The sequence below is a fragment of the Fibrobacter sp. genome (assembly GCF_017551775.1).
In the GTDB taxonomy this organism is placed as follows: domain Bacteria; phylum Fibrobacterota; class Fibrobacteria; order Fibrobacterales; family Fibrobacteraceae; genus Fibrobacter.
Genome location: NZ_JAFZKX010000076.1, coordinates 1 through 57,671 on the forward strand (window position 1 = coordinate 1; position 57,671 = coordinate 57,671).

Annotated in this window: 52 protein-coding genes and 3 tRNA genes (1 of these 55 running past the window's edge); 39 read left to right on the forward strand and 16 right to left on the reverse strand. The window is 54.3% G+C overall.

The features are described 5' to 3' along the window. From IK012_RS08910 to IK012_RS08935, 6 genes are all read left to right on the forward strand, one after another. On the forward strand, positions 1-328 hold a 328-nt coding region (locus IK012_RS08910; RefSeq protein WP_290953342.1), incomplete at its 5' end, for a GNAT family N-acetyltransferase. Between the two features lie 46 nt (positions 329-374). Beyond that, positions 375-1,817 carry an adenylosuccinate lyase gene (purB, locus tag IK012_RS08915; RefSeq protein WP_290953345.1) on the forward strand — a complete coding sequence of 481 codons (1,443 nt, stop codon included), beginning with the start codon at positions 375-377 and terminating at the stop codon, positions 1,815-1,817. 200 nt (positions 1,818-2,017) lie between these two features. Then, positions 2,018-3,025, forward strand: coding sequence for a hypothetical protein (locus IK012_RS08920; RefSeq protein WP_290953349.1), 1,008 nt, complete (start codon positions 2,018-2,020; stop codon positions 3,023-3,025). A gap of 12 nt (positions 3,026-3,037) precedes the next feature. Then, complete coding sequence (locus IK012_RS08925; RefSeq protein ID WP_290953352.1) at positions 3,038-4,216, forward strand: hypothetical protein; 1,179 nt, start codon at positions 3,038-3,040, stop codon at positions 4,214-4,216. Between the two features lie 193 nt (positions 4,217-4,409). Next, positions 4,410-5,015 (forward strand): hypothetical protein, encoded by a 606-nt coding sequence (locus tag IK012_RS08930; RefSeq protein ID WP_290953360.1) that lies wholly within the window; start codon positions 4,410-4,412, stop codon positions 5,013-5,015. Positions 5,016-5,024: 9 nt separating this feature from the next. After that, positions 5,025-6,143, forward strand: coding sequence for a radical SAM protein (locus IK012_RS08935; protein ID WP_290953361.1), 1,119 nt, complete (start codon positions 5,025-5,027; stop codon positions 6,141-6,143). A 164-nt stretch (positions 6,144-6,307) separates the two neighbouring features. Here IK012_RS08935 and IK012_RS08940 read toward each other — a convergent pair whose 3' ends face one another. Continuing rightward, complete coding sequence (locus tag IK012_RS08940) at positions 6,308-7,252, reverse strand: M23 family metallopeptidase (RefSeq protein ID WP_290953363.1); 945 nt, start codon at positions 7,250-7,252, stop codon at positions 6,308-6,310. A gap of 297 nt (positions 7,253-7,549) precedes the next feature. Here IK012_RS08940 and IK012_RS08945 point away from each other — a divergent pair, with 297 nt between their 5' ends. From IK012_RS08945 to IK012_RS08990, 10 genes are all read left to right on the forward strand, one after another. Continuing rightward, on the forward strand, positions 7,550-8,782 hold the full coding sequence (locus IK012_RS08945) for a peptidoglycan DD-metalloendopeptidase family protein (protein ID WP_290953365.1): 1,233 nt from the start codon (positions 7,550-7,552) through the stop codon (positions 8,780-8,782). Between the two features lie 9 nt (positions 8,783-8,791). Next, positions 8,792-9,958 carry a ribosome small subunit-dependent GTPase A gene (gene rsgA / locus IK012_RS08950; RefSeq protein WP_290953367.1) on the forward strand — a complete coding sequence of 389 codons (1,167 nt, stop codon included), beginning with the start codon at positions 8,792-8,794 and terminating at the stop codon, positions 9,956-9,958. A gap of 15 nt (positions 9,959-9,973) precedes the next feature. Continuing rightward, positions 9,974-10,381: a hypothetical protein gene (locus IK012_RS08955; RefSeq protein WP_290953369.1), complete on the forward strand. Its 408-nt coding sequence runs from the start codon at positions 9,974-9,976 to the stop codon at positions 10,379-10,381. 1 nt (position 10,382) lies between these two features. Beyond that, entirely contained in the window at positions 10,383-10,988 is a 606-nt protein-coding gene (locus tag IK012_RS08960) for a hypothetical protein (RefSeq protein WP_290953371.1), read from the forward strand. Between the two features lie 14 nt (positions 10,989-11,002). Continuing rightward, complete coding sequence (locus IK012_RS08965; RefSeq protein WP_290953372.1) at positions 11,003-11,632, forward strand: nicotinate-nicotinamide nucleotide adenylyltransferase; 630 nt, start codon at positions 11,003-11,005, stop codon at positions 11,630-11,632. Positions 11,633-11,646: 14 nt separating this feature from the next. Next, the gene (locus IK012_RS08970; RefSeq protein ID WP_290953374.1) at positions 11,647-13,059 is read left to right on the forward strand and encodes a DUF2914 domain-containing protein; all 1,413 of its coding nucleotides are present in this window, start codon (positions 11,647-11,649) and stop codon (positions 13,057-13,059) included. A 3-nt stretch (positions 13,060-13,062) separates the two neighbouring features. Then, on the forward strand, positions 13,063-14,028 hold the full coding sequence (locus IK012_RS08975; RefSeq protein WP_290953377.1) for a pseudouridine synthase: 966 nt from the start codon (positions 13,063-13,065) through the stop codon (positions 14,026-14,028). 38 nt (positions 14,029-14,066) lie between these two features. Further along, positions 14,067-15,356: an FKBP-type peptidyl-prolyl cis-trans isomerase N-terminal domain-containing protein gene (locus IK012_RS08980; protein WP_290953380.1), complete on the forward strand. Its 1,290-nt coding sequence runs from the start codon at positions 14,067-14,069 to the stop codon at positions 15,354-15,356. Positions 15,357-15,443: 87 nt separating this feature from the next. Further along, positions 15,444-17,354: a tRNA uridine-5-carboxymethylaminomethyl(34) synthesis enzyme MnmG gene (mnmG, locus tag IK012_RS08985; protein WP_290953383.1), complete on the forward strand. Its 1,911-nt coding sequence runs from the start codon at positions 15,444-15,446 to the stop codon at positions 17,352-17,354. Between the two features lie 94 nt (positions 17,355-17,448). Further along, complete coding sequence (locus IK012_RS08990; RefSeq protein ID WP_088637254.1) at positions 17,449-17,754, forward strand: hypothetical protein; 306 nt, start codon at positions 17,449-17,451, stop codon at positions 17,752-17,754. 97 nt (positions 17,755-17,851) lie between these two features. Here the strand turns inward: IK012_RS08990 and IK012_RS08995 are convergent, their stop codons facing one another. Beyond that, positions 17,852-19,369: a YDG domain-containing protein gene (locus IK012_RS08995; RefSeq protein WP_290953388.1), complete on the reverse strand. Its 1,518-nt coding sequence runs from the start codon at positions 19,367-19,369 to the stop codon at positions 17,852-17,854. 161 nt (positions 19,370-19,530) lie between these two features. Here IK012_RS08995 and nirJ1 point away from each other — a divergent pair, with 161 nt between their 5' ends. Beyond that, positions 19,531-20,703 (forward strand): putative heme d1 biosynthesis radical SAM protein NirJ1, encoded by a 1,173-nt coding sequence (nirJ1, locus tag IK012_RS09000; protein WP_290953391.1) that lies wholly within the window; start codon positions 19,531-19,533, stop codon positions 20,701-20,703. A gap of 58 nt (positions 20,704-20,761) precedes the next feature. Continuing rightward, the gene (locus IK012_RS09005; protein WP_290953395.1) at positions 20,762-21,760 is read left to right on the forward strand and encodes an Lrp/AsnC family transcriptional regulator; all 999 of its coding nucleotides are present in this window, start codon (positions 20,762-20,764) and stop codon (positions 21,758-21,760) included. A gap of 11 nt (positions 21,761-21,771) precedes the next feature. Here the strand turns inward: IK012_RS09005 and IK012_RS09010 are convergent, their stop codons facing one another. Beyond that, a complete protein-coding gene (locus tag IK012_RS09010) occupies positions 21,772-22,581 on the reverse strand; it encodes a hypothetical protein (RefSeq protein ID WP_290953397.1) in 810 nt (269 codons plus the stop codon). Between the two features lie 43 nt (positions 22,582-22,624). Between IK012_RS09010 and IK012_RS09015 the strand changes: the two genes are divergently transcribed. Genes IK012_RS09015 through IK012_RS09035 form a run of 5 tightly spaced genes read left to right on the forward strand, consistent with a single transcriptional unit; the run spans position 22,625 to position 28,783 of the window. Beyond that, on the forward strand, positions 22,625-23,857 hold the full coding sequence (locus IK012_RS09015) for a CotH kinase family protein (RefSeq protein WP_290953400.1): 1,233 nt from the start codon (positions 22,625-22,627) through the stop codon (positions 23,855-23,857). Positions 23,858-23,898: 41 nt separating this feature from the next. After that, the gene (hemA, locus tag IK012_RS09020) at positions 23,899-25,194 is read left to right on the forward strand and encodes a glutamyl-tRNA reductase (protein WP_290953403.1); all 1,296 of its coding nucleotides are present in this window, start codon (positions 23,899-23,901) and stop codon (positions 25,192-25,194) included. Continuing rightward, entirely contained in the window at positions 25,195-26,208 is a 1,014-nt protein-coding gene (gene hemC, locus IK012_RS09025) for a hydroxymethylbilane synthase (protein ID WP_290953406.1), read from the forward strand. 11 nt (positions 26,209-26,219) lie between these two features. Next, entirely contained in the window at positions 26,220-27,890 is a 1,671-nt protein-coding gene (gene cobA, locus IK012_RS09030) for a uroporphyrinogen-III C-methyltransferase (protein ID WP_290953409.1), read from the forward strand. Further along, positions 27,887-28,783, forward strand: a complete 897-nt coding sequence (locus IK012_RS09035) for an NAD(P)-dependent oxidoreductase (RefSeq protein WP_290953412.1) — start codon at positions 27,887-27,889, stop codon at positions 28,781-28,783. The genes cobA and IK012_RS09035 overlap by 4 nt, the downstream gene beginning before the upstream one ends. A gap of 74 nt (positions 28,784-28,857) precedes the next feature. Here the strand turns inward: IK012_RS09035 and argS are convergent, their stop codons facing one another. The 10 genes from argS to miaB form a co-directional block, all read right to left on the reverse strand. Then, a complete protein-coding gene (argS, locus tag IK012_RS09040; protein WP_290953415.1) occupies positions 28,858-30,570 on the reverse strand; it encodes an arginine--tRNA ligase in 1,713 nt (570 codons plus the stop codon). Beyond that, positions 30,557-30,973 (reverse strand): ribosome silencing factor, encoded by a 417-nt coding sequence (gene rsfS / locus IK012_RS09045; protein WP_173383591.1) that lies wholly within the window; start codon positions 30,971-30,973, stop codon positions 30,557-30,559. The genes argS and rsfS overlap by 14 nt, the downstream gene beginning before the upstream one ends. Beyond that, positions 30,963-31,397, reverse strand: a complete 435-nt coding sequence (locus IK012_RS09050; RefSeq protein WP_173379192.1) for a LytR C-terminal domain-containing protein — start codon at positions 31,395-31,397, stop codon at positions 30,963-30,965. The genes rsfS and IK012_RS09050 overlap by 11 nt, the downstream gene beginning before the upstream one ends. Positions 31,398-31,425: 28 nt before the next feature. Then, on the reverse strand, positions 31,426-31,965 hold the full coding sequence (locus IK012_RS09055; protein WP_290953421.1) for a hypothetical protein: 540 nt from the start codon (positions 31,963-31,965) through the stop codon (positions 31,426-31,428). A 39-nt stretch (positions 31,966-32,004) separates the two neighbouring features. Then, positions 32,005-33,519, reverse strand: coding sequence for an SPFH domain-containing protein (locus IK012_RS09060; RefSeq protein WP_290953424.1), 1,515 nt, complete (start codon positions 33,517-33,519; stop codon positions 32,005-32,007). A 105-nt stretch (positions 33,520-33,624) separates the two neighbouring features. Continuing rightward, the gene (gene panD, locus IK012_RS09065) at positions 33,625-33,972 is read right to left on the reverse strand and encodes an aspartate 1-decarboxylase (RefSeq protein ID WP_173343755.1); all 348 of its coding nucleotides are present in this window, start codon (positions 33,970-33,972) and stop codon (positions 33,625-33,627) included. 9 nt (positions 33,973-33,981) lie between these two features. Beyond that, a complete protein-coding gene (locus tag IK012_RS09070) occupies positions 33,982-34,725 on the reverse strand; it encodes a hypothetical protein (protein ID WP_290953429.1) in 744 nt (247 codons plus the stop codon). Between the two features lie 24 nt (positions 34,726-34,749). Further along, positions 34,750-34,833: transfer RNA gene (locus IK012_RS09075), tRNA-Leu, on the reverse strand. 63 nt (positions 34,834-34,896) lie between these two features. After that, on the reverse strand, positions 34,897-35,757 hold the full coding sequence (locus tag IK012_RS09080; RefSeq protein ID WP_290953432.1) for an SPOR domain-containing protein: 861 nt from the start codon (positions 35,755-35,757) through the stop codon (positions 34,897-34,899). A gap of 169 nt (positions 35,758-35,926) precedes the next feature. Continuing rightward, positions 35,927-37,249 carry a tRNA (N6-isopentenyl adenosine(37)-C2)-methylthiotransferase MiaB gene (gene miaB, locus IK012_RS09085; RefSeq protein WP_290953435.1) on the reverse strand — a complete coding sequence of 441 codons (1,323 nt, stop codon included), beginning with the start codon at positions 37,247-37,249 and terminating at the stop codon, positions 35,927-35,929. A gap of 41 nt (positions 37,250-37,290) precedes the next feature. Between miaB and IK012_RS09090 the strand changes: the two genes are divergently transcribed. The 5 genes from IK012_RS09090 to IK012_RS09110 all read left to right on the forward strand — a co-directional run bounded on the left by IK012_RS09090 (position 37,291) and on the right by IK012_RS09110 (position 40,171). Then, entirely contained in the window at positions 37,291-38,331 is a 1,041-nt protein-coding gene (locus IK012_RS09090; RefSeq protein WP_290953443.1) for a hypothetical protein, read from the forward strand. Between the two features lie 7 nt (positions 38,332-38,338). Next, positions 38,339-38,533, forward strand: a complete 195-nt coding sequence (locus tag IK012_RS09095) for a hypothetical protein (RefSeq protein WP_173383583.1) — start codon at positions 38,339-38,341, stop codon at positions 38,531-38,533. 20 nt (positions 38,534-38,553) lie between these two features. Then, complete coding sequence (locus IK012_RS09100; protein ID WP_290953446.1) at positions 38,554-39,246, forward strand: HAD family hydrolase; 693 nt, start codon at positions 38,554-38,556, stop codon at positions 39,244-39,246. A gap of 20 nt (positions 39,247-39,266) precedes the next feature. After that, the gene (locus IK012_RS09105) at positions 39,267-39,998 is read left to right on the forward strand and encodes a hypothetical protein (RefSeq protein ID WP_290953449.1); all 732 of its coding nucleotides are present in this window, start codon (positions 39,267-39,269) and stop codon (positions 39,996-39,998) included. A 99-nt stretch (positions 39,999-40,097) separates the two neighbouring features. Next, positions 40,098-40,171, forward strand: a tRNA-Pro gene (locus IK012_RS09110). A gap of 54 nt (positions 40,172-40,225) precedes the next feature. Here the strand turns inward: IK012_RS09110 and IK012_RS09115 are convergent. Together IK012_RS09115 and IK012_RS09120 are read right to left on the reverse strand one after the other, a co-directional pair. After that, a complete protein-coding gene (locus tag IK012_RS09115) occupies positions 40,226-41,953 on the reverse strand; it encodes a diguanylate cyclase (protein ID WP_290953452.1) in 1,728 nt (575 codons plus the stop codon). A gap of 9 nt (positions 41,954-41,962) precedes the next feature. After that, on the reverse strand, positions 41,963-43,384 hold the full coding sequence (locus IK012_RS09120) for an extracellular solute-binding protein (protein ID WP_290953456.1): 1,422 nt from the start codon (positions 43,382-43,384) through the stop codon (positions 41,963-41,965). Between the two features lie 199 nt (positions 43,385-43,583). Between IK012_RS09120 and IK012_RS09125 the strand changes: the two genes are divergently transcribed. From IK012_RS09125 to IK012_RS09155, 7 genes are all read left to right on the forward strand, one after another. Beyond that, positions 43,584-43,973 (forward strand): NUDIX domain-containing protein, encoded by a 390-nt coding sequence (locus tag IK012_RS09125; RefSeq protein ID WP_290953459.1) that lies wholly within the window; start codon positions 43,584-43,586, stop codon positions 43,971-43,973. A 67-nt stretch (positions 43,974-44,040) separates the two neighbouring features. After that, positions 44,041-44,475: a DUF3332 family protein gene (locus IK012_RS09130; protein WP_173343742.1), complete on the forward strand. Its 435-nt coding sequence runs from the start codon at positions 44,041-44,043 to the stop codon at positions 44,473-44,475. Between the two features lie 150 nt (positions 44,476-44,625). After that, entirely contained in the window at positions 44,626-45,354 is a 729-nt protein-coding gene (locus IK012_RS09135; protein WP_290953462.1) for a tetratricopeptide repeat protein, read from the forward strand. Then, a complete protein-coding gene (locus IK012_RS09140; protein ID WP_290953466.1) occupies positions 45,351-46,499 on the forward strand; it encodes a serine/threonine protein kinase in 1,149 nt (382 codons plus the stop codon). The genes IK012_RS09135 and IK012_RS09140 overlap by 4 nt, the downstream gene beginning before the upstream one ends. A 22-nt stretch (positions 46,500-46,521) precedes the next feature. Next, positions 46,522-47,976: a sigma-54-dependent Fis family transcriptional regulator gene (locus tag IK012_RS09145; RefSeq protein WP_290953469.1), complete on the forward strand. Its 1,455-nt coding sequence runs from the start codon at positions 46,522-46,524 to the stop codon at positions 47,974-47,976. Between the two features lie 170 nt (positions 47,977-48,146). Continuing rightward, complete coding sequence (locus IK012_RS09150; RefSeq protein WP_290953471.1) at positions 48,147-48,608, forward strand: hypothetical protein; 462 nt, start codon at positions 48,147-48,149, stop codon at positions 48,606-48,608. Between the two features lie 38 nt (positions 48,609-48,646). Then, positions 48,647-49,927: a hypothetical protein gene (locus IK012_RS09155; RefSeq protein ID WP_290953474.1), complete on the forward strand. Its 1,281-nt coding sequence runs from the start codon at positions 48,647-48,649 to the stop codon at positions 49,925-49,927. A 58-nt stretch (positions 49,928-49,985) separates the two neighbouring features. Here the strand turns inward: IK012_RS09155 and IK012_RS09160 are convergent. Beyond that, positions 49,986-50,058, reverse strand: a tRNA-Ala gene (locus IK012_RS09160). Between the two features lie 248 nt (positions 50,059-50,306). Here IK012_RS09160 and IK012_RS09165 point away from each other — a divergent pair. From IK012_RS09165 to uvrA, 4 genes are all read left to right on the forward strand, one after another. Beyond that, positions 50,307-51,149, forward strand: a complete 843-nt coding sequence (locus IK012_RS09165) for a TIGR02147 family protein (protein WP_290953476.1) — start codon at positions 50,307-50,309, stop codon at positions 51,147-51,149. 2 nt (positions 51,150-51,151) lie between these two features. Continuing rightward, positions 51,152-51,664, forward strand: a complete 513-nt coding sequence (locus IK012_RS09170) for a hypothetical protein (RefSeq protein ID WP_290953479.1) — start codon at positions 51,152-51,154, stop codon at positions 51,662-51,664. Beyond that, positions 51,661-52,227 (forward strand): hypothetical protein, encoded by a 567-nt coding sequence (locus IK012_RS09175; protein WP_290953480.1) that lies wholly within the window; start codon positions 51,661-51,663, stop codon positions 52,225-52,227. Before IK012_RS09170 ends, IK012_RS09175 begins: the two co-directional genes overlap by 4 nt. Before the next feature lie 141 nt (positions 52,228-52,368). Further along, positions 52,369-57,671 carry the 5' portion of an excinuclease ABC subunit UvrA gene (gene uvrA, locus IK012_RS09180; protein ID WP_290953482.1) on the forward strand. 10 nt of this gene lie beyond the right edge of the window, so 5,303 of the gene's 5,313 nt are visible here — the first part of the coding sequence; its start codon is at positions 52,369-52,371; its stop codon lies off the right edge, out of view.

Consider the following 57,671-nt stretch of genomic DNA (forward strand, 5'->3'; position numbering starts at 1 on the left):
CGATGGCGACGGCACGAAGTACATCGTGCTGCTCGATGCCGGGTACCCGGTGGCGACGTGCAGGTTCTTTGAGACTGCTCCCGGGCATGTGACGCTCGGGCGGGTGGTCGTTCTGCCGGAATACCGCGGGCGCAAGCTGGGCGCGATGGCGGTTTGCGAGGCGGAAAAGTGGGTTGCAGAGTGTGGTTATTCCGTAATTGATATCGAAGGCCGCGTCGAGGCGGTACAATTCTACGAAAAGCTCGGTTATGCGCGTGTTGACGACTGTGTCGTCCGGAGCGGCGTGTTCGACTGCATCCGCATGCGGAAACCCCTTTCGGCAAAGTAGTTTTTTTCTAAATTTACCCTTGTAAAATTCAAACAAGGATAAAAACATGCGCGATCAGTTCGAAAGCCCGCTTATCAAGCGTTACGCCAGCAAGGAAATGAGTTTCATCTTCAGCCCGCAGTACAAGTTCCAGACTTGGCGCAAGCTGTGGATTTACCTCGCCGAATCCGAAATGGAACTCGGCCTCCCGATTACGCAGGAGCAGGTGGACGAACTGAAGGCCCACGAGAAGGACATCAACTTCGAAGTCGCCGAAGAAGAAGAAAAGCGCCGCCGCCACGACGTGATGAGCCACGTCTACGCCTACGGCGTCCAGTGCCCGAAGGCCAAGGGCATCATCCACCTCGGTGCGACGTCTGCATTCGTGGGCGACAACACCGACCTTATCCAAATGCAGCAGGCCATGATCCTCGTCCGCAAGCGCCTTTGCCGCGTGATGGACAAGCTTTCCAAGTTTGCGATGGAATACAAGGACATGGCCCAGCTCGGCGCCACGCACTTCCAGGCCGCCCAGCTCACCACCGTGGGTAAGCGCGCTTGCCTCTGGCTCCAGGACATGCTCATCGACCTCGAAGAACTGAACTTCCTCATCGAAGTGCTTCCGTTCCGCGGTGTGAAGGGCACGACCGGTACGCAGGCTAGCTTCATGGACCTGTTCAACGGCGACGAAGAAAAGATTATGGAACTCGACCGCCGCGTGACCGCCAAGGCCGGCTTCAAGCGCGTGCTCACCATCACCGGTCAGACCTACACCCGCAAGTGGGACAACCGCGTGAACCAGGTGCTCAGCTCCATCGCCCAGAGCCTCCACAAGTTTGCTACCGACATGCGCCTCATGCAGGGCGTGAAGGAAGTGGAAGAACCGTTCGAAAAGACGCAGATTGGCTCCAGCGCCATGGCTTACAAGCGTAACCCGATGCGCAGCGAACGTATCTGCTCCCTGGCCCGTTTCGTGATGGCTCAGGTGAACAGCACCGCCTTCACTCAGGCGACGCAGTGGTTTGAACGTACCCTCGATGACAGTGCCAACAAGCGCCTCGCCATTCCGGAAGCGTTCCTCGCTATGGATGCCATGCTCATCATCGCCGAGAACGTGACGAACGGCCTTGTCGTTTATCCGAAGGTGATTGAAAAGCGCATCATGGCCGAACTCCCGTTCATGGCTACCGAAAACATCATTATGGAAGGCGTGAAGAACGGCGGCGACCGTCAGGAACTCCACGAAGAAATCCGCGTGATGTCCATGGAAGCCGGCAAGGTCGTCAAGGAACAGGGCAAGGACAACGACTTGCTCGAACGCGTTCTCAAGAACGAGAAGTTCCAGAAGCTCGGCATCACCGAAGAAAAGCTCAAGGAAATTCTCGACCTGCGCAAGTTCGTGGGCCGCGCTCCGGGACAGGTCGTGAAGTTCGTGACCGAAGAAGTTCGCCCGGCTATCGACGCTGTGGCCGACTGGCAGAATATTGACGCTGGTGAGTTGAAGGTATAAGCCAAATCGCTTGCTTGTATATTTAGCTCTACAAAATTTTCGCCCAGCTAGTTCATGGCTGGGCTTTTTTTTTGTTCAAAAAAACAATTGTTAATTTTCTTTTTCTTATTTTTTTTGGACGTCCGTGATGAATTGGGGAAATATGTCTTATTTTGTTATAACATTCAGATAACGTTGTCTGATTTTTTATAGGAGAAAAAATGAAAAAAATGCTTATCGCCGTATTTGCGGTGGCTGCTTATTGTCTTGCGGCAAACCCAGCCCCGTATACAGGACTGTTGAAAAATCTTAATATTGCCACGTTTGGTATAAAAAAATATCAAAAACTCTATGGAAATGATGAACATGATCTTCCAGATAATGTGAATTATGCAACGCAATTTAGAAATTCGCTGGAAAATCATGTTTCTAAGAAGTATCCTGGAACGACATTTGAAGGCTCCTACTCAAATTCTAAATCAAAAGAGGTCACGATATCTTTTTTTTTAGAAGAAATACAAAACAACCATAATATCGTTATGTTTTCTGGGCACGGAAGTTCCGAATATGATGGAAGTACTGTTGTAAGGCATAATAAAGCGGTAATGTTTAATGGTAGAGTCTATGTTGAGGATATGATCTTTTCTGAGGCGACATATTATGTTTTTATGGATGCGTGCAATTTTCTAAGCTTCTATACGGATGATTATGATCGAAAAAAATATGGTTTTTACTACAGGTATAGCGGTAATCGTGGGCTTGTAATAGATGAAAACACCGAATTTTCCCTCGATGACGCCGATGGCTGGGAGGACTCCCAGGATGCTAAGCCACAGAATTTGGCGTATGGTAGATTCAAAAATGCCTTTAAAAATGGCCTTCATGCGATGTTCGGCTTTTCTTCGTCGACTCCTATGTTATTGAAGGAAGGAACGCTCAAAGCGGATCCTGCTCTTTATGAAGCTTTTGCCCAAAAATGGGTCGATGAGGGCCTTCGAATTTGGCCGGCCTACAAATATGCTGTATGGAAGCATATATACAAGGAACGTTCCCGTGGTATTGAACCGGCTGTAATCTTTAGAAAGGGGACGGCGATTGGAAACGATGGAAAAAGTCATTCGTTTAAGGGCTACTGCGAGTACTACAAATCCATTTACCAGGGTTCTATGAAGTCTGAATCATTAGCGTTGGGCAGAAAAAAGGCTGTCTATGGTTTCCCGTCATATTAATGAGGTCTTGCTATGAATAAAATTATCACATCTGCTATCTTGGCCTGTTCTTTTGCTATGTCTGCAATGGCCGCTCCCGCAATTAACTTTTCCGACAACTCCAAGATATTCCTGAAGGAAAGGAGGGCTGTCGACGGTTATCGTACGAGGGATCTAGCCCAGAAGGGCTTGATGAAGAAGGGCTCGGAGAAGGATGCTTCCCGTGCTCCCGTTGTTTCTGTTTCTTCCGACGCTACGGATTTCAGCGCGATGGAAAAATCGCTCGTGCAGAAAAAGTACCATGTGTTCGACAAGACTGAAGACATCCTTGCTGCGGTTAATTATGAGACCGGAGCGAAGGTGGACGTGAATCTTGTTGAAAATAATCCGCAGGCTGCTGCTGCGGCTTTGATGTCGTCCCTGTTCCCCGGAGATGTCGCCAAACAGTTCGACTTCTTGGTGATGGATACCGAATTGGATGAGTTCGATGACGGTACCTCCGAGATCGCGGAGTATATCTTCAATTTCGTCCGCGTGTTGAATAACCGAGTTGTCCGCGGGGCCGACAAGATGAGCATCTACGTTTCCGTGGATGGCGTGGCGGAAATGGTCGTTGTGCGCATGTCTAATTTGGAGGTTACAAACGAATATGTTCCGACCTCCGAAGACTACATGGAAAATATGACTGCGCTGAACCAACTGATTTCTGAGAAATTTAGCGTGGCGTACTCTAATGTGGAACAGAAGACTGTCGCGATAAAGAATATTGATATCAACGGTGTCGCGGAAGCGTATTGCCAAGAAGAAAAGGATTCGACTGTCTACCAGCCGTGCCTTTCTTACTCGGCCGTGGTTGTCGTGGAAAATGGGGACCGCATTCCGTATATTTTTGACGCCCCGTACTTCAGTTCCTCGGTTGTTTTGGCTGATGGCAACAAATCTGTTGGCGATGATGCCGACGAAAAAGACAATGGCGTGAAGATTGTTGAAGTCCGCCGTGACATGGTCGCATTTGAACTGAAGAAGGGCGGCGATGCTGTTGTTGTCTTCTTTAACGCGAACGGAACCCGTGCAATGCGTGTGCGCGTAGAAAACGCGAGAGCCGGCTACAATGTTGTACGCGTTGACGCAACCAAGATTCCCCGTGGCCGTTACACGGTTACTGTGGAAGTGGACAAGAAGCGCGGCAGCAAGAGTGTCTGGCTGAAGTAGAATAGACATTGTCTTGTAGAAATGAAGGGGTCGGCTTCCGGGTCGGCTCTTTTTTTGCATATGAAACGCATCGTTTTATATGTCGTTCTTGGCGTTTTTTTTGTCGTTTTATCGCACTGTTTTTTGGTAAAATACACGTTTTGCCGTGCTTGCGCGCGATTTATAATGTATATTGTTATGGAAAGGAGAAAACATGGATATAAAAAAATGCAAGATTGAAAAGAACCGCGAGTGGTCTCAATCCACGCAAAAGAATTTGGCCTCGATGCTCGGTATTACGGCTGCGCTCTCGCTTTCGGGTGCAACATTGACGGCTTGTGGCGATGTGGTGGCTGGCGGGGATATTGAAACCATCGAATCGTCGTCGTCCGAACAGATAACCGATGGTACGGGGCTAATTGATGAGGGTTGGCAGGATGTTTCATCGTCGAGTGAAAAAACGCCGAATTCGTCCAGCCTGGAGCCTACTAGCGGGATTTCGTCGAGCAGCATGGCGCCTCGGCCTATGTCCAGTAGCGAAATTTTGCAGCCGGGGATTCCACTACAGGAATCTTCCAGCAGCTACAAAATCGACACGCTTGAGGTGACTGCGGGCGAGGTCTATATTGAACCCGAATCGGGCTCGAATATCGATACCGGGCATCTGGAATCCAGTTCCTCGGTGGCGGAACCGTCGAGTTCTTCTGAACCGGAACCGCTGCCCGGCGACCCGATTGAAACTATACCAGTTGAAGTTGGACCGATTTTAGCGGGGGTTATCGAGAATACGCCGGTACGCATGGATGAACCTGAGCAGTAATTTTCACCAATGAATCTGGTTCTTTCTTTAACGGAACGGTGTAACCTTCGTTGCACCTATTGCTATTACAAGGTGAGTCACGAGGCGCGCAGTCTCGTGATGTCGAACGATGTTATGGAGGCGGCCATCCGGCTGGCCTTCGAACGTACGCTTTCGCTGAACCAGCGCTTTTTGAACATCACGTTCTTCGGTGGCGAGCCTCTGCTTTGCATGGACGCCATCCATAGGGGAGTGGAATTTGCGAAAAGTTTGGTACATGAGCGTTTTGGCGAAGACGTCTTGCTCGGGCCTCCGACTACGAATACTACGTCGCCCAAGTTCCGCCTGCGTTTTGCGGTCAACACGAATGCGACCCTGCTGGACGATGAGATCATCGATTACCTGAGACGCGAAAAGTTCCGCATATACCTTTCGCTTGATGGTCCGGAGGCGCACCACAACATCTGCCGCAAGCAGGTGGGCGGTGCGGGTTCCTTCAATTTGATTGCGCCGCATATTCCGGTTCTTCGCGAACTGGATACGGTCGTCCTGTCCGTCGTGACCCGCGAGAATATGCATTCGCTTTCGGAGGCTGTCCGCTGGATTCAGGCGCAGGGGTTCAGGAACATGACTGCCGCTGTGGATTTTGATGGAAAGTGGACGGGGGAGGAATTCGACGTTCTCGCTGCGGAATACGAGAAACTGGCCGCGTTCTGGATTGAACTAAAGCGGAATAAGGTGCCGTTTTACCTGGGGACCATCCAGGACAAGCTGAAATTCCGCCTGACGGGGCAGCGCCACCGCACGTCGAGCTGTCAGGTGGCCGAGGGCATTGTCGCCTGTGCCGCGAACGGGAACCTTTTCCCCTGCACGCGCTTTATCACGAGCAAGCCTGACGCTCCCTATATCTTGGGAAACGTATTCGACGATCCGGCTGCGATTTGGAGCGGGCCTGTCGCCCGCGATATCCTGGACTTCTTCAACCGGGACAAGGAAGATTGCGAGGGATGTGCCATCCGCTTCCGCTGTCATGCGCACGAATGCGCCTGCACGTCGTTCTACTCCACCGGCAGTATCCACGGGGTGTCACCCGAGGTCTGCACGCACGAACGCATGCTCGCCGCGATTTGTGACGACGCGATAGTTTAAAATGGAGAGTCGTGGGGGCGGTTGCCCGTGAGCAACAAACGACCGGTATTAACCGGTCGCCGTTAATCTGTGAACAAAAAGCGACCGGTATCAACCGGTCGTGTTTGCGAGAGCGAGTGCATTCCGGAGTAATTTAATGCCGGAATGTAGCGCGAGCGGTCGCATCAGGAGCAGCGGAGCGTCTGTCCGATTCGGAGGATCGACGTGCGCTTGATGCCGTTCAGGCGGCAGAGTTTCTCGATGGTGGTTCCGTACTTGATGGCGATTTTCCCGAGGGTGTCGCCCGGACGGATCTTGTGGTAACGGTGCTTCGAGAGTTCTTTCTGGATAGCGTTGTGGCTCTCGACCGCGCTCGCGATGGAGAAATGATCCGTATTTTCGAGGAGCGTGCCTTCTTCGATGTTGAAAACGGTAGCCGGGTCGATGTTCACTTCGCCGTAGCGGATTTCGAAATGCAGGTGCGGCCCGCTCGAACGGCCGGTGTTTCCGCCCCATCCGACGAGCTGTCCGCCTTCGACGGTGTCGCCCACGTTGACGAGGCGCTTTTTGAGATGGCCGTAAAGGGTGCGGGTGCCGTTTTCGTGTTCAATCATTACATAGTGGCCGTAGCCGCGGCGATTGTACTTGGAGACGACAACTTTACCGGGGTAGGCGGCGACGATGGAATCGCCAATAGTAATATGCATGTCGACACCCCTGTGCAGGCGGTGCTTGCGGATGCCGTAGGGCGAATTCATGCGGGTCCCGTGGATGGTCGGGAAATGCGCTCCGCTGAAATCCAGGAATTGGACGGCGTCCGCTTCGAGGTTCGATTCTTGGAGGGAGTCCAGCTCTTCGGAGTCTTCGGGCTCTGCGCTGGCGACATTTTCTTCAGAGCCGGCTTCTTCGGCATTTTCGGTATTGGCTGCGCTTACGTCGTCGGACTTGTTTTCGGCAATAGCATCCGAGACCGTATTCACGGTGGAGGCGGCGTTCAGCGTGGAATCAGCGATAGCGCCTTTCTGGAGTGCCTCGTTTTCGGCAGTCGATGCCATAGCCAGCACATCGTTCGCTGTAGAAATAGCGGGCAGCATGGCTATACTGAGTAAGAATGCTTTCACGAATTTCATGTCGGGTTCAATAGTAGAAAAAACATATGATTTCTGCAAGATTGCCTATCTTCAAAGGATTGACAGAATGTCTAAAATGCCGTTTTTCGCTCAAAAACGGGGTTTATTGTGGGCGTGTACGTGATATGGGATACGCTTTTTTTCTAGATTTACGTAAAACGTTTTGTGGTAATTGCCCCGATGATTCTCAAAAAATTTGCTTTTTTCGCCATTGTAGTGTCTTTTGCGTCCGTTTTTTCCGGATGCCATGAGGAAGAAAAAATAGCGGAACTCCGGAAGGAAATTTCGGTTCTCGAAATGCGGACCGACTCTCTCGAGACCGCGGTCCAGACTATGGGGGGCGTCAAGCCGCTTTCTATTATCGTTGATACGGTCCGCGCTGGCGAGGGGCCGTTCCATTTGTTCCAGCGCCTCGATTCGCTGAGGTGGATTGGTGTCGAAAACAAGGATAAGAGCTACGCCAATGATTTGGGCAAGGTATATTCCGCCATGCAGGATAGCGTGGAATTCAAGCTTCGCGTGGGCGAGAAATTTTATATAGCGGTCGATGCGGACGGACATGTGCAGCGCTTCCGCTATGCGCCTAATGTTATCACATCGCATGTAGTTGTTAATACGGATGCTGGTTATGCCTACAAACTTATCGAAAAGCCGGTCGTAAAGAAGCAGTCTGTATACGAGGGGGCCCTCGAAGAGGGGAGTACCCTGAACGGCATCCTCTTGAAGGTGGGCATTCCGCGCCGCATGGTCGGTATCGTGAGCGGGGTCCTTCAGTGCAAGGTGGCTTTCCCGCTGGCGCGCAAGGGCGATCGCTTCCGCATTCTGCTCGAGGATTCGTATTACAACGATACCTGGGTTGCGGGTAAGGTCGTATATGCGGAGTTCGACGGGCGTATCGTTGGGCATCACGAGGCCTTCCGTTACGAGGATGCCGACCCGAAGAGTTCCTATAACGCCCACTATACGGAATCCGGCGACGCACTGGTCTTTGACGGGTTGCGCTACCCGCTCGAACACCTTCGCATAACGAGTTCCTTCGGTTCGCGTGTGCACCCGATTACGGGCCGCGTGACGGTTCATTATGGCGTGGATTACGGTGCCCCGACGGGGACTGTCGTGCATGCGGTCGCGGAAGGTGTCGTGACGGTTTCGGGTTACGATGACCTGAGCGGCAACAAGATTGCCATCAAGCACAGGGACAACACGACCAGCTGGTACATGCACCTTTCGGCGCGCGGTGTGGGTGTGGGGGCGAAGGTCTCCGCGGGCCAGGCCATCGGGCGCGTCGGTTCTACGGGCCGCAGTACGGGTCCGCACCTGCATTACGGGTTCAAGAATGCGCAGGGCTCATGGATAAACCCGCTTTCGAAGACGATGATTGCTACTCCGAAGCTTTCGGGTGAACGCCTTGCACGCCTCAAGGCGCAGGTGATGGACATCCGCGGGCAGATAGACCTCACTCTCGCCGCTCCTGCGGTGAAGGTAAACGATACGACCGATGTTATGGTACGCACCCGCGTGCTGCAGTGATTTTGAATTATGCGTGACGACGACGAATATGGCGAAATAAGGACATCGAGGCGGGCCCACCGGTCGCGCCGTATCGATGCCTTGCGTGAATGGCATTCGGGCGTCGTGGATGAACTCCCGACCAAGGAACGCTTCAGTCGCGAGTTCAAGAAGGCGAAAATCAAGCAGCTGAAGAATCCGGTCGCCAATATCGGTGAAGAAAATTGCGTGGAGGGACTCGTCGTCGAAGTCCATCGCCGTACCTGCGAGGTGCGCCTGCCGTCTGCAGAATCGTCACTTCGCGGCCCTGTAGGGGCAGGTGAGTCTACGGTTACCGCCATGTACCGTGCGACTACGTCCAAGCAACTGGGCGAGTTCCCGGCGGTGGGCGACAAGGTCCTGCTCGGGCTCGTGAACGATGGCGAAGATGATGGCACGGGCGTGGGTTCCCAGAAGTATTGCGTGGTGCGTGTCCAGCCCCGCAAGAGCGAACTCAAGCGACCGGGCCCGCGTGATAGTTTTTACAAGCAACAGACGCTTGCCGCGAACATCGACCAGGTGGTGATTGTCGCGAGCGTGACCCAGCCTGAATTCAACTACGGCTTCATGGACCGCTTTTTGCTGGCGGCGAACCTGAACAGCCTGCCGTTCATTCTGGTGCTCACCAAGATGGACCTCCTGGAACATGGCGAAGACGACCTTTCCGCGGACATTCGTGATTTCATGAGCATTGCCGACAAGGTGATTCCCGTGAGCGTGAAATCGGGGAAGGGCCTCGACGAACTTCGCGCCGAACTGCAGGGCAAGTCTTCTGTTTTCAGCGGCATGAGCGGGGTGGGCAAGTCGACCCTCGTGAACGCTCTCGTACCTTCGGCTTCGCTTGCGACGGGCGAGGTGCGCGAGAAGGACGGCAAGGGCCGCCATACTACCATCTCGTCGAGCCTTTTCGACCTGCCGGAAGGCGGTATCGTTATTGATACTCCCGGGATCAGGAGCATTGGCCTCATGGACATGGAACCCGAGACCCTCGCGAAAATATTCCCGGGATTCTTCGATAGCGACCTCTTTACCTGCAAGTTCAGTAACTGCCTGCATGTCAAGGAGACCGGATGTGCCGTTTTGAAGGCCCTTGACGAGGGAACGCTTTCCAGGGCGCGGTATCGGAGCTACTTGAGAATCCTGAATTCTAGAGATTGATTATATTGTTAGTGTATGGATATTGTTGCTAAGATTACAATGGTTGCCTCGGTCATCTTTATGGGCTTTAACGCGTCGCAGTTCGTGGCGAGTTATGCGACTCTTTGCGAAAAAGCGCATGTGGTCCGCAATCTCGCCCGCGAGAGCGATTTCGAGGAAATCGACCTGCGCCGTACGAACATTGTGCCTTCGCTTTTGCTTTCTGTCGCTTATGTCGTTCTGGTGTTTTTTTCCGGCCTCGTTCCCTGGATTGCCGCAGTCATTGCGTTCAAGCTTGCGTTTTCGCTAATCTTTTCGGATAGGGAACTGTGCATGGTCATTCGCGGTGAGGAATTCAAGAGGACCTATTTCTGGCTGGACAAGGTTGATTCTTTTTTGAATATTTCTATAGGCCTCCTTGTGGCTCTTTTCCTGGTGCTGTAATATGAAGAAATTTATCGTATTCGCCTTGTGCGTCTTTGCCCTGTGCTGCGGTTCGGCGTTTGCGCAAACGAAGGGTTCGTCCGAAAAGTCTTCTGCAGCAAGCACGGATGCCGGCTCTTCGTCGACCGGGATTCGTACTCCGTTATTCCTGGGCGGCGTACTCGGGTTCGGCTCCGGAACGGGAGTCGGTACGGAACGCGGTCTCGGACTCCAGCAGATCGAGCCTGTGGCCGGAATTTGGTTCCCCCGTGTGGCGTTCTTCCGCGCTGGGTACGGATTCTATAACTTTACCGGCGAGAACATGGATGGCGAAAAGACAGAAATCAAGCACCAGAACCTGGATGTGGAGCTCGGCGCCCATGTGTTCGGCGATATTTACGTAGTCGGCAATTTCTCGCGCATGAAGGAACTTTCCGACGAAGGCGACGTCGCCTGGAACGAATGGGGTGTGGGAATCGGAAGTGTCGTCAATATTTTCTCGAAGACGATGTTCTTTGCCGAAATCGGCTATAGGAATGTTTACGACCATTTCGACCCGTTCCTGAACAAGAACGTATCGGGAAGCCGCCTGCAGATGAATCTGGGCTTTGCCGTCTACGTTTACTAGGAATGGAAACTTCGATGAAAAATGTTGCTGTTATGGGCGGGGCGTTTGACCCGATTCATGAAGATCATGTGACTGTTGCGCGCTTGTGCCTTGAACGCGGTATTTGTGATGAGGTCTGGTTCATGCCGAGCCCCGACCGCTGGGACAAGACGCTGAACGCATCGCCCGAGGATAGGTTCGCGATGCTTGAACTCGTGACGTCGGACGAACCGCGGTTCATCCTTTCGGATCTGGAAATCCAGCAGGGGGATTTCCGTGGTTCCTATGTGTTCTTGATGGGCTTGAAGGAAAAGTTCCCCGACGTGAACTTCAGGCTCCTCGTGGGTGCGGACAGCTACGGGAACATCCCGCACTGGCGCGACCCTCTGCATTTTTACGGTACCGAATATAACGGTCACCTGCTGTTGCGCGACATCGAGCTCATCGTGTTTGCACGTAACGGGTATCCGAAACCCGACGAGACGGCTCACCTCCTGAAAGGGTATGCGCCGCTCCACTGGCTCGGTGCCGAAGAAGGTTTTGTCGGGAAATACTCCAGCACGCAGATCCGCAAGGATCTTTGGCGCAATAGGGGCGAAAAGCCCGCCGGGCTGGACCCGAAGGTGTACCGCTACATCATCGAGAACGACCTGTACAGGGAATAAAAGGGGGTTCGGTAATGGATTTTGTAGATAAATTAAGGGCGAAACCTGTGGTGCAGAAGGCCGAGAAGTTCTTCCCGGCGGTCGCGTTCCTTGCGGGTTTCAGCTGGGATTCCATAACGCTCGGGCAGAAGATTGACCAGTCCGACTTGGCGTTCCTGCTTGCGTATTACGTGGGGGCGCTTATCCTGGTGGTGCTGCTTTCTGCGCACCTGGAACATCCGGAAGGCTGGACGAAGGAACGCCTGCAAGCGGCCAAAACGGCTACTCCGCGTAAACCGCCCGTGCAGCCCGCTGCTCCGCAGAAGCCCCCGGTACAGCCCGCGACGGTGAAACCGGCCGCCAAGGCTCCGCAGCCCTCAACGTTCGCCGCATCTGCAAAATTCTCTGCGGTTGCGGGAAAGATGGCGAACATGGCGAAGCCGGCGACTACCGTTGTCGCGTCGAAAATCAAGAACGTGGCCGACGCTTCCACTGCCGAAGCCCAGAAGTTTGCGAACAAGATCGGTTACGAATCTACTTCCGTCCCGAAGAACGCTATTGTCGTGCATCACCGCTTCCTCGACCGCGAATGGAGCGATGTCTGGAAATCCCGCTTCACGTGGATGATGCAGTTCTGCTTCGGCAGCATGTACAGCGCCCTCGTTGTCTGCTATTTCAAGAGCAGCGGCTCGCTTGCCTCCCTTATCCTTGTGCTTATGCTTGCGGTTCTCCTTGTGGGTAACGAATTCCTGCAAAAGAAGTACGAAAGTTTCGGCGTGAGCTTGGCCTTCTTCTGCTTGCTCGGGACGATGTTCATGAACTTCACCATCCCGCATCTGGTTCACAGGATCGGGTTTATCTGGTTCTTCTTGAGTACGCTCGCCTCCTTCGGGGTCTGCGTGGGCATCCAGAGGCTTTCGCACCACAAGAAGCGCGTTTTGATTGCACCTGCCATCATAAGCACGGCGCTTGTCGTCGCCTACGTGATGAACTGGGTTCCGCCTGTGCCGCTCGTGTTGAAGCAGCAGATGGTTTGCCAGAATTTCGACAGGACGAATTATTCGTGTGATGTCGACGTTCCTACGTTCTTGCAGACCATTGGGGTGAAGCTCCCGTCGGTTCACCGTATCGATGGAGCCGAAGTCTATTTCCTTTCGTCGGTCTATGCGCCTGCCGATTTGAAGGCCGAGCTGGAATACCGCTGGTACCTCAAGGACGAGAAGACGGGCAATTACAAACTTATCGACAAGGTCTCTTCGGGCCGCATGGTCATGCGGGGCGGTCGCGAGGCCGGCTATCGCAGCTATACCAAAAAGAAGAATCCTCCTGCAGGCCGTTACCGCGTGGAGACCGCCTACAAGAACGGAGCCGTTATCGGTTCGCAGAAGTTTGAAATCTTCGACGACGGTCCGGCAGAAAAGGGCTTTGCCCGCGATTCCCTCCAGTAACGCATGAAGGCTCCCCGCGACATGTACTTCGAAAGCGAGGTGCGCCCCGAACAGAACGGGCGCCCTTTGCTGGATTCGCTTGTTGAACGCTTTACCTATCACAGCCGCGAAGAATGGGTTGACCGCTTCACGCGGGGGCTCGTGACGCTGAACGGTGCGGTTGCGGGCCTCGACACGATAGCGCACAAGGGTGACAAGGTCGTATACCACGTGGAAAACTACGAGGAGCCCGAGGTCCCGACGGATTTCGATACCGTATTCGAGGACGACGAATTTATCCTGGTCGCTAAGCCGGCGGGCATCCCCGTGCACCATACGGGGCGCATTTTCTACAATACGTTCGCTTCCGTTGTCCGGCGGGCGACCGATTGCGAGACGGCGACTCCCATGCACCGCCTCGACCGCGATACGGGCGGACTCATGCTGTTTGCCAAGTATGCGGAGACGGCGGCCCGTTTCCAGAAGAATCTTGACCGCATTCTGCTCGGCAAGTTCTACCTGGCGGTTGTACGCGGCGAGTTCCCGCACGAAGAATACCGCTGCGATTTCCCGTTGCGCGAGGATCCGGCAAGCCCCCTGCGCGTAAAAATGTTCCGGTTCGACGACGGCAAGCCCTGTTCGACCATTTTCCGCAGGCTCAAGGTCTTCGAGCGCGATGGCCAGGTCTATTCCGCACTGGAATGCGAACTCTTGACAGGGCGCAAGCACCAGATTCGGGCGCATCTTGCCGAACTCGGGTTCCCGATCGTGGCTGACCGCCTTTACGCCCATGATGGGGTCTATTACGATAAATTAGCCCGTGAGGGCCTTTCCGAGGAAGATTACCGGTTTTTGGGCGGTCACTACCACATGCTCTATGCGTACAAGGTGAAGCTGTTCCTCCCGTATTGGGATTCTCCCCGCGTATTTACAAGCGACAATTTCCCGTCAGAAATGAAGTCGCTGCTCGCTGATTTTGCTATCTTATAGCTCGAAAAGTCGAACCTGTATGGTTCAAGGAGTAAAACATGAAATCTAAAGTCCTGCTGGGTATTGCCTCGCTTTCCTTGATGATGGCAGCCTGTGATTCTTTATCTGTCGATAAATCTGCAAAGTCCATTTCGGCAAATTCTTCGGATGACCAGAAGTTTGCCTATATGCTGGGTGCCCAGTTCGGCCTCCAGAACTTCAAGATGATTCCGCTGCAGATGGGTGAGGAAATCGACGAGGACGTCGTTGTCCAGGCTATCATGGACAGCTACAAGGCCAATAAGGATACGAACTTCAAGCTGCAGATTTCCGTGGATTCTCTCAGGCGCGTCGGTTTCGACTACAATTCCAATGCACGTACCCGTATGGAAGGCATCCGTCCGGATAGCGCTACCGTGGCTTCCTTTAACGGAGACCAGTCCAAGTTCCGCGCCTACATGGATTCTGCCATGAAGGCCCTGCCGGTGAAAAAGGCCCCCCTTCCCAAGAAGGAAGCAGTGAAGCTCGGTAATGATGCGACCGACAACCAGAAGTTCTCCTACTTTATCGGCGTGCAGTTCGAAAACCAGTTCACGGCTATCGGTTCCCAGTTCCAGACCGAATTCGACGTGGACTACTTTGTGCTTGGTGTCCGTGAAGCCGGTGCCAAGTCCCGCGATACGACGCTTGCGCTCACTCTGCCCGATGATTCCCTCAAGGCCGTTGGCGAACGTTTCAACGAGAAGATGAAGGTCCTCCGCGAAGAAGCCGTGAAGAAGGCCCAGGAAGAAGAAGCCAAGTTGAAGGAAGCTGTCGCCGGCCTCCGTGGCGATACGCTCGTGAACGGTATGCCTGCCAAGATGAACTTCAAGGTGAAGGTCTCCGGCATCACGAACAAGGCCGAAAACCTCGAAACCTGGGCTGGCAAGCCGCTCCTGATTTTCTACTTCTCCGCGACCTGCGGCCACTGCGCTCATGCCGCTCCGCAGATTCTTGAAATCGCGAAGGAATTTGCCCCGAAGGGCCTTACCACGGTTGCCGTTGCCAGCGGTGGAAACAACAAGTCCGGCATCCGCAAGTTTGCCGACAACGCGAAGTTCGACGATACCATCAATATCGTGTGGGATGAAGGCCGCCAGTTCGGCGAACTCTACAGCGATGGCTACGTGCCCAAGGTCTACCTCGTGAACCCGGATGCCTCGTACAAGGAATACGTGGCCTTCGAAAGCGAGAAGGAAACCCTCAAGCAGGAAATTGCCGCCCTCATGGATGGCACTCCCGTGGTCTGGAAGATCGACCCGCCGAAGCCTGCTGAGATTGACACGCTCAAGCCTGCTGCTGCCAAGTAAGGTCTAGTTCCGTCGTCACGCTGACCCTGGTCAAACTCTGGAAAAAATCCAGTCAGGGTCGGCAATCATAAAATTTGTAGTCTTTCAATGCTAGTCGCAGAATTTGATGTCGTAGTAGTCGGTGGCGGCCATGCCGGCATCGAGGCGGCCCATGCCGCCTGGAAACTCGGTGTGAAGACCGCCATGCTCACGATGGACGTGAATGCCATCGGGCGTATGAGCTGTAACCCGGCCGTAGGCGGGGTGGCTAAAGGGCAAATTGTCCGCGATATCGATGCGCTCGGCGGCCTGATGGGGCTTTTGACCGACAAGGCGGGCATCCAGTTCCGCATGCTCAACATGAGCAAGGGTCCTGCCGTTTGGGGCCCGCGAGCCCAGTGCGACATGAAGTATTACAGCGAGGTGGCCCGCGACACGATCCTCTCGCTGGAAGGCCTTTCGGTAATTCAGGGCGAACTGGCCGCTTTCGACCGCATGGTGGATGGCCGGCTGGAACTCACGCTTTTGGATGGCAGCCGCTGCATTACGCGCGCGCTTGTGATTGCGAGCGGAACGTTCCTTGCTTCCAAGATGTTCACCGGTCTCGAGACGAGCATCGGTGGGCGAGTGGGCGAACCGAGCGCCGATAAGCTTTCGGAATGCCTTGCCCGCGAGCATATTGCGCTCCGCAGGCTCAAGACCGGGACTCCGAGCCGCCTCGACCCGGATTCCATTGATTTTAATGAATGCGACGTCCAGCATGGCGATGCATCCCCGTGGCCCATGAGCGACCGTCACCTGAAACTGGCCGACGGCATGCCCGATGACCGTTTCTGGGGCGATACAGCAGCGCACTTTGTCCGTAACGATTGCGTATGCTGGATTACGCGCACCAATATCAAGACGCACGACATATTGCGCAGCGGGTTCAAGGATAGCCCGATGTTCAGCGGGCGCATCCACGGCAAGGGCCCGCGCTACTGCCCGAGTATTGAGGACAAGATAAACCGCTTTGGCGACCGCGACGGTCACCAGCTTTTCCTTGAACCGGAACAGGCGGACATCGGCCGCGTGTACATCAACGGCTTCAGTTCGAGCTTGCCCGCCGACATCCAGCTGGCGGCCATCCACACGATTCCGGGCCTTACGCGTGCCCGCGTGTTGCAGATTGGCTATGCGGTGGAATACGATTCTGTAGATGCCACGCAACTTTACCCGACCTTCGAATGCAAGAACGTTCCCGGCCTGTACTTTGCGGGCCAGGTCTGCGGTACGAGCGGCTATGAGGAAGCTGCGGGTCAGGGACTCCTGGCCGGCATCAACGCGGCTCTGAAAATAAAGGGTGAAGCACCCTTTATTTTAGGTCGTTCCGACAGCTACCTCGGGGTGATGGCGGACGACCTGTCGAACATCCTGCTCGACGAGCCTTACAGGATGTTCACGAGCCGCGCCGAATACAGGCTCTTCCTCCGGAGCGACAATGCGGAAATGCGCCTCAAGGAACGAGCCCGCGAAATCGGGATGATTTCGGACGAAGATTACGCCGACTGGAAGCGCCGCCGTGAACTGATGGACGAAGCCCGCAGGCGCCTTGCCGAGGAATCGGCGCTGCCCGAACAGGCGAACGTGGTTCTCGAAAGCGGGGGACAGGCGCTTGCAAGCGAACGCACCCGCTGGATAAACGTTTTGCGTCGCCCGGGAATCGACCCGGAGCTGTTCTTCCGGACCGCGCTCCCGGACATGCCGCTGACCCGCCGCGACCAGTGGTTCCTGTATGCCGAGGAAATCTATGCCGGATTTTTCGACCGCCAAGCCCGCGAAATCGACGACCAGAAGAAGATGGAGTCGGTGCGCCTGCCCGAGGATCTCGACTTCATGCAGATTTCGGCCATCAGCATCGAGAGCCGCCAGCGCCTGAACTCCCACAGGCCGCTCACGCTGGGCCAGGCGAGCCGCGTCCCCGGGGTGCGCCCTGCCGATATTACGGTCCTCGCGCACTGGCTTGAAAACAGGCCTTAATCGGGCCTCACTTGCATTTTTCACAAAAAAATGCTATCTTTGCGCCGTCAAATTAACATAATTGTCTAAAGACAAAATTTCCAAGAGGTACATTATGGCAGAAGAAACAGAAGTCAAATCCACCGAAGAAGTCAAGCCTCAGGAACCGAAATCCAAAGAAAAAGCTCAAGAAAAGAAGGCCCCGGCCAAGAAGAAGCGCCCCCTGAACGCCAAGCGCAAGGGTGCCGCTCCTGCTGCCAAGAAGCCGGCTGTTTTCAGTGATTCCCTGGAAGACCGTTTCCCCGCCCTCGCCGCCAAGCTCAAGAAGCAGATCGAGGACGGCATCAAGCAGAAGATCAAGGATGCGCAGAACGACCCGAAGGTCAAGGCTGCCTCCAAGAAGTTCGCTGCCGAAAAGTAATCTAGATTGATATCTAGATTGCGCTCTAGATTTCTTAGACTTTAAAAAAACACCCCCGGTTTCCCGAGGGTGCTTTTTTTGTAGGGGGGAGATTAGACTAGCGCTTTTGGAATGTCCTCAAGAAGTTCTGCTTCCGTTTCGGGACGACGGCGCCCCTGATGTCGTAGGCAGTTCCCTGTTTTTTTTGCACGCGGGTGCGCGGAGCATTGAATATAGCGTCCGTTTTTTCTTCTTCGATGTTCGCTTTTAGTTCGGGGAGCGTGAACGTGTAATTTGCGAGCGTCAGCGAATCGCCTTCTATTTCGAGCCCGCTTATGATGACTTTCTTTGACTTCCCGGGTTCTGCGTTCTCGAATTCCGCGGTCGCTTCTCCGGTCAGGGAAAGCGTGTCTCCTTCGACAAGCCCGTCGAGGACGGGAGTTCCCGAAAGGGTAGCCGTCGTGGTGCTGTCGTATTTCTTGTCGTTTGCGGTAATGCCCGAAACGGTCAGCGCTTTAGGCGTGATGGAAACAGTGGTTGAACCGCCCGTGAAGTAGTAACCGCGCTGGTTCGAGAAAATGTTGTTTGTCGTTACCTGTAAATCGTATTCGCCGACATTTACTGCCGTGTAGGCAGGACCGTCGAACCCGAAGGAACCGCGGATGATGCTGTTGTCGTAATTGTCGGGCGTGATGAGTACGGTGTAGTTGTTGTAGGGTTTTCCGTTGTACGTCATCGAATTTGGCATGGGGTAGATTTTGATTTCTTTCATGAACATGCGCAGCATGGGTCTCGTGTGGTTCTGGACCATGGTCCATTTTTCATTAAAGTCCCATAGCTGGCTTGCAGACTGCTTGAATTCTGTTGTGTCGTACTTGTTGCGGTCGATGAGCTTGCTTAAGTTGTCTATTTTCGAATACCTTGTCGTGGAATCGGCGATGGATTTGGGCGATTTGATGGAATAGAAGCTTGCGTACGAGGCGGTTATGGTCCCCTCATTGATGCCCGTGATGCCGCCGAAGTTCTTGTAGTTCGAAGCCTCGGGCTGGTAATCGTTGATGGCGTATGTCCTTTCGATGGTTCCGTTATTTTGTCCGGTGATGCCGCCAAACTCATAGTATGCTTGGACGGTAGAATTGTCTATATAGGAATCTTGGATTTTTCCGCTGTTCTGGCCGACAAAGCCGCCGACCATGTTTTCGCCGCGGATTGTGCTGTTGGTAATGAATACGTGGCTGATGGTGGGGGTGGACATTCCGGCGATAAGCCCGGTGTATCGCCCGCCAAACACTTCGAACTTGTCGAAACCGATGCTGTCGACTGTTCCGGAAAGATCCTTGAATATCCCGACGATGTTGTAGTTGCCCGCAGAAATTTTCACGTCGCTGATGACGTGCGCGTTGCCGTGCAGTTTCCCGGAAAAACTGGAAATCGGTGCGAAGTTTGCTTCGCCCTTGCCGGAAATGTCTTTCGTCAGGCGGTACGATGCGTCGTTTGGACAGTCTTCGCGCGCCATCTTGGTAAAGTCGCTATACGATGAAATCAGGTATTCGCCATCGTTATTCAGCGAAAGTTCGCATTCGGCGTGCAGTGCGATGGGAAAAAGAAATAAAAGTGATGTGTAAATCTTTTTCATGTTTTTCTCCTTGCCCAAAAAATAAGTAAATAAATTGCGAAAAAACCGCTGAAAAACGCCTTTTTTGAAAGGAAGCCGATGAAAAGCATCTAATGGCGGATGGATTACACGGCCCGTGTATTTTTCTATCTTTGGGGGCGTTCTTAAACCCCCGAAAAATTATGATCAGCATTACCAAGCTTTTGATGGATACCCCGAATTACGGCGACCAGCTGCGTTACGAACCGCGTGCCCACGAATCTAAGAACGGTGTGGCTCCCGGTCGCGGCCCCGTGGTGGTATGGAACTGCACCAAGACGTGCAACCTGAGTTGCGTGCACTGTTATGCCCGCTCCGAGGCCATCAAGTACCAGAACGAACTCTCGCACGAAGAAGGCTTGGCTTTGATTGACCAGCTTGCGGATTTTAAGGTGCCGGTCCTTTTGTTCAGCGGTGGCGAACCTTTGCTGCGTCCGGACTTCTTTGAACTCGCGAACTATGCGGCAAGCAAGGGGATTCGCCCGACCATCAGCACGAATGGCACTTGCATTACCGAGGATGTCGCGAAGAAGCTCAAGGACATGGGTGTGGGTTACGTGGGCATCAGCTTGGATGGCTGCGAGGCGACGCACGACAAGTTCCGCGGCAAGGATGGCGCCTACAGGCTTGCACTCCGCGGCATCCGCAACTGCGTGGCGACGGGCCAGAAGGTGGGCCTCCGCTTCACGATTACGCGCTACAACGTGCAGGACCTGAATGCGATTTTCGATTTGCTCGAAAGCGAGAATATCGACCGCGTGTGCTTCTACCACCTGGTGTATAGCGGACGCGGTTCCGCGATGGTCGAAAATGACCTGAACCACGAAGAAAGCCGCAAGGCGATGGATCTTATTATCGACCGCACGCTCGACTTCAAGAAGCGTGGCATCGACAAGGAAATCCTGACCGTCGACAACCACGCCGACGCCGTCTACCTGTACCTGCGCATGAAGCGCGAAGACCCGGCCCGTGCGGAAAAGGTGCTGGAACTTATCCAGCGTAACGGCGGCAACCGCAGCGGCATGGCTTTCGGCAACATCGACAGCATCGGTAACGTTCACCCTGACCAGTTTACGCAGTACATTACGCTCGGCAATGTGCGTGAGCGCAGCTTCGGTGAAATCTGGAGCGATGAGAGCAACCCGATTATGGCGGGCCTCAAGAACAGGAAGCCCATTCTGAAGGGACGCTGCCCCAAGTGCGCCTACCTGAACCTCTGCAACGGCAACTTCCGCACCCGCGCCGAAGCCGTGACCGGTGACTTCTGGGAACAGGACCCGGCCTGCTATTTGACCGACGAAGAAATATGTGGCTAGCGAAGTGTCATTCTGAGGACCGAAGGGACGAAGAATCTAGGCTCCAAGGCATATTTTTATGACTGCGCTTGAACAACATATCCTTGATGTGATACAGGACGCCTTCCCGCTGGAAGAGCGCCCGTACCAGGTACTTGCGGATATGTTGAACGCGCAGGGGAGTGCGGGCGATGCGTCTCGCGAGTTTACGGAACAGCAGGTATTTGATGCGGTCGAAAGCCTGCGCCACTCTGGCATTATCCGACGCATTGGTGGCATCTACGACTCTCATAGATTGGGCTTTATTTCGCGCCTGTGTGCGGGCAAGGTCCCGTCGGTTGCGACCGGAGCCGCAGACGATTCCGCCCTCGATTTTTTTGCCGCCGCCGTCAATGAAATTCACGCGATTACTCATAACTACGTGCGCTCCCATGAATACAACGTCTGGTTTACCGTTATTGCGGAGTCCGAAGGCGAAATTTGCAGGATTGTCGATGGGCTTTGTGCCGCAACTGCTTTGCACGATGTGCGTGTCCTTTCTGCGACGGAAAAGTTCAAGATAAATACGGTAATGGGGAAGGCGTCTGCCGGAAGGAATGCGCCCATGCGGACGGTTGGTAATGGGGCGAAAGAGCCTCTTTCCGGCGCTTTGGCCGCTTCCGATCGTGAGCGCATCCGCATTGCCTGCGGCGATATCCCGCATACGCTCACGCCTTTCAAGGACTGGAATGTTTCCGTCGATGGCCTCCGCGAAGACCTGATTCAAAAAAGGATGCGTCGTTTCGGAGCCATTTTACGCCATCAGCAGGCGGGATTCGCGCATAATGCGATGGTCTGCTTTGATGCACTCGCCGATGCCGGCGCGGTTTTAGCGAAAAATCCCCATATTTCCCATTGCTATGAACGTCCGGCTTTCGAGGGATTTCCTTACACGCTCTACGCGATGATGCATGCGCAGTCTCCCGAAGAGCTGGACTCGTTTATAAAGGATGCTGCCGCGGCACTTGGCAATCCGGATTACGTCGTGCTCCATTCGATTCGCGAACTCAAGAAAACGAGTTTCCGCTTTTTCGAATAGGACATCTGTATTTATAACAAATTAATGTACGCCCCGATGCGGTGGCCGGTCTCGAATCCGAACAGGTTACCCTTGTGGATTTCATAATCGAGCCCGACACCAATCGGCAGTCCGGAAAAGTTGAATGACCTCATGACGTCGAACCTCATTTTGAAACCGCGGTACTTGTCGTCCATTTTGCGGAAGGGAGTATCCAGGTTCCTGTTTTCGGAATCGTCAATCCGGGCTCCATACAGGAACGTTTCGCTGAATTTCCATCCCGTTTTTAGCGTTTCGTCCCAGTTCTGCTTCCATACGAACGATGCCTTCAGGCCGATTTCGTCGCCGGGCTTGTAGTTCTTGTCTTCGAGAAATTTGCTGTAGCGGAATGCGGTGCCGAACGTGACTGCCTTGGATATTTGCAGATAGGTGTATGGCTCGAAATTCATGCGATGGAATCTATGGAGCTGCGAGCCCTCTCCGGGCGGAAGCCGCCAGCTCACATCGATGCCTATGTTCTTGTAGACGAGGCTGCGCAATCCGAGGTAAGTTTCGTTGAATCCGTTTACGTGCAGGTTGCAGTAATTGTGGAGGTAGCCTTCGGTAGAAAGTTCGTAACTGTAGCTCAAGAATCGGAAGGAGGCGTCGACATATAAGCTAAAGCGACGGACGGGCGAAAACTCGGCCGAGACCTTTGTATCGAGGCTGTAGATGTCGTCGTTGAGTTCGAAGGTGGTTTCAATATTTATATTTGTGGCAGGGGGAAGTACCGGGTGTAAAACCTCTGTGGCCATGCAATGAAGCGCGGCGCAAAGCAGTGTTAATCCGATTCTCTTGAACATTGTTCTAAAAATATATTATTTTGACAAACGAATGAGGAAGTGCTTGCGAATACTTCTATTGCCATTACTGTTGCCGCTGTTGCTATGTGGCTGTGTTTGGGATGGCACCGAGGATTCTCCGGAGTTTCTTCCGTTGGACGATTCGCAGTATCCATACGCGGACTTGCCCCGCATTGTTATTGAGACAGAGGGTTTCAAGGAAATTCGCGAGAGGGAAACGGAAATACCGTCGCACTTGCAGATATATGGCGAAAACGCTCCTGAAAGTCCGGTTTTCTCCCTCACGGTGCGCGGTCGCGGCAATTCGAGTTTCAAGATGCCCAAGTACGGCATGAAACTCGAGTTTGATGAGAAGATCAGTCTCTTCGGGATGCCCGAGAACAGGGACTGGGCGCTTGTCGGTAATTTCGGCGACAAGACGCACTTGCGCAACTTCATGATGACCCGCCTTTCGGAATGGCTGATGGCGCGCTACACTCCGCGTTGCCGGTATGTGGAAGTGTTTCTGAACCGCAAGTACGTTGGGCTTTACCTGCTTTCGGAGACGGTGAAGGTCGGCAAGGCCCGCGTGAACATCGCCAAGAACGATTCCTCGTTCCTGTTCGAGAAAGAGAGCAGCAAGAAGCAGGATTCGCCTTTTATCACGACCTCCATGGGCTACTCGTTCCATGTGAAGAACCCGCGCGACTTGAAACCCGAGTCGGCGGATATGCTCTTGTCGCACCTGAACGAATTCGAGTATTTCCTCCAGCATGGCAGCGCCCGCAGCGGGAAGGAAACGTACGAATGGATTGATATGTATGACTTCTTGCGCTACTACTGGGTCCAGGAATTTTCGAAGAACGAAGACGGCATCTTTGCGCGCAGCATATTCATGACTTGGCAAAAGGGCGGCCTGCTGCATTTCGGTCCTCTGTGGGATTTCGATATATCGTTCGGCAACGAGTCTTACAAGAAGAACCGTCCGGCTGATGGCTGGTACATCCGTAATTACCATTGGTTCAATTACATCATGAAGGATCCTGGGGTGAGGAAGGCCGTTCGCGATTATTGGTTTGAAAATCGTGATATTTTCCATTCGCTTGTGGACAGCGTTCCCCTTTACGTGTCGAATATTTCCCGTGCCCTCGAAAATGAATACAGGCGTTGGCCCATTATGGAAAATACCGAGAACTGGGCGCTCAAGGACCCTTACAAGGATTACGACGAGGCTTTGGATTCCCTTGTCCTGTGGATGGAAGCCCGCTATGAATGGATAAACAACGCGCTGAAATAGCGTGTGTGCCGGGCGGCTCCTTATTTTTCTAAATTGTCTCCATGCGCAAAATTTACATGGCAGGCATGAGCCACAAGGTGGCAGAAATCGCGATCCGCGAGAAGTTCTACATCCCGATGGATGTCAAGACTGCCGCACTTGAAAAATCCCCGTTCGATGAACTTTTGATTCTTGCTACCTGCAACCGTACCGAGGTGTACGTGGCTTCTGACCGCGAACTGGAAGCTCATGAACTTTCGCGCTACGTCTGTAGCCTCGCGGGGCAGGACTACGAAAATTTTGCGAATTTCTTTTACGAAAAGAGCGGTGACGATGTGGCGCACCATGTGATGAACGTCTGTGCCGGCCTTGATTCTGTTGCCGTGGGCGAAGACCAGATTTTGCACCAGATTGGCCGTGCCTACGAGACGGCGCACCAATACGGGGCGACGGGAAATACCCTGAACAAGCTGTTCCAGGGGGCCATCCATACGACCAAGCGCATCAAGACGGAGACGAACCTGAGCAAGCTCAGTTGCAATATCCCGTTCTTGGCGATGAAGCAGGTGCAGCGCACGTTCGACGATCTTGAAAACCGCACCGTGTATATCGTTGGGCTGGGCGAGATGGGTTCCCTGATGCTCAAGTACGTGCAGGAGAATACGACGAAGATTTTTGCGAGCAGCAAGACGTTCGCGAACGCCGAAAAGTTTGCCGACGTGCTTACGCCAGTCCCGTTCGAAGACCGTTATGCGGTGCTCGGCAAGTGCGACGTGGTGATACTCTGCAGCGCCTGCCACGAACCGATTGTCACGAAAGACGAATTTGTAAAGGCCTGCCGTTTTGGTGCGGAACAATGCGAAGCGGTTGAATCCAAACGCCTTGTAATCGATCTCGGAAGCCCGCGCAATGCGGAATCGAGCATCGGTGAACTCGATGGCGTGGAATACGTGTGCGTCGACGATCTTGAAAAAATCGTTTCGGAAAACCGCCGCCTGCGCATGGTGGAACTTGATGCCGCGCAGAAGATTTTGAAGGAAGGCACGGAAGAATTTTTGCAGTGGTACCGCATGGATGACGTGGCGAAGGCGATAAACGTGTTCGCCGATACGATGGTGCGTACCGCGAATGAGGAGTGCGGAAAACTGCTCCGTTCCTTGCCCGACTTGCCGGAAGAAGACCGCGAACGCATAGCGATGATGTACGAGCGTTTTGCCAAGAAGATGGCGAACGATTATCTGTACAAGGTGAAGGCCGAAAATTCAAAAGAAGACGTGAAGGTCTTCCTCAGGTGTCTGGATTCGGCCGGAAAACGTCATCAGGCTCGCGATGCGGAATCTCTCGGAGGAGGAAACTAGATGGGTAACGCCTTGTTACGTGTCGCGACGCGCCAGAGCGCTCTTGCGTTGGCTCAGACCAAGATGGCCGCCGATGCTATTGCTGCCGTTGCGGGTATAGGGTACGAACTTGTGCCGATGACGACTGAAGGCGATCGTAGGCTAGACAAGTCCCTGGCCAGTTTTGGCGGGAAGGGCGTCTTTATCAAGGAACTTGAGGTTGCTCTGCTCGAAGGCCGCGCCGATATTGCGGTGCATAGCTTGAAGGACATGCCTGCCGAGGTGTTGCCCGAATTTAAGCTTGCCGCGGTGCTTGAGCGCGAAGACCCGCGTGATGCGTTTATTGCCCGCGGTGGTGCGGAGGGCACGAAGTTCATGGATTTGCCCGCGGGTGCCCGCGTCGGTACCGGGAGTATCCGCCGTGTGGTGCAGTTGAAGGCGCTTCGCCCCGATATCGAGTACGTGCCGATTCGCGGGAACATCCAGACGCGTCTCTCTAAACTCGAGGAACTTGATGGGGTTGTGCTAGCGGCCGCTGGCCTCAAGCGCATGGGCCTTGCCGACCGTGTGACGGAATATTTTGACACCGAAAAGGTCTTGCCTGCGTCGGGCCAGGGAATTTTGGCGATAGAAACGCTTAGCCCGTCTGCCATTCAGGAGCCGCAAAGCGGCGATAGAATCCAAGCCATTCTCTCCCGCGTAAACCATGCGCCGACTTATTGCATCGCCGTTGCCGAGATGGCTTTCCTCAAGGCGCTCAATGCGGGCTGCCAGTTCCCCGTGGCGAGTTTCGCTGAATTTGCTTCTCTGTCCGGAAAAAATGAATTTGCAAATGATTCGCAAATTCAAAATGCTTCGCAAATTATGAAAATTCGCGGAATCTACTGGGACGAAGCCTCCCGGCGACTGCTCCGCGCGGAACATCAATGCCCGATGAATTCGGGTATGTCTGATGAAGGCGATTTTGCGGATGCCGTCAACAAGGCGCGTGAACTCGGTATAGCCCTCGCCGAAAAAATAAAGAATGAATTGTAGGTGGATTTGAGATGAGCGGTGCTGGAAAAGTTTACTTGATTGGCGCGGGTCCCGGTGATCCGGGGCTGTTGACGCTTCGCGGTAAGGCAATCATTGAAAAGGCTGACGTTGTAGTCTATGACCGTCTTGTTTCACCTGCGATTCTCGGGTTTTGCAATCCGAATGCGAAGATGGTGGATGTGGGCAAGATGCCAACGCACCACAAAGTAAAGCAATCCGAAATCAACAAGTTGCTGGTTCAGTTCGCTGTCGAAATGCCCGGCGCGACTATCGCGCGCCTCAAGGGCGGTGACCCGTTTGTATTCGGGCGCGGCGGCGAAGAGGCTCTGGAACTCGTTTCTGCCGGCATCGAATTCGAGGTGGTTCCGGGTATAACGTCTGCTATTTCCGTTCCTGCGTATGCGGGCATTCCCGTAAGCCACCGCGGGATTGCGACGAGCTTTCATATCATCACCGGCCATGAGCGTGCGGAATCCAACGGCGAACTGTCCCTCGATTTCGAAGCGCTTGCGAAGTGCCCCGGCACGCTCATCTTCTTGATGGGTATCGCCAATATGGATTTTATCGCCCGTCGCCTTATGGAATGCGGCAAGGATCCGAAAACGCCGCTTGCCTTTATCGAGAAGGGAACGACGCCTTACCAGCGCACCGTCATGGCGACGCTCGAAACGGCGGGGGAGACCATTGCCCGCGAAAACGTGACGGCGCCCGCGATTACGATTATGGGCGGTGTCGTGGAACTCGGCAAGACCCTCGCCTGGAAAAAGAACTTGCCGCTTTCGGGCAAACGCCTGGTCGTGACCCGCGCGGCAAAGCAGTCGAGCGGGATTACCGCAAAGCTTACTGCTTTCGGTGCCGAAGTCATCGAAACCCCGATGATCGAAACGCGAACTTTGGAATGTCCTATGGTTGTGAGTCATTCTGAGCGGAGTGCCGCGGAGTCGAAGGATCTAGACCTACGGGGCCTTGTCCCATCCATGGACTCTATCGGCACAAAGTGCCTCCAGAGTGACAGAATTCAGGTGGTTTTTGAAGACCTCAAGAACTTCGACCTGCTCGCCTTCACGAGCGTGAACGGTGTGGAAAGTTTCTTCAAGCAGCTGATGGCTGCGGGCCTTGACGTTCGCGTCCTTGCCGGCAAGAAGATTGCCTGCGTGGGGAAGATTACCGAAAAGACGTTGCTCGAACGCGGAATTCGCTGTGATTACGTGCCCGAAGTGCATACGGGTGCTGGCCTTGGCAAGCTCCTTCGGAGTGTTGTTGATGCAAATGGTGTCGTCCTGAGCGAGCGCAGCGAGTCGAAGGATCTATTGGAAGAATCCCGCATTCTGCTTTTGCAGGGCAACCTCGCCGACGATACGCTGGTCGAAATGCTCCCGCAGGCGACCCGCTGGGTTGTCTACGAGACGCTTCCGGTCAAGGAACTTCCCGAATGGAAGCGCGAGGCCGTGGCTTCTGCCGACGCAGTCGTGTTTGCGAGTTCCAGCGCCGTCGATAATTTTGTCAAGGCGCTTCCCGGCAGTGATATGGCTCCCGAATCAGCGGCAATGCCTCGCTTTGCGTTCTGCATCGGCCCGATGACGGAAGCGACTGCCCGAAAGAACGGTTTTGAAACGGTCTCTTCCGACGAAACGACTGTCGATTCTCTCGTCAAGAAAATTGCGGAGTACTACGCCCGATGAAAGCTGTATTGATTATTGCGCACCATTGCATTTTGCCCGGAGCCTACAAGGGCTTCGAAGAAATCTTGGACAAGCTGCATCATGACCTGCCTGGAACGCGTGTGGCGAGTACGAGCCTCCTGGATTTGGAAAACGATCTGCGCACGCTTTTGCGCGAAGATGTGGAATCGGTGACGCTCTTGCCGTACCTGCTGTTGAATGGCCAGCATTCAAAGAACGATGTGCCGCGCGTGGTCGCAAAATTGCAGGCTGAATTCCCGCAGATTCCGATTACCTTGTTGCCTTGCCTTGGCGATTGGAAAGAATTCGCCGATATGGTCGTGCGCGGCTTGCGCACCGCCCAGAATGATGCTGCACATTGTGCTTCGCATTCTTCATCGCACGCATCTCATTCCGCACTTCGTACTTCAAATCTTCTCTCCGTGGAACTCAACCTCGATGGTCGCAACGTGCTCGTGGTAGGCGGGGGCCGCATTGCGCTTCGCAAGGTCAAGACGCTTTTGCCCACGGGGGCGCGCATAACCGTAGTCGCGCCGCAGATTGATCCGGAATTGGTTTCTCTAGCCTCGACAAATGCATCTCTGACATTGAATACCCGCTCGTATGACCCGCAGGACCTTCGCGGGATTTCCTTGGTGTTCATCTGCACGGACAAGCCCGCAGTGAACGCGCAGGTGAGCAACGACGCTCGTGCCCGCCGTATTCTGGTGAACAACGCCTGCGATTACCAGGACGGTGACTTCATCGTGCCCGCCCGTATGGACTTTGGCGAAAATATCGCCGTTACGGTATCGACGCAGGGCCGTGCGCCTTCGCTGGCCAAAAAGCTCAAGCAGCACATCCAGGAAACCTGGCGCGAAGACCTGGAAAAAATCGAACGCGAATTTAAATAGCGTTTTGCGATTTTTGAATGAATAAAAAAAACGGCAGCGAAATGCTGCCGCTTTAATTTTTAAGAGCGTTTCCCTTACATCTGCCTGATGGGGAAGAGACCGAGCAGGTCGAGCACGTTCTCGAGCACAATCTGCGTGGCCTGCACCAGGAAGAGCCTGGACTTTTCTTCGGCGGAACCGAGCACGCGGTCTTCGTGGATGAACTTGTGCGCAGCTTCTGCGATTTCGAGCGCATACTGGGCGAGAACGCTCGGTTCGTCAGCGGCCACGGCATCTAGAATCTTCTTGCCCTTCTTGGCGAGCAGGTTGATAAGGCTGTATGCGGCGTCATCGCCAAGTTGAGCCATGTCCACGTCGGCGATGCTCACGGTGTAGCCGGCCTTGCGCATGATGCTGCAGAGGCGCACATGGGCGTTCTGCACATACGGACCGGTATCGCCTTCGAAGCTCATCACGGCATCCCAGTCGAAACGCACATCCTTCAGGCGGCTGTTCTTCAAGTCGTTGAAGGTGAGGGCGCTGATACCGATTTGGCGCGCGATGAGTTCCTTGTTTTCGAGTTCCGGATTCTTCTCATCGATGAATTCGAGAATCTTCTTCTGGGCGGCCTCGATCACGTCGCGAAGCAGGCTTGCGGTACCCGTGCGGGTCTTGCCCTTTTCCCACTTGCCGTCGACCAGCTGCAGAATCACGCCGAACGGAATGTGGTACATGTCCTTGTACCATTCGCGTCCCATCTTCTTGAGCACGTGGAACACCTGCTTGAAGTGGAGCGCTTGGCCAAGGTCCACCACGTAGAGGCACTTGTCGAAATTGTATTCCTTCTTGCGGTAGCAGGCGGCGGCGAGGTCGCGGGTCGCATAGAGGGTAGAACCGTCGCTCTTGCGGATAAGGCAGGGGTTCAGGTCGAACTCATCGAGCATCACCACGTCCAAATCCTGGCTTTTGACCATCAGGTTCTTTTCGCGGAGTTCGTCGAGGATGGCCGGAATCTTGTCTTCGAAGAAGGATTCGCCGGTGTAGTGGTCGAAGCCCACGCCCATCATGTCGTAGATGCGCATGAGTTCCTTGAGCGTTGCCGCGCGGAAGGCGATCCAAAGCTTGCGGTAGAATTCGTCGCCCTGTTCGAGCTTGGTGAACGCGGCGCGCGCTTCGTCTTCGAGGCCGGGTTCTTCCTTGGATGCCTTGGAGAATGCGGCGTAAAGGATGTTGAGTTCCTTGACGGTGAGGCTATCGAGCGTGGCGTCGTCTGTCGGGCGGTTTTCGCGCAGGTACATCACGATGAGCTTGCCGAAAGCGGTACCCCAGTCGCCGAGGTGGTTGATGCGTTCCACCTTGTAGCCGGCGGCCTTGTAGATGCGGGAAAGCGAGTTTCCGATCATCGTAGAGCGCAGGTGGTGGAAGGCGAGTTCCTTGCCGATGTTCGGGGAGCTGAAGTCGATGCAGACGACCTTCCCGTTCGGGGCGGCGTGACCGTATTCGAGGCCCTTCGCGGCGATTTCTTCAAGCGTCGACTTCGCGAGGAATCCGCGGTCGATGAAGAAGTTCAGGTAGCCGTTTACGGCTTCCACCTTCGAAAGGCCGGCGGGGAGCTTCACCTGGGCGGCGAGGTCCTCGGCGATCATCTTCGGGGCCTTGCGCATTACCTTCGCGAGCGAGAAGCAGGGAATGGTGAAGTTTCCGTGGCTGGTGTCAGGCGGCACGGAGATAAGTTTCAAAGCGGCTTCCTTCTCGAAGGAACCGGTGGCGGCGAGCGCCTCTGCGATTTCTTGCTCAAACGAGTTCATCTTCACTGCTCTTCTTCTTGGAGGTCTTCTTCACAAAGTCGTTTTCTTCGAGTTCCACGATCTTGCCGTCGGCGTACAGGCGGTCAAGAGAAATCTCGTTACGCTTTTCTTCTTCGAACAGGTGCACCATCAGGTCGAGGCCCGCGTCGAACACGGCCCAGCGCACGCCTTCCTTGTATTCCACGCCCACGGAGGGGAGCTTGTTCGCCTTGAATTCCTTGCGCAGTTCGTTGAGGATAGCCTGCATCTGGGCTTCGCTCTCGCAGGTGGCCACGAGGAAGAAGTCCGTAACGTCTTTGATGCCGCGCAGGTCAATCAACTGCACGTTCTGGGCGCGCAGTTCAAACAGAATGCTTGCGCCGATGGTTACGGACTCAGGCAGGTCTTGCTTCTTAATCGTCATTTGTTTCTCCCTGTTCGGGTTCTATTATTTGTTTAAAATCCTTGCCGATATATACGGCCGCATCTACGTACGAACGCTTGCTTACCACGGTGAGGACGTTTTTTGTCTGTAGCGTCTTGGCCAGCGCCTGTGCGCCTTCCCATTCTGGGTTGCGGAGCACCACGATGGTCTCGTCGTAGTTTTGCAGAACGTCATTGCGGAAACTCACCACGTCAAAACCGTTCTTGCGGAGGAACGACCTCATTTTTGCTGCAGCGCCCGGTTCCCCGCAGCTGTTCAGCACTTCGACATCGCCCTTGTACGAACGCACGATCTGTTCCGTCGGCGCCTTTTTTTCATCTTCACAGCCCTGCAAAAGGGATGCCGCGCATACGGCTCCTGCGAGGAAGGTGTAATGGACTGCCTTGGCGAATTTCCTGTACATTTTCTATCGCCAAATTTAGAAAAAAATTTTACCTGCACCAGAAGGATTCGTGCCACGGCGAGCACGGACCATACAGACGGTGCGGGCCGTATGCCTTCAGCGCATCCTTTTCGTTTACGAGAAGGAGCCTCAGGTAGCTGTTCTCGGTCGGCTTGTATTCCAGGGCCAGGGCGGGAAGCACGAACTGCGGGCGGCCTTGCCGCGCATCTTCCTTGCTGAACGGGCCCCCGGTAAACGTGGAACGGAGCGGCATCCACACGCCCAGATCCGCATAGAGGTGCAGGTCGGGGGTGAATTCGTAGGCGACGTGGGCGAGGAAGCTGTTCTGGGTTATGCTCCCGAACGGGGTCGAAAGGAAACTCAACGAATACGAGTAGGCGACTTTCAGGGCCGGGTCGAATGTATCGTGCCGTACCAAGCGGCTCGGGTCGAACCTGTCGTTGTTCCAAGGGATTCCGTCGTCGGGAGCGGGATTTTCGCTTGCGGTACCAATAGAATCAGCCTTTGCGGGGCTTTCCGCAAAGGCTAATGCTGTCGTTAGGGTTATGAGGAACAGCAAGAACCGCATGCTATGAATATAGCAATTTGATTCTCGCTGGCATCAACGTTATTTCTTGCCGGAATCTTGCGGGGTATCGGACTTGGCTACACCCGCGAGCCTGGCGCCGAACATGGAGCCGAGTACCGTGCGGAGGTCAATCCCGAGGGAATCCGTGAGCCCGTTCGTGACCTGCGTGAGCGTCTTGGTGATATCGCCGGTGAGTTTGGCGGTATTACCTTCGCCGTACATGGTAATATTCCCGATCTTTTCCATGGGCTTTGCGATGGCGGCGGCGATGCTCGGCATCTGCTCGAAGTACTTTTCGATGGTCTTCAGTTGCATTTCCTGGCGGGCAGCGTCTCCATAGAGCTTCATGGCTTCGGCCTTCTTGTTGAGCGCTTCAGCTTCGGCAAGACCCTGCGCCTTGATGGCCTCAGCTTCGGCAAGGCCCTTCGCCTTTGTGGCTTCAGCTTCTGCCATGGCCTTCGCCTTGGTGGCTTCGGCTTCGGCGAATGCCTTTTCCTTTTCGGCGTCGGCTATCTGCTTGATGGCCTTGGCGCGCTGTTCTTCCTTGTAGCGGGCGGCTTCTGCGTCCTTCTGTTGCTGGAAGAGTTCCGCTTCGGAACGCTGGATTTGTGCCTGGCGGTCGGCTTCGGCCTTCTTTTCGATCTGGGCCTGGAGTTCCTTCTCGGTCACCGCGACCATGCGTTCACGGATTTCGATTTCCTTTTCCTGCTTGGCGACTTCGGCTTCGGCCTGCGCCACGTTGATGGCCTTTTGCTGGGTCTGCTTCTGGATTTCGTAGGCCGCGTCGGCGATAGCCTTTTCGGTATCCGAAATCTTTTGCAGGTTGGCCTTTTTCACGGCGAGATCGTTCTGCTTCTGCGCAATTTCGAGTTCTGCGGCGACTGCGGCGTCGTTCGCATCCTTCTTGGCCTGGGACTGTGCCACGCTGATATCTCTTTCGGCGTTAGCCTTGGAAATGGCGGCCGCCTTGCGGATGGCAGAAGTCTTGTCGACACCGAGGTTCTCGATGACGCCGTTTGCATCTTCGAAGTTCTGGATGTTGAACGTCTGCACCACGATACCGAGCTTTTCGAGGTCGGGAATGGCGTTTTCGAGCACGAGTTCAGAAACCTGCTTGCGGTCGCCCACGAGATCCACGAGCTGCATGCGACCGACGATTTCACGCATGTTACCTTCGAGAATGTCGACAATCATGGCGCGGATGTCTTCGGGCTTCTTGTTCAAGAAGTTCTGGGCCGAAGACTTCAGGCGATCCGGATTGTCCGAAATCTTGGCCGTCACCACGGCGTCAACGGAAACGTTGATGTAGTCCTTTGTGGGGACCGGGCTTCCCGTCTTTACGTCGATCTGGATGAGCTGTAGCGAAAGGTGGTCCGCACGTTCAAAGAACGGAATCCTGAGACCCGCGCGGCCGATAATGACTTTCGGCAATTTGCGTAAGCCGGAAACGATGATGGCTTCGTCCGGAGCCGCCTTGATGTACGACATCACGAAAATCATTGCGAGAAAAACAACCGCACAGACTGCGATTGTGACGATGATGCTAGTTTGCATGAATTAATGCCTCCTTATTAGGTCTTTCATAATATACAACAAAAAGCCTGCCAGGAAATGACAGGCAGAAATTTTTTCGATAAAATGCGCAAAAAGAGCGACTGGTTACACGATTTCGTTTTTCGCGTTCACGTGGACCACGGTGGGCTTCCACGATTTCGCTTCTGCTTCGCTCATGGTGGCATAAGCAACGATGATTACGAGGTCACCGGGCTGCACCAGGCGGGCTGCCGCACCGTTCAGGCAAATGACGCCGGAACCTGCGGGGCCTTCGATAACATAAGTGTCGAGACGGTTGCCGTTGTTCACGTCGAGCACGCCGACTTTTTCGAAGGGGAGGATGTTGGCTGCATCCATCAGATCGCGCGCAATCGTAATCGAGCCTTCATAATTGAGGTTCGCGTCTGTAACGGTCGCACGATGAATTTTTGATTTTAAGAGTTCAAGCTGCATGGCGCTTGTCTAGAACTTGACTTGGAATGCACCGAGCACGCCCTTGTCGGGAGTGGGGAGAATTCCGAAGCTGAAGCGGTTTGCATCCGGGTTGCTGTCCCACTGCGTACCGAAGAATGCATCGGCGAACGACCAGATATGGGCTGCTGCAACACCGATAAGTCCGTACCACCAGGCATTGTTTCCGTCGGCGGCGAGGTAAATCGTGACGCCTGCGCTCACACCCCAAAGGACATCCATCCAGATGGCCTTAACGGTGCGGTCGAATTTCCACTGATAGAAACTCGGAAGGAGAAGGGAAACGTATGCATAACCCTGGTTGCCGGAGTGGTTTCTGTAAGAACGGTCGATATCGGCATCTTCAAGACCCTGCGAACGCTGGGCGAGCCAGTTTTCTTCGCTGACTCCGAGCTTGCTCCAAGGCTTCTGAAGGTATTCGGAAATACGGACGCCGAGTTCCACGAGTCGCGTAAGCTTGTCGCGGGAAATGCCCTCCTCCTTCGCCTGCTGGAATTCCCACTGGGTCAGCCCGAGATCTTCGTAGCGGAAACCTTCCCACTGGTCCCCCGAAGCGGTAGCTTCGCCAATGGATTCGTTTTCCCCTGTGGATTCAGATTCGTTGGAGGATTCATCGTCCCCATACGAGTAAGTTTGCTCGCTAGAATCGTCACCGGACGGTTCATCATCGAACTGCGCGAAAGACATCGTGCCGATAAGGAACACTGCTAATACTATTTTGGTCCAAAGAGACATTGGGTACCGACTCCTATCCTATAATGCCGGGGGAGGGAATCGAACCCTCACACTCTCGCGAGTACCGGATTTTGAGTCCGGCGCGTCTACCAATTTCACCACCCCGGCTTGGGGTAACACAAATATAGAACAATTTTCGCTTTTTTGTAGGGAGAATTGGGCGAAAATGGCTTATTTAGACGATTTTTTTAGGATGGCTCGAAATTCTACGTTGAGCGGCGCGAGTTTCTGCGCTCCGTAGTCGGTGGCCTTTTCCTTTGTCTCGAATTTTCCTGTCTGGACGAGGAATAGCGTTTTCGTTTCGCCCTGGCGTTCTTCGATGGAACCCTTGATGCCTTGCTTCTTGAGGTTGTTTACAAGGAGTTCCGCGTTGCTCCTCACGCCGAATGCGCCGAGCTGCAGGATCCAGTATTCCTGGTTGTCTTTCGAGTTTTCTGTTTTTGCAGGTTGGACCGCCGGTGCCGGTGCAGCGGGTTTTGTCGCCGCCGCGGTTGCCTGCACGGGTGCTTCGTCCGATTTTTTCGCTTCCTGAGCCGTATTTGCCTCAGGTTCCGGAACGGATTGTACCGCTTTTTCTGCGGGTGCGGAGGGCTGTTGGGCGGGTTCGACCTGCGGCGGGGGTTCGTCTAAACGCTTGCAGGTTTCGTCGAGTGTTGCGTTCTTGACTTTGGACTGAACGACTGCGCAGACTTTCTTCAGGACGACTGCCTGGTGCGGCTGGGACGTCTCGATGGCGTGTATCAGCGCTTCGGCCGCCTTCTCGTTGCGGCCCATGTACAGCTGGAACTGCGCTTTGGTCATCATCAGGTCGGCGTAAACCGCCTTCTGGGGATTCGTCTTGTTGATGAGGCTGTCGAGACGCTTGCCCGCCTTGCTGAATTCCTTTGCGGCCCCGATTTGCGAGAGCGCGAGTACGTTCCACAGGTAGCATTCCGCCCGCACGGAATCAGGTTCCTTGGGGCATGCGGCCTCGTATGCCGCGGCGGCTTCTTTCCAGTTGCCGGCGACGTAGGCCTTTTGGGCCTTGGCCATCAGGTTTGCCGATTCCGTATCTGCGGGTGCGGATTGCGGAGCGGGCGTTGAGGACTGAGCGAATAAGTTTGTGCAGAAAAAAACGGATAAAATAACCGCAGCTGCACGGGCGTTCATGAACATTGTTTTTAAACCATCGTTCCTCATATCTTATCCCACGTTCCTACATCTAGACCAGTTTTCCTCTAATCGTCCAACCCCTGATATCATCCAATTTAACTTTCACGTAGTCGCCCGGCTTCACGATCTGACCTTCTTCGGGCTTGAAAACCACCTTCTTGAAGTTGTCGGTGCGGCCGCGCAGTTCCGTCTCGTCGCGCACGGAGTTCTTTTCGACCAGCAGTTCCTCGGTGCGGCCGAGCATCATCTGGTTACGCTTGAGCGTGATGGCGTTCTGCAGTTCCACGAGGCGCGTGTGGCGCTCGTTCTTTTCCTGTTCGGTGAGCGTTTCGGCTTCCTTGTACGATTCCGTGCCCTTGCGCGGGCTGTAGATGAACATGAACGCCGAGTCGAACTGGCAGGTTTCAAATGCCTTGAGGGTCGCCTCGAAATCTTCTTCCGTTTCGCCCACGAATCCGCAAATCACGTCGGTGGAAATTCCGTAGAACGGATCCTTGCTGCGCAGCTGCTCGATAATCGAGAGGTACTGCTCCATGTTGTGCTGGCGGCGCATCTTCTTGAGCATGGCGTCGGAGCCGCTCTGGATGGGGATGTGCGCGTAGTGGCAGACCTTCGGGTTGTTGAGCAATACGTCGATGAGCTCGTTCGTGTAGTGCCTCGGGTGCGGGCTCGTGAAGCGGATGCGGCGGATGCCCCCGATTTCGGAAACTTTCGTGAGGAGGTCGGCGAAGTTGCCGCCTTCCGTCTTGTAGGCGTTCACGGTTTGCCCTAACAGGGTCACTTCGGTAATGCCCTTGTCGGCGGCCTTGCGGACTTCGGCGAGCACGTCTTCCATATCGCGGTACTTTTCGGGCCCGCGCAGGTACGGCACGATGCAGTAGCTGCAGCGCTTGTTGCAACCGCGCTGGATGGCGACGAACGTGCTGAAGTCGTTCTGGAGTTTCGCGTATTCGCCGAGGTAGTTCTCGCTCAGGTCCTCGTCGATGAACATCTTGTGGTGCGTCTGGTGCAGCGGGCTATGCGCGTCGCCGAGCAGCAGTTCCGGAATTTTCTTGTACTGGTCCGGGCCCACGATGTAGCTCACGTTCGGGAGGCGCTTGAGCAGTTCCGGCCCGCGGTTTTTCGCCATGCAGCCGCACACGACGACTTTCACGTCGGGATTCTTCTTGTTCAGGTACTTGAGCTTGCTGATGTTGGCGATGGCGGTTTCCTCGGCCTTTTCGCGCACGCTGCAGGTATTCACGATGATGAAGTCGGCATCTTCTTGATTGCTGGTTTCAACGCAACCGCTCATGTCGAGTTCCTGGGCGATCATCGCCGAGTCGTACTCGTTCATCTGGCAGCCGTAAGTGGCCAAGTGGTATTTCTTCATATCCACAAATTTAGTAAATTTGACGGCATAGAAGGTTGTTTATGATTTGTCCTAAGTGCGGTGATAAGTACGAAGATGATATGCCTCGTTGCCTGTGGTGCAATGCGCCGAACCCGAAGTATGGCCTCATTGAAGAAGTTGAGCGTAAAGTAGGATCTGTCCAGAAACGAAATCAGGGCGATATAAATGGTTTCGATTTTCTCGAAAAATCCGATGAGGTGGACTTTGCTCAAAGAACGAGTGACTTTGTTGAGTTTAAAATTTCAAAGACTGAACTTGCAAAAAGTGCATTTGGGCTCTTCCTTTATTTTGGACTGTTCTTGTTCTTTGTAGTGGCGCTGTTTTTTATTGAAGAAATGAAACCCTTATGGCCTGTCTGGTTATTAGGGAGTATTGTCTTTGCGGTTTGTTTTTTCTTTGTGTCAAAAACGATCTTTGCTATAAAATGGTATAAGGATAAATTTATTTTAAAAACGTTCTATGGGGAAACGGAGTTCCCATTTGATAAATCGGTGTTTGGCGGGTTCGATTCCTCTGACGACGATGGTTTTAACGTTATCCTGAAAAAGGGACGACGGGTTATAGTTATTCGTGAAAAGGCTTTCCCGGAAGTTTCAAGGATGTTATGCAAGATCTACGATGAGTTGAATCCGAAAGACATTGTTCAGGGTGGAAACGGCTCTGTTTATGCGGTATTCAAGCCGCTGAAACGCCCCGTCGGCATGGTTTGGTATGTCGTAGCCTTTCTTTTTAACGTGCTGATAGCCATTGACAATGTTCTTGTTTCGGATACGGGCAAGGCCGCTTTTGCTGGTGTTTTTGCCGCCGTAATCGTTGGCTATGCTTTTTATCATTTGAGGGATGTTTTTGAGATAAGGTGGTACAAGGACAGGTTTGTGCTTTTCACACGTTTCGGGGAAAAGTCGTTTTCGTTCGACAGGTCTGAACTGCATAAGACAAAACGCGATGAAAGAGGCGCTCGCCTGTTTATTTTCAAAAATGGCTGGAAGTCTTTTATTGTTGACGAACGCATTTTCCCCGAAGTGGCGGGAATGATGAAGAACCTTTACGGTGTTGAGTAGTCCTGCGATGTCCCTTTTGCTTGCCCTTCTGTTCCTTGCCCTGTTCATAAGCGCGATTGTCCGCGGGAGTTTCTCGTACGGCAAGGCGGACTACGATTTTCATGAACATCCGGTGCAGTTCGTAATCGTACTGGTGTTCATTCTGGGCGTCTCGGCCCTGTGCTTTTATAGATTCCTCGTCGAGATGGAAATTATCCGCTAAATTTCTACATTTGGCGCGCTATGCTCCACAAGAAATCCCTTATCGTATTTGACTTGGACGGGACGCTGTTCAACACGCTCGGTGATTTGTCCGTGGCGGTGAATTATGCGCTGCGCCATTTCGGGCTCCCGGAACACGAAGAACAGCGTGTGCGCACTTTTATCGGGAACGGAACGCTGAAGCTTATCGAACGGAGCATGGGGGAGGCGGCTCTCCCCGAGAACATGGCCCGCACGGGAATCACGGTGGAGGCGGTTCACAAGGTCTATTCCCAATTTTATTGGGAGCATTGCACGGAGCGCACGCTCCCGAATCCGGGTGTCGTGGAATTTTTGCGCAAGGCTCCAGCCCGCATTGCCATGCTCACGAACAAGCCGGAACTGCCCGCCTTGAAAATTTTGGAGCATTTCGGGATTCGCGATAGCGTCGAATTCATGCTTTGCGGGGACACTACGCCCGAACGCAAGCCCAACCCCGCGGGACTCCTGAAGATTATCGAAATGGCGGGCGAAACCCGTGAAAATACCGTCATGGTGGGGGATGACCAGCCCGATATCCTTGCGGCGCGCGCTGCCGGCGTCGATTGCGTTACGCTCTTTTGCGGTTTTGGAAAGCCGGAGAACCTCTCCCCGCTGAATCCCGAGAACGTGGTCCATAGCTATGCCGAAATGTGCGACTTGCTGATGCGGGTTTCGGTAACTCCAAATTCCTGAAAAATTTCTATTTTAAGGACATGATTTCAAAAATTTTCACACCTGTTTTTGCTGTTGCTTTTGCTGCGTCGGCCGCCATTGCTGCCGACGACATCCGTTTTGTCCCGGATCCGTACCCGATTGGTTATGCCGACCAGGGCGATGTCAAGCATATCGTAATCAAGGGGGCGAATGTCACTGCGAAAGAAATTACGCTTGAAAACGTGATAGGGCAGGGCATAGGCTTGTCCAACTTCAAGTATCCGACGAAAATTGCCCCGAATTCTGCCGTTACCATTGAATTCGATATGGATTTTGCCGGCATGGAAGGCAAGATTAACCCTGTTGTGGTGCTGGTGGGCAACGATGGCACGCCTTATCCGGCGACGCTCGACGGTTTTGTGAAGGCGCCGATATTCTTCGGCGAGAAACTCTTCGATGCAGGCTTCTACAAGGCGGGCGAAAAGCGTGAATGGACGTTCTACGTGTGGGAGACCGACAAGAAGGCACGCCCCGATCTCACGCTCTCTCCGGAATCCGCCAAGCAGTTCTCCATCAAGACGAAGAACGTTATGCTGAATGTGGACAAGCTCGACCAGATTAAGGAAGGCGGCAAGGTGCCTGGAGTGAAGGTTACGCTTTCGACGAAGGGCCTTTCTCGCGAGGGTTGGGAACTCAAGCAGAAGAGCATTCGCAAAATCGTTTCGTTCAAGAGTAAAAAGTACCCGAAGGCAACCCCCGAGGTGCTGGTCGTCGGCTACTGGAACGAGTAGTCCGGTCTCGAACTTCCCGAAAAAAATTGTTTTTTCGGGATTTTACCTTGAAAAAAGCCCCGAGTTTAACTAACTTTGGCATACTCTTACGAAAAACCTCGGGATGTAGCTCAGCCTGGTAGAGCGCTTGAATGGGGTTCAAGAGGTCGCTGATTCGAATTCAGTCATCCCGATAAAAAAGTCCGCCATACGGCGGGCTTTTTTGTATTTGCAATTTTCTTGAAGCGCTATTGGTTCTTCGCGGCCCGTTCGAGTTCGGCCGCCTTGTAGTCTTCTTCAGTGGTACGCGCGGGGTCCCAGACGACGACCTTGTTTCGTCCGCTTTCCTTGCCCTCGTACAGGGCACGGTCCGCCATCTGGATGCTCCTGTCCACTCCGAGGGCGCTGTCGTATAGCGCGACGCCCAGCGTGATGGTCGCCTTGATGGAAAGCTTGCCGTAGGAGACGGTCGTCTCTTCGATGGTCTTGCGGAAGCGTTCTGCGACGGTCTTCGCGCCAATGAGGTCCGTTTCGGGGAGGAGCGTGAGGAATTCCTCGCCGCCGTACCTGGCGAGCACGTCGTACTTGCGCAGCAGGTTGCGGATGGTGCCGGAGACCTGCTTGAGCACTTCGTCGCCGCAGGCGTGCCCGTAGGTGTCGTTCACGTTCTTGAAGTGGTCGATGTCGATGAATATGAAGCAGAGCGGCTTCCTGGTGCGTGCTATGCGCTGGATCTCGTTGTCGATGGTACGCAGCATGTCGCGGCGGTTGGGGAGCCCCGTGAGTTCGTCGGTCCTCGAAATCAGGTCGAGCTTCTTGTTCGCTTCCTCGAGTTCCTTCGTCCGTTCCCGCACTTCCTGTTCCAGCATCTCGCGATGAGCGTTGAGTTCCGCAATCTGTCGCTTGATGGTCCCGTGCATGATGTTGAAGTGCTTCGCCAGGATGCCGATTTCGTCTTGCCTCTTGCCGAAGTCGATGTCTTCTGCCTCGATGTCGCCTTCGGAAATCTTGATGGTGTGGACGATGAGCTTGGTCATGGGGAGCACGAGCTTGCGGTAGAACCAGACAGAAACGAGAAGTATCGCGATGAGGGCCGTGACGAGCATGACCTTGCTCACGAGCAGGAGTGAGGAAATCTGCTCGTCTATTTCTTCCTTGGGTTGCAGTGAGAGCAGGCCGATGTCGTAGATGGTATCGTAAACGTAGTTGGCGAGGTATTCCTGACCATCGGTGAGTGTGAAGAACCTGATTTTCTTGATTTCTTCGCTTTTCGGATTGAAGTTCTTCACGCCGAGTTCCGAAATCTTGTGATTGTCGGCGAGCCACTTCTCGAGGTCGGGGTGGTAGATGATTTCGCCTTCGGAGTTGATGGCGATGTAGTAGCCCTTCTTGCCGACCTTGCTGTCGGAGAGGATTTTCCAGAGCCTCTGCGCGGAGAAACTGGCGACAAGGCTTCCGTTTCCCTTGGCGTTGTCGGCGACGACTGTGGCGAACGCGCGCTTGGGCCGCATGTTGTCGGGGTCGCGGTACCATCCCGAGATGTAGGGCCTGTGCGGAGTGATTTTCGTAAAGTCGATGGGATACTTGGTCGCCGTCGAGACGATCATGGTGTTGTCGCAGATGAGGCTGTCGTTGCGGTCGAAGAGGGAAATCTTTTCGCCCGAGATGAACAGCGGGGAGATGTTGTAGCTCTTCAGGTAGCCGGCCGCGATGGCCGGGTCCATGCTCTTGATTTCGGATGTCTTCGCGAGCAGGGTGAGCTGGTTGCCGAACTGCTGCATCTCGTTGTGGAGGGCCGTGGACATCTGCTGCAGGTGGACCTTGTTGGCCTCGAAGGTCGATACGAGGTTCATCTGCGTATGGCGGTTCACGAAGTAGTACATGCCACCGATGGTGACGGCGGTCAGCGCACATAACAGTAGCAGGAGGCTCCTGACTATTATACTCTTGGAAAGCTTTAGGACTTTGTTGCTCATAGCTCTAGCCTACCTCTTTTTCCTTTTGCGGGTATAGGAAAAAATGAAACCGAGAATGAGGACAACGAAGAATACATACGGGGTCGGATTGATGCCCTTGCTTTCGGGCTTCTTTTCTTGGTCTGTCTCTTGTTTTGCGGTGTTGGTCGTGACGATGGAATTTTTCCAGATTTCCTGGAATTCGGCGAAGGTCATGGCGTGCGTGGGCGTGTAGCCTAACTGGGCGTCGATGATGTCGGATTTCTCCTTGAAAATCCGGTACAGCTTTTCTTCGGAGTAGAGCGCGGGGATTTCGAGCAGTTCCCAGACGGCGCTGAACATGGAAACGAGCGTCTGTTCTATGGTTCCCCATTCGGGAAGCGCGGGGTAGGTCCTTCCGGTTGCGAGCAGGGCGACCAGATCCTTGTACGTCTCGTCTTCGGCCCAGGATTCGAGAACCTTCTTGGATGCGGGCAGGAACCCGATTTGCTTGGTGTAGTCGTCGAGGCTTGCGTCTTCGGTCAAGAATAGCAGCAACTGTATGGCTTCCTTCTTGGTGCTCTTCGCGGGAATGGCGAGGTCCGAACCTCCGAGGAAGCTCACGCTGCCCGCCGTGCCTCTCGGAATGGGGAGAACCGTTACGCTGTCCTGCCCGATTCGGGCATCAGAAAGCCCTCCCTGCGAGCCGTGGATGCGCGTCTGCATCACGATTTCTGCGGTGCTCACGATGAAGGCGAATTCGCCGTTGTTGAACTGCTGCGCGATTTCTGCGGAATTGGACTGCAGCGATTCGGTGGATACGAGCGAATCCACGATGAAGGAAAGGTATTTGGCGATGCCTTCGAGCGTCGGCGCCGTAAGGATCTGCGAGTGCCACTTTCCGTTTTCGTCTTTTTCGACGAACCTGCCGCCGTAGCTCCATATCCAGGGAGCGAAATTGTGGGGTATGTTCCAGTCGCTCTTGCCCGGGAATGCGTAGCCGCGGATCTTGGCGCCGTAATCGAGCAGTTCCTTGCCTTCGTTCACCTTGCGGATGGCTTCGGAGAATCCCTTGTAGTCGCGCATGCTCTGGGGAGTTATCCCGTATTTCTTCATGATGCGCTTGTTGCCGAGCACGGGCCTCGCGTCGATAAACCAAGGGATCGCGTAGATGTTCGTGTCGGCATCGATATGGGAGGTGTACCACGAAACGGGAACGAAACGTGTGGAGTCTATCTGGTCGATGTACTCGTTCAGGTTCTTGAGAACGCCGCGGGCCGCGAAGTAGGGAACCCACGTGCTGCCGAGCTGCAGTACGTCGGGGGTGTCTTCACCGGTCTCGAGCGTATTTGAAATGCGGTTCCACGCTTCGCCCCAGTCGAGCACTTTCACCTTTACCGGAATGTGCGTCTTGGCTGTGAAAACTTCGAGTTCCTGCTCGAGTTTCTGTTGGGGCGATGCCCCGTTTGGCATAATCCATATGTTAAGGGTATCAACCGCGAAAGCCTGCGTCAAGGCTATCACTGTAAACAGTGTAATTAATCTACACCTAAGCACCATATCTCTTCCTTTCCCAGTTGGGGACGGAATATCAATCCCTTTGCTTCCCCTTGCCTAAAATAAATAATAATTTGTACATTATCCACCATAAAATACGAAAAACGGGGCTTTTATGCTAGTTTCTTGCGGGATTGCCGAACGCGAAGGAAAGTTTCTTATATGCAGGAGGCCTGCGGGCGTGCCCTATGCCGGGTACTGGGAATTCCCCGTGGGGGAGGTAGAAGGCGACGAGACCCTCGAGGATACCCTCGAGAATGCTTTTTTCGACAGGCTCACGGTAAAGCTGCGCTCGCATCGCCCCCTGGGGGCCTTCGACTCCCAATGCGAGAAAAATTGCCGTATTTTCCCGTTTTTTGCGGATTTTGGCGAGAAGAAGCCCGCCTTGACGGGGTATGACTGCGCTAAGTGGGTGAGTTTCAAGAAGTTACGAAAATTCAGGCTCTTTCCGGATACGGTGACGATTATCAAGAAAATCGAAAAATTTTCGAAAGTTTCTGTTTAAAATCTTTTTTTTAGTTATATTTTTTCTGTCGTAAAACGATAAACTCAACCCCTCAAGGAGTACAAAAATGAAAAAAGGTATCGCTGCTCTCGTTTGCGCAGGCATGATTACTCTCACTGGTTGCTATGGTAGCAACGCTCTGTTCGGCAAGCTCCACAAGTGGAACGGAACCCTTGGCAACAAGTGGCTCAACTCCATTGTGCACTTCGGCATGCATGTGATCCCGGTTTACGGCTTCGCATACTTCATCGACTACCTCGTCCTCAACACTGTTGAATTCTGGACTGGCTCCAACCCGCTCGCTTCCGGCGACTCCTACTATGAGCAGGACGCTCAGGGCAACTCCATTGCCGCCGTGAAGAACGAAGATGGCTCCCTCTCTGTCGAACTCACGTCCGCCAAGGGTGAAAAGGCCAACCTCATCCTCCAGCGCGATGAAAACGTCGTCCGCGCCCTCGACGCCAACGGCGAACTCGTCGCTCAGTACGACATCGAAAAGTAATTCGTTTCTTCAACGAAATTTCGGGACCCCGGCTTTGCGCTGGGGTTTCTTTTTTGGTTGGCGCTTGTACACGGCCGTTTTTCTCACAAAAAAATGCAGTTTTTTGCGACTATGTCCACATTTCCCCGTTTTTTAATGTATTTTGGGGGTATGAGCAGGCGTGTTTGGCATCGAACACATCTTTTTTCGCGTATTTTATGCGCGGCGGCGCTGCTGCTTGCGGCTGCCGTGTTTTCTGCCTGTGTAGAGCGGAGCGTGGAGCGGGGGAATACCGCCCTGCGCATCGGCGATTTTGACCGTGCCGTGACCAACTTCTCGAAGGCGCTCGATGACGAACCGGCGAATCGCGATGCCCGCTACGGCCTTGCGCTTGCCTACTACTCCATCGCCGAAGACAAGGAGCGTCTCAAGCAGCCTGCGCTTGACATGTGGGAAAAGACCGTGAACGAGTTCCGCATCCTCTCGAAGGTCGATTCCACCGAAAGCATTTCCGGGACCTATTCTACCGCGCTGTTCTACCTGGCGCGTGCGACGCTCTACAAGGACGGGCGTGCGAACGTGCTCCCGCTTCTGGATCATTCTATCCGGCTGGATAGCGCGAACTATTTCAGCTACAACCTCAAGGCGCTCCTGTTCGCGAAACTCGGGCGCATCGACGAGGCGAAAAAGATTTACGCGTTTATCGTGACGAAGGAACCGAAGTTCTCTTCGGCCTACCTGAACCTTGGCAACCTCTACTGGGCCGAGGGCGATATCGGTTCTGCGTGGGACATCTGGTCGATGGGCCACGAGGCGCTCCCCGAAGATGCTGAACTTTCCCGCTGGACGCGGGTTGCCGAGGATTCGCTCGGCGCGATGGTGCGGGCAGGCGAACTATGAGCATCCTTGCCGGAGTGAGCCAGTGCGCTATGCTCCACAGGGGCGGCGAGGCCGAGATTTTCAAGGTCGTTTCGCAGGGTAGGGATTATGCGCTCAAGTGGTACGCCGCGGGCGTGAAGTTCGACGCTGCCGCAATAGAGGTTTTGCCCCAGGTGCACGACCGGGGTGTCTATCGGGTACGCGAGACGGGCGAGAAGGCCGGCCGGTCTTACTTGGTGTACGATTTCGTGGATGGAGTTCCCGTGGGGGAACTGGGCGCTCTGCCTGTCGCATTCGCGATTTCGCTTGTACGTGATGTCGTGCGGGCGCTGGCCGCGCTGGCGTCGTGCGGAGTGCATCACGGGGACCTGAATCCTTCGAACGTGATTGTCTGTGCCGACGGAACGCCGGTGGTTATCGACTGTGGCATCGTGGGGCTGGGGGCTCCCGCATACGCTGCTCCCGAACGCTTCCAGGGCCACGCGCCCGACGAAAAGAGCGACCTTTATAGCGTTGGCATGCTCCTGTACCGCTTGGTCGCGGGAGAGGATCTTGTCGTGGGCGATTCCTTCGAGTCATATGCGCAGGCGGCATCGCAGGTGGACGGCCTCGACCCGGCATCGCTCCTGTACGGCAGGGGCGTGGATGCGGAAGCGCTTTCGAGCCTGGAACCCTTGTGGAAGGGGCTTTTGCGTGCCGACCCGGAAGACCGCGTGGAGGATTTCGACGAACTGGACGAACTGCTGGAAATCGCCTTCGGGAAGGTATCCGGCGGGAGTGTCGCGTGGGAAACCCTGCGGGCGCGCACTGTCGCCGCCCTCGCCGAAAAAATCGGAACGATTGGTAACGGTTCCGAAAACATATGCGCCCTTCCCGTTGAATTTGCGGTGATTAAGCCCACAGGGGGGCGGAAACGGGTCGCGTTAGCTTGTATTTTAGGTGTTATATTGTTGTTTGTTGTTCTGTTCCTCGCGTTTTCGCGCGGGGGGCCGTCTATCGACGATACCGGTGCCTCCATCTTGCAGAAATCCAGGTCGCTTGACGGGATTGCGGACGAGACGCAGGATTCCTCGGGCGGCGACAGCGGTGTTTCGGGAAAGTTGCTCGAAACCCTGCCTACGCCCGAACTTGAAGGTGTCGCTGAAGACGGTGTAACGGACGAGTAAACTTGAACGGAGTAGTTGCAGAATGAAAACGGAATCGATGCTTGCGACTGAAAAGATGCTCGATGTGGTGAAGACGCTGCTCGACGAGGAACAGCCCGAGAACCTTTTCTCTAAGATACTCGAAGTGGCGAAGGGCGTGCTCCATGCGGACGCTGCCGTGCTCGATATTTCGGGCGAGAACCCGCTCCATTTTTCTAACCCTGAACAGGTGAGTATTTCCATTTCGGCGGTGAAGCAGGCGAAGTCCGAAAGGCGCGCCGTCGTGTGGAACCAGCTCGACGACGACGGGGCCGACCTCTCGAAGTCCATTGTCCAGAACCAACTTACGAGCATCATGGTTTCGCCGTTCAGCACTCCCGACAGCGAATCGGGTTACCTGTACTTGCAGCGCGCCGCGCGAGAGGAACCCTTTACCGAAGAAGACAGCCAGCTGTTCGATTCGTTCGTGAGCGTCTGTGAAAAGTTTGCCTTTGCCGCCTATGACCGCCTGCGCGACAAGGAATCCCTGGATGTATTGAAAAATGTTGTCCGTAAGGACGGCATCTTCTATTCGAGCAAGGTGATGGCCGACCTGGTCGCGCTTGCCGAAAAGCTTGCCCTGCTCCCGCTGCCCGTGATTATCCGCGGCGAGACCGGAACGGGCAAGGAGGTGTTCGCGCGCTTTATCCACAACCATAGCCCGCGTGCCGACCGCCCGTTCATTGCGGTGAATTGCGGGGCCATTCCCGAGCACCTGATAGAATCCCTCCTGTTCGGGCATGCGAGGGGCTCGTTCACCGGCGCTATCGATACCCGCAAGGGATTTTTCGAGGAGGCCGATGGCGGCACGATTTTCCTTGACGAGATTGGCGAACTCCCGATGAGCATGCAGGTGAAACTCCTGCGCGTGTTGCAGGAAAAGCATATCACCCGCGTTGGCGACAACCGCGAAATTCCGGTGAACGTGCGCGTGATATCGGCGACGCATGTGGATCTCGAGGCCGCGGTCCGCGAGAAGCGTTTCCGCGAAGACTTGTACTTCCGCATCCAGGTGATGCCGCTTTCCATTCCGCCCCTGCGCGAGCGCGGGCAGGACGTGGTGCTGCTCGCCGAGGAATTCATCAAGCGCTACGGTGCGGAATATGGCCGCGGCAAGTTCAAGATGAGCCGCAATACCGAGAAGGCGCTGCTGGGTTACCACTGGCCGGGCAACGTGCGCGAGCTCGAAAACCGCATCCAGAAGGGCCTGGTGCAGGCGGTGCACGGCGTTATACAGCCCAAGGATATCGGGCTAGACGACGTGCAGAAGGAGGCTAAGGAAAGCCCCCGTACGCTGAAGGAAGCGCGTGAGGCCGTGGAGCGCGAAGTGATTGCGCGCGCCCTGCAGGACAGCAACGCGAACCTCACTCTGGCTGCCACGATCCTCGGGATTGACCGCAAGGTCCTCCGCGAGGTCATGGAGCGTCTGGGCATGAAGAAAGAAGATTTTAAGAACTGATGGAATGGGAGATTTGAAAAAGCGGAACAAAAAGTCCTAAACACGGTTCCAGTCTCGGTTTTTTGATTTGCTTTTTTGAGGATTTAAATTATATTTTGGTTAATAGGGCTTAAAAAACCTATATTGATAGCCAAAAGGAACACTGGCACGGAATTTGCAGAAGAATGAGTATGAAGTACGCAGCTTTCATCTCGATATTGACCCTCGCGGCGACGATGTCTTTCGCCGGTGGATTCGCTGCACCCGAATCAAGTGTTCCGACCCCCGCCGAAAGACTGGATGTCTCGAAAGGGACTCCTGATTTGGGTGCTAAAGAAAGCGCTGAATGGCAGAAGATGCGTGCTGAACGCAAGCAGGCCCGCGAGCAGATTCTCTCCAAGATTAGGGAAAGCTCCAGTGCCGAGAAGCAGGTCTTACGCCAGGACGTTTCGAAAAACAGAAACGAGAATTCTCGCTTTGAGGGGAAACCGAAAAAAATGCAGCCTCACGAACGTCAGCCGTTTTATGAAAGATCTGATTCTCCCACCGAGAATTACTTCCGAGGCCATGCTTCGCCGAATCGGTTCATACCTTGTACACCTCCTTGGTGTCCTTGGTGGAATCCGTATGCTCCGGCGAATCCGCAACCCTAATGCGCCCGCTGGCGTTTATTACCATACTAGTTTTTGCGTTGGCGTCTCTGCTGCATGCGGATACGCAGCAGGAACTGTATATGCGCGCCATGCAGGCCGAGGCAGCTGAGAATATCCCCGAAGCTCTGGCCTATTTTGAGCGTGCGGCTGCCGTTGGCGGTGAATATACCGAAGAAATTCGCGAAATTATCAAGCTCTACTACGAAGCTCTCGGAATGGCGAAGGACAGCACGGGAAAGTTCTCTTTCCGTGTTTTGAGTGATGTTGGCTTCTACGGGTTGCACTATGCTGAGTTTGGCCGCGGGAGGGTTTCCGAAAACGGGGGCGACTTGTTTGCCTCGGCTAGCGCGTTCCTGGATTACAACATCGGGGACTGGATTCATTCGCTCGGTGTAGCATTTGTCTCTGAATGGTTCTTTGCTAATGACAATATGCCCGTGTTCGATACGAACGATTGGACTCTCGCTCCCGGTCTGGAGTATTCGCTTGTTGGCAACAAACTCTACCTTGATCTCGGACTTGACTTTAACGTGAACGACGAAGGCAGTTTGAAATTGTCGGGGTATGGTTGGATCGAATATGATTTTTACAGGTCCGGCAAGCAGCGTATAGGTGTTGCGGCCATGGGATATTATCGCGATGACGGGCCCGCTTCTGCGGCGCTGTATGTGGCGTGGAACAAGACTGAAGCGTTTGGCTTCAGCTGGAATGCGTACCTCGGTGCCAAGTACGAGGCCGACTACATGGTCGATATCCTCGATTTTGTCGAACAGGCCAATAGCGATTGTGTAAGGGACATGTGGGGGAACTGCATCGACCAGTATGGTGGCGGGTCGGTGATTCCTTTCGTGAACTACTGGGCAAACTGCGTGGCTGATCATGGCGATTCCGTTTGCGCCGATAGCAAGAATGGAATTCTTCAGACTTACATGGAGGAAGCCATGGCTGAGTCGCAGGAAGCCTGGGAAAACATGCAGAATCCTCCCGAGATAGAGTTCTCGAAATACTGGAGCCGCTGGGTCGGCCCTACCTTGCGGGCGAAGTTCACCTACATGTTCAGGAACCGGATATCTATCGAAGCGAAGATAAACGCGTTTGGCGCGGCGCTTGTAGATGGTGCGTCGGAAGAATACGAGAAGATGGGCAAGTTCTCGGGAACGTGGGGACTTATGTTGTCTTGGAACCCGAGCTGGTTTACCTTATATCTGGGAGTGGAGCAGTTGTACATGAATTACTGGCTTCCAGATTCGCTCAAGGAATATTTCCCGGGAAGCAGCCTGCTGACTTCGGGCAAGGCGGGCGTCAAGGTGGAATTCTAGGACCGCTGGTTGCATTGCGGTAACGAAAAAGGACGGCCGTTAAGCCGTCCTTTTCGCATGGAGATAGTGGGAGTCGAACCCATGACCTACAGATTGCGAACCTGTCGCTCTACCAACTGAGCTATATCCCCGTTAGGTGAGCCAAATATACGTTATTTGCTCAATTTCGTCAAGATATGTTATTTGCTCTATTTCATCAAGCGGAAATGATTTTACACGGGTCTGTTGGTCGAGGTTCGCCCTTTTTTTGGGGGGTGGCCGAAACTCGGTTTCGTTTATTGCTTGTTTTTGTATCATATGTTGATTATAAACAAAATAACGTGTGAAAAAACTTGATTTTTTATGGTTTTTTCGAAATTTTTGTATTATTTTTTAGAATATGAAACCGATTGTTGAATATAAGGACTACCGCCAGTACATGCGTGATTTTTTCGAGGAGCGCAAGAGGAATTCGTACTTCACGTGGCGCGAATTCGCTAGCCTTTCCGGGTTTGTTTCGCCGACGTACCTCAAGCTGGTTTGTGACGGCAAGACGCGCTTGAGCAAGCCGGGTATAGCGAAGGTGGCTCGCGCCATGGGACTCGAGGGGTTTGACTACACGTACTTCACCCTGCTCGTGAAGTTCGAGAATGCGAAAACCGGAGCCGAGAAGGAATCGTTGCTCCAGGAACTCGAACGTGAGGCGCGCATGAACAAGATTCGCATCGTCGATGCGGATGCCATTCGCTACTACGAGTCGCCCATGTACCCGATTGTGCGTGAACTGGCGCCGCTAATGCCCGGGGCGACGTTCGGTGAGATGGCCTCCAAGATAAAGACTCCCGCTACGGCTGTCGATGTCCGCGAGGTATTGCAGTTCCTCGTTCGGGCCGATTTGCTCAGGAGGAGGGAGGACGGTTCGTACGAGCAGACGCAAACGGCGGTGAAGGGTTCCAAGGAGTCGATTCCCTTCGCCATACGGGCAATGAACAGGAAAATGACCGAGCTGGCGGTAGACTCCATTGCCGGAGATTCCACGGACAAGCGCCATTTTTCGAGTGTCACCATGGGAATAGACGGTCCGACCTATGAACGCATTTCGAGGGAGGTAGATGCCTTCCGCAAAAGGATTGTTTCTATAGCGAATGGATGCCAGAAGATAGACCAGGTCTATCAAGTGAACTTCCAGGTGTTTCCTCTTACAGATAAAATTGACGTTTCCGAAGTCAAGAAAGGTAGGTAACTATGAAGAAGATTGCGGTTTTGACAGTGTGTTTTGCGGTCGTGTTTTTCGCCTGTTCCGATTCGCCGCAATGGGTGGGAACGACCGAGAACGAAAATACGGTACATGCTTCGCCGGACGATACCACTCATCAAAACGTAAAAGAGCCTTCCCTTAGGCTAGGGGAATGCGAGGCCTCTCCTTTCCAGGAAATGTTCGAATGGCGTGGACAAGCCTTGGCAAAAAGCGCATCCGAGGAATTGCCCAAGGCGTACATTGTTCAGGATTCAGCTGGCAATGACCAGATTATGGTTCCGCTGGTGAACGATTATTGCGGAGTCGAGGCGAAACTCGCATATGTGCTTTCCGGAGATACGTTGACAGTCTCTTATGACGAAATCATTATGGCGACAAAATGCGTGTGCTATAGTGACCACTGGTTTGATTTGCCCGAGGAATACAAGGATGCCAAGTATTTCAGGTTTGAGGAGATTACCTACGAAATTGTACATTCCAAAAAGGAGGGATTATTATGAAAAAAAGATACATGTTTGCCGCGATGCTTTCGCTGATGCTTATGGCGTGCGGCGATGACTCAATGTCGAATTCGCCGGGAGATAATCATCTCGGCTCGGCCGGAAAAAAGTCCGTGAAACTCGGGGTTTGCCTGGGGTCTCCGTACGATGACTTTCTTGAAGGCAGTCTCTTGGCTAAAGAAGCCGGAGAGGAGGTACAGGGTGAATTGCCCAAAGCCTACATCGTGCAGGATTCTGCCGGCAATGAACAGGTGATGATTCTCAAGGTGAGCGATTACTGCGGCGTCGATGCGAAACTCGTGTACACGCTTTCCGGCGATACGCTGTCGATCGGTTATGGCGAATTGGGCATGGTGACGACTTGCATGTGCTATAGCGATCATTGGTTCGGCTTGCCTGCGGAATACAGTGACATCAAGTATTTCCGTTTTGACGGGATTGTCTACGAGGTCGACCGCGGCCCGGCACCGGAACCGTCTAAGCCCGTGGAAAAGGAACCGGTGGATACGCCTCCGGCGGAATATGATCCGGAAACGGGAGATTCTGTCAAGGTTGTAGAGTAGCCGACTTCTTGTACATTTTGGCGGGCCCCTTCGGGGGCCTTTTTTCGTGGTGGACTAAAAAGTTTTTGGTAATTTGTAAAATTGTGTACATTTGTACACTAAATTTTAGACGGTTTTGCCGTCTTTTCTTATATTTGGGGCATGACAAAGTCCATCGAGATACGCGACGCGCACGAGCACAACCTTCGCCATGTGAACCTTTCCATTCCCCGCGATTCCATCGTGGTGGTGACCGGCGTTTCCGGTTCGGGCAAGTCGAGCCTCGCGTTCGATACGGTGTTCCAGGAAGGGCAGAGGCGCTTCGTGGAGTCGCTCTCGGCGTACGCGCGCCAGTTCATCGGCCGCATGAAGCACCCCGAGGTGGAAAGCGTCCGCGGCATTTCGCCGACGATTTCGATTGACCAGAAGACGGTGAACCGTAACCCGCGTTCTACGGTGGGTACGGTGGTCGAGATTTTGGACCATTACCGTTTGCTTTTTGCCCGCTTGGGCGTGCCGCATTGCCCCGATTGCGGACGCGTGATCCAGGCGCAGACGGTGGATCAGATTGTCGATAATTTGTATGTGAGCGACGAGGGCAAGCAGATTACGGTGATGGCGCCGATTGTGCAGGAACGCAAGGGTGAATACCGCAAGGAACTGGCCGAGCTCAAGGAAAACGGGTTTGTGCGTGCCCGCGTGGACGGCACGATTTACAGGCTTGAAGATGTTCCGGCTCTCGTGCGCTACGAGAAGCACACGATTGAAGCGGTGATTGACCGCCTGACGCTCGAACGCAAGAACATGAGCCGCCTGCGCGAGGCGCTGGAAGGCGCGCTCAAGCTGACCGACGGAAAGCTGGTGAACTTTTTGTTGTCGACGCCGGGTGCTTCGAATGCGGGTGCAGCTTCGGGTGCCGGGAGTGCGGGTACAGGGACTGCGCCGGGGAAGGAAGAGTACCGCCTGCAGGGCACTTTGCTCGCTTGCCCCAAGTGCGGTATTTCCATTCCGGAACTGGAACCGCGATTCTTCAGCTTTAATGACCCGAAGGGCCGCTGCCCCGCGTGCAAGGGCATGGGGGAGAGTTACAAGTTCGATCTGGACTTGATTATTCCTGACAAGACGAAGTCTATTAAGGACGGTTGCATTGCGACCATCAAGAAGGATGACGGAACGCTCATCTTCAGTGATTTCGGACGACGAAACTTGAGGAACATCGCGAACGAGATGCATTTTTCGCTCGATACGCCGTGGAATAAGCTCAAGAAGGCGCAACAGGATGCCGTTTTGTACGGCACGCCGAGCGAATCAGAACGCGGGATTATCCCCATCATGCAGGAACTGTGGGACATGTGGCATATTTACCACTTCCGCAAGTATATGCAGATAGGCGTCTGCCCCGAATGCCACGGCACGCGCATCAACCGCACGGCGAATGCGGTGCAGTTCCACGGGCATAACCTCACCGAGATGACGGAATGGTCCGTCGAAAAGTCAGTGGAGTTTTTCAACAAACTCGACCTCTCCGAAAAGGAAAAGAGGATCGGCAAGGAAATCCTGAAGGAAATCCGCGGGCGACTTTCTTTCCTCAATGCGGTGGGGCTTGGCTACCTGAATATCAATCGCAAGGCTTCTACGCTGAGCGGTGGCGAAGCGCAGCGTATAAGGCTTGCGAGTGCCGTGGGTGCGGGCCTGCAGGGCGTGCTGTACGTGCTTGACGAGCCGAGCATCGGGCTCCACCCCCGCGATAACGATAAACTGCTCGGGATGCTCGAACACCTGAGGGCGCAGGGCAACTCCCTGATTATCGTGGAACACGACGAAGACACCATGCGCCATGCGGACTGCGTGATTGACGTGGGGCCGGGTGCCGGCGTGGAAGGTGGTCGCGTGATTGCGGCAGGAACCGTTGAAGAGCTGGAGAAGAACAAGGCTTCGTTGACGGGTGCGTATTTGAGCGGGCGCAAGGCAATCGAGATTCCGGAGAAGAGGAAGAAAATTGACAAGAATACGCCAAAACTCAAGATTTGCGGTGCTGCGGAAAACAACCTGAAGAATATCGACGTGGAAATCCCGCTGGACGGTGCGCTGACCGTCGTGACGGGCGTTTCGGGTTCCGGCAAGAGCACGCTTATCAACCAGATTCTGCGCCGCGAATTGGCCCGCGTGTTCTACAATGCCGAGGAACCGGTGGGCAAGTTTGACCACCTGGAAGGTCTCGAGAACATCGACAAGGTGATTGAAATCGACCAGACTCCGATTGGCCGCACGCCGCGAAGCAATCCGGCGACGTACACGAAGATTTGGGATGACGTGCGCGACTTGTTTGCCAACATGGAAGAGAGCAAGATTCGCGGTTACAGCAAGAGCCGTTTCAGTTTCAACGTGAAGGGCGGCCGCTGCGATGCCTGTGAAGGCGCTGGCGTGAAGGTCGTCGACATGCACATTCTGCCGAGCGTGCAGGTAACGTGTGAAGTTTGCGGCGGCAAGCGGTTTAACGATGCAACCCGCGAAGTGTATTTCAAGGGGAAGAATGTCTCCGAAATTCTCGACATGAGCATTGCGGATGCGGCGGAATTCTTCAAGGATATCCCGAAGATTGCGGAGCCTCTGAAGTTGCTTGTGGAAGTGGGTCTCGGCTACTTGACTCTGGGCCAACCTTCGACAACGCTTAGCGGGGGAGAGGCGCAGAGAATCAAGATTGCCTCCGAGCTGCGTCGCCCGGGCACGGGAAAGACTCTCTACCTGCTTGACGAGCCGACGACGGGCCTGCACTTTGAAGATATCCGCAAGCTCATGGACTGCCTGAACCGCTTGCGCAGTCTCGGCAACAGCGTGGTGATTATCGAACACAACCTGGATGTGATCAAGTGCGCCGACTGGATTATCGACTTGGGCCCGGATGCGGGTATCCACGGCGGCAAGGTGATTGCGACGGGAACGCCGGAACAGATTGCGAAGAGCAAGAAGTCCGAGACGGGCCGCTACCTGGCTCCGGTGCTCGCGAAGAAGCATGGCGAGAACAAGCATTTCGACCGCACGCTCAAGGGCGGTGAGGACCTTTCGCTCGACATCGAGGTGCATGGCGCCCGCAAGCATAACCTGAAGAACATCGATGTGACGATCCCGCGCCACAAGCTCACGGTGGTCACAGGCGTTTCGGGCTCCGGAAAATCCAGCCTCGCTTTCCACACGCTGTTCAGCGAAGGCCAGCGCCGCTTTGTCGAGACGTTGAGCACGTATGCCCGCCGCTTCTTGGGACGCCCCGACCACGGGAGTATTGATTCCATTTCGGGATTGGCACCGGCGATTGCGATTGACCAGAAGAGCGCAAGCAAGAGCCCGCGCAGTACGGTCGCGACCCTCACCGAAATTTATGACTACTTCCGCATTTTCTGGGCGAGGGTCGGGACCCCGCATTGTTTGAAATGCGGAAAGCCCGTGGCTTCGTACAGCGCGGGCGACCTGATGCAGCATGCTTTTGACCGCGACCTCAATAAGAAAGTTACGGTTCTTGCCCCGTTCGAAATCAAGGATGTGCTGAAACTTTCGAAAATCCTTACCGAGAAGGGCTACCGCAAAGTTTACATGGGCGACAAACTCGTGGAACTCCCGCTTCCGAAGGTTCCGACGCGCGAAAAGCAGTTGCTCGCCGTCGTCGATACGGTGACCGTGAAGGAAGAATCCCGCGCCCGTTTGGTGGAAGCGTTTGAACGTGCCTACCGCGACGGCAACGGAATCCTCTATGTGGAAAACGAAGCGGGCGAGCGCATCGTCTGTTCCGAAAAGCCCGGCTGCCCGGATTGCGGCTGGTACATGGATGCGGCTCTCAACCCGAAGTATTTCAGTTTCAACACGCACTGGGGCGCCTGCGAATCTTGCCTCGGTCTCGGACATGACTCCGACGGTCACGTGTGCCCCGATTGTCACGGCGAAAGGTTGAAGCCTGAATACCTTGCGGTGCGTATTTGCGGCAAGAACATCATGGACGTGAACCACATGAGCATTTCCGAAGCGCTCGAATGGTTCAGCCACGTGAATTTTGACGGCGAGAAAAACGCAGATGGCAAGAAGACCATCGCGGAGCCCCTGCTCCGTGAAATTGTCGGCCGCCTGAACTTCCTCAAGAGCGTGGGCCTCGGTTACATCGGCCTCGACCGCGCGGGCGACACGCTCAGCGGTGGCGAATCGCAGAGAATCCGCCTCGCAAGCCAGATCGGTAGCGGTCTCGAAGGCGTGCTCTATGTGCTTGACGAACCTACCGTGGGCCTGCACGAAAGCGATACCGCGATGCTTCTGGATACGCTTTACCGCCTGCGCGACCTCGGCAATACGCTTGTGGTGGTGGAGCACGACATGAAGATGATGCAGGCCGCCGACCACATTATCGATATGGGCCCCGCGGCGGGCGAGTTCGGTGGGGAAGTCGTTGCCGAAGGTTCTCCGGAACAGCTTTCCAAGCCCTATGCGCTCCAGCAATTCCCGCGCAGCGAGACGGTCAAGTACCTCACGCATACCATCCCGATGGCGAACGAGATTGCGGCAAAGCCCATTACCGATTCTACGGAATTCTACGAATTCGAAAAGCTGAATCATAACAATCTTAAGAATTTGTCTGTAAAGTTCCCGAAGGGCGCCATCAGCGTGGTCTGCGGTGTGTCGGGCTCGGGCAAGAGTTCCATGGTCATGGACGAAATCTTCCCGAGGCTCAAGAAGAAGTTCCAGGCCCGCGGTCGCAAAAAACAGAGCGGCGAGGTTTTGCTGGTGGACCAGAGCCCGATTTCGGGTACGCCTCGCAGCACGCCCGCGAGTTTCACGGGCGTACTTGACGACATCCGTAAGCTGTTCGCCAAGTTGCCGCAGGCCAAGATGAAGGGCTTCGATTACGGGCGGTTCAGTTACAACTTGGCCCGCGGCCGCTGCGAGGCCTGTGAGGGTCGCGGTGCCGTCGCCATCGAGATGCACTTCCTTTCGGACGTGTGGGAGGTCTGCGATGTGTGTGGCGGCAAGCGTTACAACCAGGAAACGCTCACGGTCACCTTCAAGGGCAAGAATATCGCCGACGTGCTTGACATGCGCGTGGTCGAGGCCTGCGAATTCTTCAAGGACCAGCCGAAAATCCTCCCGAAACTTGAATGCTTGCGAGACGTGGGCCTTCCGTACGTAAAGCTCGGACAATCCGTCACTACGCTCAGCGGTGGCGAATCCCAGCGCCTCAAGCTCGCGGCGGAGCTGGCGCGCAAGCCGGCAAGCGAGATGGTCTACCTGCTCGATGAACCGACTACGGGCTTGCACCTCAAGGATATCCAGATCCTCTGGAACATGTTGCGCAAGCTTTCTGCCCGTGGCGATACCGTCATCGTCATCGAACATCATCCCGATATAATACGTTTGGCGGACTGGAAGGTGGAACTTGGGCCTGTTGGAGGTTCTGAAGGCGGGTATTTGCTGAATATGGGCGAAAA

Excerpts from the sequence above, each read along its gene's own strand:
- IK012_RS09005 (WP_290953395.1), top strand. The coding sequence starts at position 20,762 with ATGACTGCGCTTGAACAACATATCCTTGATGTGATACAGGACGCCTTC.
- IK012_RS09145 (WP_290953469.1), top strand. The coding sequence starts at position 46,522 with ATGAAAACGGAATCGATGCTTGCGACTGAAAAGATGCTCGATGTGGTG.
- IK012_RS08955 (WP_290953369.1), top strand. The coding sequence starts at position 9,974 with ATGGATATTGTTGCTAAGATTACAATGGTTGCCTCGGTCATCTTTATG.
- IK012_RS09070 (WP_290953429.1), bottom strand. The coding sequence starts at position 34,725 with ATGTCTCTTTGGACCAAAATAGTATTAGCAGTGTTCCTTATCGGCACG.
- miaB (WP_290953435.1), bottom strand. The coding sequence starts at position 37,249 with ATGAAGAAATACCACTTGGCCACTTACGGCTGCCAGATGAACGAGTAC.
- IK012_RS08995 (WP_290953388.1), bottom strand. The coding sequence starts at position 19,369 with ATGAAAAAGATTTACACATCACTTTTATTTCTTTTTCCCATCGCACTG.
- IK012_RS09055 (WP_290953421.1), bottom strand. The coding sequence starts at position 31,965 with ATGCGGTTCTTGCTGTTCCTCATAACCCTAACGACAGCATTAGCCTTT.
- rsfS (WP_173383591.1), bottom strand. The coding sequence starts at position 30,973 with ATGACGATTAAGAAGCAAGACCTGCCTGAGTCCGTAACCATCGGCGCA.
- IK012_RS09060 (WP_290953424.1), bottom strand. The coding sequence starts at position 33,519 with ATGCAAACTAGCATCATCGTCACAATCGCAGTCTGTGCGGTTGTTTTT.
- IK012_RS09115 (WP_290953452.1), bottom strand. The coding sequence starts at position 41,953 with ATGAGCAACAAAGTCCTAAAGCTTTCCAAGAGTATAATAGTCAGGAGC.
- mnmG (WP_290953383.1), top strand. The coding sequence starts at position 15,444 with ATGCTAGTCGCAGAATTTGATGTCGTAGTAGTCGGTGGCGGCCATGCC.
- hemC (WP_290953406.1), top strand. The coding sequence starts at position 25,195 with ATGGGTAACGCCTTGTTACGTGTCGCGACGCGCCAGAGCGCTCTTGCG.
- IK012_RS08970 (WP_290953374.1), top strand. The coding sequence starts at position 11,647 with ATGGATTTTGTAGATAAATTAAGGGCGAAACCTGTGGTGCAGAAGGCC.
- IK012_RS08920 (WP_290953349.1), top strand. The coding sequence starts at position 2,018 with ATGAAAAAAATGCTTATCGCCGTATTTGCGGTGGCTGCTTATTGTCTT.
- cobA (WP_290953409.1), top strand. The coding sequence starts at position 26,220 with ATGAGCGGTGCTGGAAAAGTTTACTTGATTGGCGCGGGTCCCGGTGAT.
- IK012_RS09010 (WP_290953397.1), bottom strand. The coding sequence starts at position 22,581 with ATGTTCAAGAGAATCGGATTAACACTGCTTTGCGCCGCGCTTCATTGC.
- IK012_RS09120 (WP_290953456.1), bottom strand. The coding sequence starts at position 43,384 with ATGCCAAACGGGGCATCGCCCCAACAGAAACTCGAGCAGGAACTCGAA.
- argS (WP_290953415.1), bottom strand. The coding sequence starts at position 30,570 with ATGAACTCGTTTGAGCAAGAAATCGCAGAGGCGCTCGCCGCCACCGGT.
- IK012_RS09140 (WP_290953466.1), top strand. The coding sequence starts at position 45,351 with ATGAGCATCCTTGCCGGAGTGAGCCAGTGCGCTATGCTCCACAGGGGC.
- IK012_RS08930 (WP_290953360.1), top strand. The coding sequence starts at position 4,410 with ATGGATATAAAAAAATGCAAGATTGAAAAGAACCGCGAGTGGTCTCAA.
- IK012_RS09125 (WP_290953459.1), top strand. The coding sequence starts at position 43,584 with ATGCTAGTTTCTTGCGGGATTGCCGAACGCGAAGGAAAGTTTCTTATA.
- IK012_RS09035 (WP_290953412.1), top strand. The coding sequence starts at position 27,887 with ATGAAAGCTGTATTGATTATTGCGCACCATTGCATTTTGCCCGGAGCC.
- IK012_RS09095 (WP_173383583.1), top strand. The coding sequence starts at position 38,339 with ATGTCCCTTTTGCTTGCCCTTCTGTTCCTTGCCCTGTTCATAAGCGCG.
- IK012_RS09100 (WP_290953446.1), top strand. The coding sequence starts at position 38,554 with ATGCTCCACAAGAAATCCCTTATCGTATTTGACTTGGACGGGACGCTG.
- purB (WP_290953345.1), top strand. The coding sequence starts at position 375 with ATGCGCGATCAGTTCGAAAGCCCGCTTATCAAGCGTTACGCCAGCAAG.
- IK012_RS08965 (WP_290953372.1), top strand. The coding sequence starts at position 11,003 with ATGAAAAATGTTGCTGTTATGGGCGGGGCGTTTGACCCGATTCATGAA.
- IK012_RS08990 (WP_088637254.1), top strand. The coding sequence starts at position 17,449 with ATGGCAGAAGAAACAGAAGTCAAATCCACCGAAGAAGTCAAGCCTCAG.
- panD (WP_173343755.1), bottom strand. The coding sequence starts at position 33,972 with ATGCAGCTTGAACTCTTAAAATCAAAAATTCATCGTGCGACCGTTACA.
- IK012_RS09150 (WP_290953471.1), top strand. The coding sequence starts at position 48,147 with ATGAAGTACGCAGCTTTCATCTCGATATTGACCCTCGCGGCGACGATG.
- IK012_RS08925 (WP_290953352.1), top strand. The coding sequence starts at position 3,038 with ATGAATAAAATTATCACATCTGCTATCTTGGCCTGTTCTTTTGCTATG.
- IK012_RS08935 (WP_290953361.1), top strand. The coding sequence starts at position 5,025 with ATGAATCTGGTTCTTTCTTTAACGGAACGGTGTAACCTTCGTTGCACC.
- nirJ1 (WP_290953391.1), top strand. The coding sequence starts at position 19,531 with ATGATCAGCATTACCAAGCTTTTGATGGATACCCCGAATTACGGCGAC.
- IK012_RS08940 (WP_290953363.1), bottom strand. The coding sequence starts at position 7,252 with ATGAAATTCGTGAAAGCATTCTTACTCAGTATAGCCATGCTGCCCGCT.
- IK012_RS09090 (WP_290953443.1), top strand. The coding sequence starts at position 37,291 with ATGATTTGTCCTAAGTGCGGTGATAAGTACGAAGATGATATGCCTCGT.
- IK012_RS09050 (WP_173379192.1), bottom strand. The coding sequence starts at position 31,397 with ATGTACAGGAAATTCGCCAAGGCAGTCCATTACACCTTCCTCGCAGGA.
- IK012_RS09135 (WP_290953462.1), top strand. The coding sequence starts at position 44,626 with ATGAGCAGGCGTGTTTGGCATCGAACACATCTTTTTTCGCGTATTTTA.
- IK012_RS08960 (WP_290953371.1), top strand. The coding sequence starts at position 10,383 with ATGAAGAAATTTATCGTATTCGCCTTGTGCGTCTTTGCCCTGTGCTGC.
- rsgA (WP_290953367.1), top strand. The coding sequence starts at position 8,792 with ATGCGTGACGACGACGAATATGGCGAAATAAGGACATCGAGGCGGGCC.
- IK012_RS09105 (WP_290953449.1), top strand. The coding sequence starts at position 39,267 with ATGATTTCAAAAATTTTCACACCTGTTTTTGCTGTTGCTTTTGCTGCG.
- IK012_RS09165 (WP_290953476.1), top strand. The coding sequence starts at position 50,307 with ATGAAACCGATTGTTGAATATAAGGACTACCGCCAGTACATGCGTGAT.
- IK012_RS09080 (WP_290953432.1), bottom strand. The coding sequence starts at position 35,757 with ATGGCCAAGGCCCAAAAGGCCTACGTCGCCGGCAACTGGAAAGAAGCC.
- IK012_RS08975 (WP_290953377.1), top strand. The coding sequence starts at position 13,063 with ATGAAGGCTCCCCGCGACATGTACTTCGAAAGCGAGGTGCGCCCCGAA.
- hemA (WP_290953403.1), top strand. The coding sequence starts at position 23,899 with ATGCGCAAAATTTACATGGCAGGCATGAGCCACAAGGTGGCAGAAATC.
- IK012_RS09130 (WP_173343742.1), top strand. The coding sequence starts at position 44,041 with ATGAAAAAAGGTATCGCTGCTCTCGTTTGCGCAGGCATGATTACTCTC.
- IK012_RS08945 (WP_290953365.1), top strand. The coding sequence starts at position 7,550 with ATGCGGACCGACTCTCTCGAGACCGCGGTCCAGACTATGGGGGGCGTC.
- IK012_RS09170 (WP_290953479.1), top strand. The coding sequence starts at position 51,152 with ATGAAGAAGATTGCGGTTTTGACAGTGTGTTTTGCGGTCGTGTTTTTC.
- IK012_RS08980 (WP_290953380.1), top strand. The coding sequence starts at position 14,067 with ATGAAATCTAAAGTCCTGCTGGGTATTGCCTCGCTTTCCTTGATGATG.
- IK012_RS09175 (WP_290953480.1), top strand. The coding sequence starts at position 51,661 with ATGAAAAAAAGATACATGTTTGCCGCGATGCTTTCGCTGATGCTTATG.